The sequence below is a fragment of the Streptomyces sp. CB01201 genome (genome assembly GCF_002803085.1).
Lineage (GTDB): Bacteria > Actinomycetota > Actinomycetes > Streptomycetales > Streptomycetaceae > Streptomyces > Streptomyces hundungensis.
Map to the genome: position 1 here is coordinate 183645 of NZ_NNBJ01000008.1, position 57671 is coordinate 241315.

Below are 57671 nucleotides of genomic sequence, written 5' to 3' on the forward strand. Positions count from 1 at the left end.
CCGATCACCAAGGGCAGCGACTGGGGCTGGGGTTCGACCACCACCCTCGGCCTGCTCGGCGCGGCGGTCCTGGTCCTCGTCCTGTGGGGCGTGATGGAGCTGCGCGTCAAGGCGCCGCTGGTGAACCTGCGCACCACGGCCCGGCGTGAGGTGCTGCTCACCAACCTCGCCTCCACGATGGTCGGCGTCGCCTTCTACGCCATCTCCCTCGTACTCCCCCAGCTGCTCCAGCTGCCCTCCGCCACCGGATACGGCCTCGGTCAGTCGATGGTCGTAGCCGGTCTGTGCGTGGCACCGCTCGGCCTGACGATGATGCTGACGGCCCCGGTCTACGCCCGTCTCTCGGCCAAGTACGGCCCGAAGACCACCCTCATCCTGGGCATGCTGATCATCGCGATCGGCTACGGAGCGGGCCTCGGCCTGATGAGCGCGGCCTGGCAGACCATCATCATCTCGGTGGTCGTCGGCGCGGGCATCGGACTGGCCTACTCCTCGCTTCCGGCGCTGATCATCGGCGCGGTCGACCCGTCCGAGACGGGCGCGGCCAATGGCCTCAACACCCTGATGCGGTCGATCGGTACGTCGGTGTCGAGCGCCGTCATCGGCATGGTGCTCGCCAACACCTCACAGAAGTTCGGCTCGGTCACGCTGCCGACCATGCACGGCTTCCGCGTGTCGTTCCTGATCGCCACGGCCGCGGTGGCGGGCGGCCTCGCGCTCGCCGTCTTCCTGCCCAAGGGCCGCCCCGCCGCCAAGCCGCAGCTGCGCGCCAGCAGCGAGGAGGACGCGGTGCTGGAGCGGGCCACCGAGGCCCTGGCCGCCTTCCACGGCCAGGTCATCGGCGCCTCCGGCTCGCCCGTCGCCCACGCCAAGGTCACGCTGATCGACCACCGCGGCCGCCAGGCCGGCTCCGCGCACACCGACGAGACCGGCCGGTACGCGGTGCCGGTCCCGCGGGGCGGCGCCTATGTGCTGGCCGCTACGGCCGCGGGCCACGCGCCGCTGGCGTCCTCGGCCACCCACCACGGGGGCGAGGGGCCGGTGACGGTGGACCTGGCGCTGCCGGTGCCCGCGCTGTAGCCGTCCGGCCGGATCCGCACGGCGGATCCGGCCGGCGATTCCACTCCTCCGGCGATGCCGGGCGGGGCATGAGGCCCTCGGTCGGGCGGGAGCATCCCGCCTGCCCGAGGGCCTCACGTCTTTCCGTACGGTCCGCCCTCCCCGGGACCGCACACCTTCCGGGAGCGGTGCCCGGGGCTCATTCCTTCTCCGGCACGGGCCGCCGCAGCAGATAGCCGGCCGCGCAGCAGGCCAGCACCGCCATGCAGCCGATGAACACCAGGCCCGCACCCTCCAGCCCGAGCGGGCCCACCAGGACGCCCACGCCGATCACCGGTACCGAGATGCCCGTGTAGGCGACCACGAACAGGGTGGAGATCACCGCCGCGCGGTGATTCTCGGGGGATGCCTGGGCCACCGCGGACAGCGCCGCACGGAAGGTCAGCCCCTGCCCGAAGCCGCCGACCAGCGCGCTCAGCACGATCAGCGGGAGCAGGTCCCAGCGGAGCGCCCCGGCGAGGAGGGCGAGCCCGACCAGGAGGGCGGCACAGCCCGCGGGCAACGACCGCCGCAGTCCCACCCGGCCGACGGCCAACTGGCCGCCGGTCGAGGCGAAGAAGGCGAGCGCGACGACCAGACCGCTCGCGGCGTGGTTCTCGACGTCGAGGGACTGCGCGAGGAAGGCGGGGCTCACCGAGGTGAACACCCCGAACAGCGCGAATCCCACGAACGACGCGATGGCCGCGGGCACGAACACCGGCCGTACCGGCGCCGGCAGCCCCGGCCGCTGCGGGCGCGCGCTGCTGAGGGGCTGCCGCTCCCGTACGGTCTCGGGGAGCCACAGCACGACCGCGGCCGAGGCGGCCACCAGGGCCAGGTGCACGATGAACGGCAGGGACAGCGGGTGGCCCGCGTACTGCGCGAGCAGGCCTGCGAGCAGGGGTCCACAGCCGAGCCCGCCCATGTTGGCGGCCGTCGCCACCAATGTGGCCCGTGCGGCGCCGTCACGCGGCGCCAGGTCCATCACGTAGGCGGTGGCGGCCCCGGTGAACAGTGCCGCCGACAGGCCCGAGAACAGCCGGCCCACGTACAGCCAGCCAAGGGCGTCGGCCCACAGGAAGCACGCCGCGCTCACGGCGGCGAAGCCCAGGCCGCAGAGCAGGACCGGCCGTCGGCCCACGGTGTCCGACACGTTGCCCGCGAGCAGGAGCACGCCGATGACCCCGAAGGCGTACACGGCGTACACGATCGTGACCGTCAGCTCGGAGAAGCCGAACTTGTCCTGGTAGAGGCCGTAGAGGGGGGTCGGGAGCGTGGTGCCCGCCATGCACACGGCGAACACCGCCCCGCCGAGCAGACATTGACGCCATCCTCGAAGATCACCGTCCATGGCACCGAAGGTAACGCCGCAAGCGGTTCCGTTCCGCCCCGCGGTGACGGGCGCGCCGCCGTGCTCCTCGCTCGCCGGCGGCGATGTCAGTGGGGCGTGCGACCATCCACAGCATGATCGTCCCGCCCGATTCCCTGTTGCCCAGCGCCGGTACGCACCTCTCGACCACGTACGCCGACTGGGTCACCGCCCATGACCCGGGTGCCGCCGAGGCCGCGCACGCCCTGGTCGAGGACATGCACGGCGAGCTGGGCCGGTCCTGGACCAAGCCCGGCCGGTTCGTCGAGGCGATGGCGGCCCGGTCGCGGCGGCTGCCGCCGGAGCATCTGCCGTGGTTCTGGGACACGGTGGGGCATCGGCTGCTCGGCTACGGGAGCAGGCCCGGCGGCCGCGCCTATGCGGCGGCGCGGGCGGCCGAGGCCGAGCACGCGCTACCGGTGAATCCGGGCTACCGCAGGGCCAACGCGCTGCTGTTCGCGGCGGGCGGGGCCATGCCGGCCAAGGAGTTCGGGGCGCATCAGCGCTTCCTCGCCGAAACGCTCGACCCGGCGGCGGCCCACACGGCGCTGGTCGAGTTCCTGACCGCGTGGGCGGGTTCGGCCGCGGACCTTCCGGCGGATCTGGTGCGCCGGACTCGGGCCTCCGCGAAGGCGGCCGGCCATGGCGACGAGGAGGTCGCGCGGATACTCGGCGCGATCCTGTCGGTGACCCGGGCGAAGTCGGTGCCGGACGCGCTTCTGGCAGCCGCGGAGCCAGTGCTGACGGTTCATCAGCCGGAGCTTTCGGTCGCGTCCGGGCTCCTGGAGGTCTTCCCCACCGGGCCGGTCGACGGTGGTGCGTGGCTGCGGGTGCTCATCGGCAGCGGCGCCGCGCAGGCCATGACGGACGGCAGGCTGGTCCCGGAGGGCGGCCTGCACCACTGGGTCGGCAACTTCACCCGCATGTACCAGTACGCCGCCCACCGCGGCGGCGGGGTCGGGCAGCAGCAACTGCCGGTGGAATTCCTCGATCTGGTCGGCCGGTTGGGGCCCCGGCTACGGATGGCGGGCGCGCCGGTGACGGTGCACACCACCCGGCACCACTGCACCGCCCTGGACGCGGACGTTCTGGACGCCCTGCTCGCGGCGGAGGTCGCGGTCGTCGACCCGGGCTCCGAGACCCGCCTGCGGTTCTGGGGCGAGTCGTCCCGGCGCGATCTCACCGCGCTGGCCGCCGACCCCGTCTTCGGCCCCCGCCTGGAGGGGACCGTGCACGCGGACCTGCTTCCCAACTGGTCGACGGCACACCGGCGTCCCGGGTCGGCGGTGACGCTGCTCCCGGGCAACGACGGCATCGCCCAGGGGGTCGCGGGGCGCGTGGGCAAGCTCGTCGACACCCTCGCCGGCGGTGGCATGGCCGGGGCCGAAGAGGCGGTGTCCGAGCTGGGGATCCTGCTCGACCGGCCGACGGTGACGGCACTCGGCGGGATCGCCGACGCCCTCGCGGACGCGGCGGTGGGGGGCGCGCTGCGCCGCTCGCTGGCCGCCGGCCTGCCGGAGGAACTGGCTTGGCCCGCGCTGGAGTTGGAGTACGCGCGCTTCGCCGAGGAGGCCGGTCCGGAGGCGGCGGGCAGCCCCGCGCCGGGCGTGGCCGGAGTGACGGCCACCTGGCCGGTGCTCACGCTGTTCGGGCGGGACCGGGCGGTGGCCGTCGGCCCCGACGGGGTGCGCGCCTCCTGCGACTTCACGGTCCCGAAGGGCGCGACGATGTTCGCCGTCCATTACGTGGGCGGCTCGTTCCTGGTGAGCTGGACGCTCAAGCCGAGCCCGTACCACTGCGACACCGCCGTCTGGTCCGACCGCCCCGACGAGCCGTTCACCCCGGAGGAGAACCAGGGTCTGGTCCCCTTCGGCGGCACCCTGGACGGCGCGTACGGCTTCCAGTTCGAGACCGCGGACGGCGAGGGCCGGCACGGCGGTCAGCGGGCACTGCGCCCGGGCGGCACCGAGGGCATCGACGGGGACGAGCTGCAACTTCGGGACGGCTCCCGGATCTGGACCAGGGGGGTGTACGGGACGCGCGACTGGGAGGCGGTCGACCCCGTCACGGGCGAGCCCCACGGACCTGTGCCGCTTCCCGGGTTCCCCGGACGCCCGGCGAGCGCCGACCGCACGGCCCAGCCGTCCGGGCGGTCCGAGTCGCCCGCGTCCCAGTCCCAGTCCGAGTCCGAGTCCGAGTCCGAGGAAGGCATGGCGCTTGCGCCACAGATTCTTCAACTGGCGCCCCTGCCGCCCGAGTTGAGTGATTCACCGCTGGGTTCCCGGGACGGCCTGGTGGGCACCCGGGTGCTGTTCCGCACCCGGCACCGCGACCACGCCCCCGACCACTTCCTGGTGCGGAGCATCGACGGACGCACGGCGCGCTTCGACATCGACCGGCCCGGCCAGGAGCCGTGGGCGCTGTGGGCGGCACCGGAGGGGGCGCTGGAGGACGTGGTGCTGGCCGAGGCGGAGACGCTGACCGGCGTGCGCGCCTACGCCGCCGACGGGTCGCTGCTGTGGGAACTGGACGGCCACGACACCCCTCGCCGCCCACGGACGCAGCCGGCCCGCAGGGTCACCGTGTCGACGGGCGTGGCCCTGCCCCCGGCGTTCTGGTACCTGCTGCGGACCCGGGACCGGGCCGGTTCGCGCGCGCTGCGGACGGTGGAGCAGCGCACGGCGGACGCGCTGCTCAGGGCAGCGCTGGACGGCCCGGAGGCGCTGCGCGCGGCCGTGGCCCGGGAGGTGCCCGGCATCACCGATCCGGTGCTCGCCGAGGCCGTGGCCGCTGTGGCCGTGCGGGCGGCGCGGGTGGAGCGGCGGCGCCGGACCCTGCACCGGCGCGTCACCATCCTTGCCGAGGCCCCGCCCGTCCTGCCGCGCGGCTCGGCGCCGGACACCGAGCTGATGCCGGCCCTGTTCGGCCTCGTCCACGACGGGGAGCGCGATCCCTGGCGCCGGGTGCCCGACGCCGCCACGACCGCGACGCTCGGCGCCCTCGCCGCCGACGGCGCCTGCCTGGCCGGGACGATCTCCGAGGAGGTACGGCGGCTCTCACCGCCCGCACCGCCGTGCGACTGGTCGCAGTTGCTCGGCGCGATAGACGCCGCGGCCTGGCGAGCGGCGGTGGCACCGACGCCGGACACCGAACGCGCCGCGCTGTGCGCGCTCCTGGAGACCTGGGCCGAGCAGCCCTTCGCCCGTGCGGGCAGCCGGTGGTGGGTGGGCCGCACCTCCGATGCGGCCGGCCTGGACGGGTTGCGGGCGGCCGGTATCGCCGTGGCCTGCGCAGCGGTTCGGGCCGGCGGCAGGCAGCGCTGGTTCGTGGCACCGGCGGCGGAGGACCCGGAGGCCGATCCGGTGCCGTCGGCGGTGCCGGCACGGCTCGTCACGGTCGGGCGGGACGACGCGGCACGCCTGAGGGCGCTGCTGGCGGCGGTCGGCACGCACGGCCCGCTCCCCCTGCCCGACTCGGCGGTCGCGCGCTTCGCCGAACTCACCGGCGTACGAAGGCCCGTGGCCCGGCTCGTGGTCGCGGGGCTCGTGGGCCGGCCCGACCGCGAAGCGGACCGGGACCTGGTGCGCAAGGCGCCCTACCGGACGCCCCCGATGGTGGCCGAGTCCTACGACCGGCTCCGCGCGAAGCTCGGCCCGGACGGGCAACGGGCGGTCCTGGCCGCCGCCCTCCCGCAGGACCCTGCGGAGCTGTGGCGGCCGGGCGGGGTGGAAGAAGCCGCGGCACGGATGGCCGGGGTGTGGTGCGAGCGGCTCGGCGCCCTGCCCGCGGTGCACGACGACGCGGCCGACGCCCTGGAATCCGTCCTCGGCCTGCCCGAGGTGTGGGCCCGGCGGCTGGCGGGCGGGTACGAAGCCGCTGCCGACGCCACCGTGGAGGCGGCGGGCTGGGAGCTCGCGGCGAGCGCGTACAGCACGGGCGTCGACGTCCGGGCCGTGCCGCCGGCCGGGCCCCGGCTGCCGTACGGCACGCCGGTGGGCCTGGCGTACCAGGCGATGGCTGCCGCGCTGGCGTGGGCCTGGACGGACCGGCCCGTGGGCGACCCCGCGGTGGCGGGGGCGGTGGCCCTGTACGAGCGGCTGCGGGCCGAACTGGATCGCCCGGAGCTGCTGTTGGTACTGGCGCACGGCCGGGTCAAGGACAGCCCGGAGGGGATCGCGGACCGGTTCGGGCCCGGACGGCTTCCGGTGGCCGGGGACGCCCGCAAGGCGGCGGGCCCCGTGCCGTCGACCGCGTACGACTGGGGCCCGCTGGTGGTGTGCGCACCGGGCGGCGAGAGCTTCCTGCGTCCGGCGGCGGTCGCCGACCCCGAGGCCTGGCGCCGGGTCAGGGAGGTCGCCGACCTGTCGGGAGAGCTCGACCGGGTGGCCCCGCTCCTCGTCGGCGGCGGTCTGGAGCGCATGATGCGCCGGTCCCTGTCGGGAGCGGTGCCTACCGGGGCGTACGAGGCCGATCCTCGCCAGTCCTGTCCCGAGCTCGTCGCCCGGGTGGCTCAGGAGCTGGCGGTCGGCCCGGACGCGGCGGCGCTCCACCTCCAGCTCGCGACCCTGGCGGCGCCCACCGACCGCGACGTACGGCGGTGGAACGGATGGTCGGCCGCACGGCACGCCGAGGTCCGCAGGGAGCTGCTCGGCACGGGTGCGGTGGTGGAGGCGCGGCGGGCGCGAGCGGGCCGGACGCTGTTCCTGCCCGGCGATTGGACCGAACTCAAGGCCCCCCACCTCCCCTTGGAGACCGTGAAGCTGGCGGCCCACGCGGTGCGTCCGCTCCGGGGCAACGGGATCCTCGCCCCGTTCCTCCGGATCCTGCCGACGGCGCCGCTGCACGAGATGTTCGCGCAGGCATGGGCGCGGCAATCCGGGACGAGCCAACCGGCTTGACAGATGGGGGAGTTGAGAGGGCGAGTCAACTCCCCCGGGACCCGTATCAGCCGGACCGGCCCTTCCGGCCGTCCTTCTTGCCCTTTCCCTGCGAGCGGTGCGGCAGATGGGGCAGATGGCCCTGGCGCAGCTGCAACCAGACGTCACGGGCCCGGCGGCCCGCGTGGGTGCGGCTCTGCGCCACCAGTTCGCGGGCCTCCTCCTCCGACTCGACCATGGCAGAGGACCCGCGCAGCGGCTTGCCCGCGGTCTCCCGCAGGAACAGTGCCGAGATCACCCCGATCACGCCGGCCACCATCAGGTAGTAGGCCGGCACGAGCTCATTGCCCGTGGCGTTGACCAGCGCGGAGGCCACCAGCGGAGTCGTACCGCCGAACAGCGACACCGAGAGGTTGAACGCGAGGGACAGGCCGCCGTAGCGCAGATGGGTCGGGAAGAGCGCGGGCAGCGTGGCAGCGCTCGTCCCGGCGAAGCACACCAGGAGCAGCCCGAGCACGACACAGCCGATGGCGGGCAGGACGATGCCGCCCTGTCGGATCAGCTGGAAGACGGGCAGCGCGAGGACGACCATCGCGATACCGCCCCACAGGAACAGCGGCCGCCGTCCGTAGCGGTCCGAGGAACGGCCCACGGCGGTGATGGTGAGGACGACGAGCACCATCGTGCCGAGCACCAGGAGCTGCGCGGTGAGCTCGGACTGGCCGAGGGTGGTGCTCATGTAGGTCGGCAGGTACGACGTCACCATGTAGTTGGTGACGTTGTAGAGCAGGACCAGCCCGATGCACACGAGCATGGCCTGCCAGTGGTGGGTGAAGACCTCCTTGAGACGGCCCCGTCCCGACATGCGCGCCTGCTCAAGACGCTCTTCCTCCTCGGGCGTGGCGCCGCCGCGCGCCGCCGCCTGCCGTCCGCGTTCCTCGGCCTCCTGGAACGCGGGCGTCTCGTCGAGCTTGAGCCGCATGTAGAGGCCGATGAGCCCGAGGGGACCGGCGATGTAGAACGGGATCCGCCAGCCCCAGTCGAGCATCTGGTCCTCCGACAGGACCCCGGTCAGGACGGTGACCAGGCCGGAGCCGAGCGAGTACCCGACGAACGTGCCGAAGTCGAGCCAGCTGCCGAGGAAGCCCCGCATCCGGTCGGGTGAGTACTCGGCGATGTAAGTGGTGGCCCCGGCGTACTCACCGCCGGTGGAGAAGCCCTGCACGAGCCGGCAGACGAGCAGCAGGATCGGGGCGGCGAGCCCGATCGACTTGTAGCCCGGCAGGAAACCCACCGCGAAGGTGCTGATCGCCATCATGATCATGGTGACGGCGAGCACCTTCTGGCGCCCCACACGGTCGCCGAGGGGCCCGAACACGAGCCCCCCGATCGGCCGGACGACAAAGGCCGCGGCGAAGGTGGCGAAGGTCGAGATGACCTGGGCGCCCGGCGAACTCGACGGGAAGAAGACCTTGCCGAGGGTGGCGGCGACATAGGCGTAGACACCGAAGTCGAACCACTCCATCGTGTTGCCGAGCGCGGCCGCCGACACGGCCCGGCGTACTGCGGGCTTGTCGGCCACCTTGACGTCGTCCGCACTCAGGCTCTTCTTGCGACGGCGCAGCAGCGTCCGCACCATGCGCTCGGTCTGCGGGCTCCCCGAGCCGAACCCGCGACCTCGATGACCCGGGGGTGTGGGCCCCGGCCTGCTTGATTTCATGGGCACCTGTGCGTCGTGTCGGTGGTTGTGGCTGTGGGATCTGCGGTCTTGGGGTCGTGGACCGGCTTGGAGCGGGGTGGGCACGCTGCCGAGCACCGGCCAGATGTCCGGTACGCGGCATACGTACCTCAACTCTCCACTGCTGGCGCGCTGCGCGCACCGCAAGCGCGGACGCGGCGTGTCGCCCGGGGCCCTCGGACGCCCCGGGCACCAGCGGGCCCGGTGCCGCCCGGGCCGGGGTGTGCGACCGCTCTACGCTGTGCGCATGACTCTTCGCCGAGCCGTCAGCGGGGTGGGCACCCAGGGCCCTCGGCCCGTCTCCACCGCCCAACGCCCCATGCCCCACGCCCCACGCCCCACGTCCCACGTCCCACGTCCCACGGAAGGTGAACGCGCGGCATGACCGCCCTGACCCCGCGCTTGTTCCGGGCGCTCGACCGGTTCCACGCCGCGCGCCCGTGGGACCACAACGCCCACTACCACCGGTGGATCATGCGGCAGCTCCCCCAACGCCTCGGGAGCACCCTGGACGTCGGTTCGGGCAGCGGCGATCTGGCCCGGCTCCTCGCCACCCGCGCCGACTCCGTACGGGGCCTGGACGCGGATCCCGGGATCGTCGCTCGCGCGAGGGAACTCACCCCGCCCGACACCCCCGTGACCTTCGCCGTCGCTGATGCGCTGACCGAGGCGCGGCCGGACTCGTACGACGCCATCACCTGCGTCGCCGCGATCCACCACCTGCCGTTGCGCGAGGCGCTCGTCCACTTCCGCCGGCAGCTCGCTCCCGGCGGCACGCTGGTGGTGGTCGGGCTCGCCCGCGCGCACTCCCGGGGCGATCACCTCATCGGCGTGGCCGCCCTGGTGGGGAACGTCGTCATGGCCTGGCTCAAGAACCGGGGCCGCAAGGTGGCACGGCCCACCGCCATGACCGCACCCACACGACCGGCGACGCTGACCTTCCACGACATCGTCGACGAGGCTCGTCGCACACTGCCCGGAGCACGGTTGCGCCGACGCCTGTTCTGGCGCTACACACTGGTCTGGCACAACCCGGAGGGCGGGCGGTGACAGCCCCGGCGGCTCTCAACCGGGCGCCACGCACGGCCGGTTGAGAACCTCCTCAAGCCGTGGCGAAGCTCATCACGGCCAGTGGCGCCGAGGTCGGGGCGGGTGAGCCACCGGCGGGTTCCACGGTGATGCCCATGCCCGACGCCTGGCCGACCGGACCGGACAGCAGGACCGCCTCGGTGCTGCGGGCCGGATTCATCAGGCCCGCCGGACGCATGCTGCCCGCGTCGTCGAACCAGAGCTGGTAGACCTTGCCGGTCGGCGGGCGCGGCAGCCCGGCGGCCACGAAGACGGCCTGGTTCTTGCTGTGGGACACCACGAGCGTCCCGGTAGCGCCGCCCTTCAGGCTGCCGGTGGCGGCCTTCGCGTCGGGCGCGGCGAGGACCTCGGCGAGCTGCTGGGACTGCCGCTGCGCCGTGTCCGCCCGCTGCTGCGCGCTGTCGGCCTGCTGATGCTGCCAGACCGCGACGCCGCCGAGCCCGGCAGCGGCCGCGAGGCAGGCGGCCAGCGCGAAGTGCGACCAGCGCGCCCGGCGCAGCCGGCTGCTGGTGGCGCCGGGCGCTGCCGGTGGGTGCGGGGAGTCCTGGCGGACCACGGCGATCCGTCGCAGCACCGCGGCCTTGAGCTCGACGGGCGGAGTGACCGTGACGGCGAGCCCGAGACGGCTCGCGGTGGCGGTGAGCTCACGCACCTCCTGGGCGCAGGACTCGCAGTCGGCGAGGTGCCGTTCGAACTCGGCCCGCTCCTCATCCGACAGTGCGTGCAGCGCGTACGCGCCGGTCAGTGTGTGCAGATCGGCGATGCTCATCCGGCCACCCCCAGGCAGTCGCGCAGCCGGATCAGTCCGTCGCGCAGTCGGGTCTTCACCGTACCCAGCGGGACGGCGAGCAGCTCGGCCACCTCTCGGTAGGTCATGCCGCGGTAGTAGGCGAGCGTCACGGATTGGCGCTGGAGCTCGGTGAGGGTGCGTAGACAGCGGCGCACCTGTTCGCGTTCCAGGCGGCTCTCCACCTGCTCGGTCACGTCGTCGAAGGCCGGCGTCTGTTCCAGGAGCGCGGCCTTGTGCTCACGCTCGGTGGCCGCCTGCGCCGAGCGCACCCGGTCCACCGCCCTGCGGTGGGCGAGCGTCAGCACCCAGTTCATGACGCTGCCCCGGTCCCGCCGGTAGCGCGCGGCCGTGCGCCACACGTCGACAAGCACCTCCTGGGCGACCTCCTCCGACTGGGCGGGGTCGCGCACCACCGTGCGGACGAGGCCGAGGACGGGTCCGCCCACCGCGTCGTACAGCGAACTGAACGCATCCTGGTCACCCCGGGCCACGCGATCGAGCAGCTCGGGCAGGTCGGGCCCGGCGGAGCGGGCTCCGCTGATGTGCACCACTTCTTTCACGCGGTGATCCTCCTGGACATAGGTCGCTACAGGAGTCATTCGGAGCCGGTGCGCCCAAGGTTTGCTCCGCCCGGGAGGGAATTTCCCGTCGGACGCCGTACGTCGCCGACCGGCCCCGCAGGAGACGGCTCAGTCGGACGGGGCGGCCGGATCCACCGGGCCGAGGGCCAGGGCGAGGGTGGTGCGGGTGTCGGACGCACCGCGCTGGCGTGCCACCCGGTAGGCATGGTCACCGATCGCGGTGCGGGCCCGCAGATCGGTGCGCTCGCGCACCGCGGCCAGCTCCGGAGTCCCGCGCTGCGGATGCCCGACGCTGCGCCAGTACGTCTGACCGGTGCCCGAGAGACGGGCGGCCTGCTCGCCCTCGCCCTGCTCGGCGGCGGCCGCCGCGAGCAGATCGACACCCAGGGCGATGCCGAACCGGTCACCGAGCCGGCGCTTTCCCCGCAGCATCGCCCGTGCGTGCTCCGCGGCCTCCGCCGGCCGGTCCTGGAACAGGGCGATCAAGGACAGCTGATACTCCACATAGGAGCGCGTCCAGACCTCGTCGCGCCGCTCGCAGGCCGCGAGCAGCTGCCGGGCGAGCCCCTCCGCCTCGTCGTAGACCCCCAGCGCGGTCCGGGTGAACACCGTGATCAGACGGCACCGCAGGCGGGAGGGGGAGGCGAAGTCGTCCTCGGGGGCCACGGCGAGCGCGCTTTCGGCGAGGCTCTGGGCGACCAGGGGCCTGCCGGTCATCAGATAGGTGAGGCTCAGCAGATAGGCGGCCCCCAGCGTCCCCTCGGGGTCGTCGTCCTCCTCCGCCGCCCTGGCGCAGTGGGCGGCCAGCTGTGCGGCGGGATCCGGTTCCCCCTGGAGCAGCCGTACGACGCCCAGCGCCCACAGGGCCCGGGTCAGCACCGGCCCCGGCTCCCGATTCTCGACGAGGGCGCGCTCCAAGTAGTGGCGGGCCTCGTGCAGATGACCGCAGCAGCTCCAGAAGAAGGCGACGCGTCCGGCCAGGTCGACCGCCGCGCTGTCGGATTCGGTCAGCAGGTGGTCGAGCGCCGCGCACAGATCGGGGTGTGCCTGCGCGATCCGCTGGTATTCACTGGCCTGTTCCGGGCCCAGCCAGCGCTCATCGGCCTGCCGCACGACCTCATGGAAGTACGCGGCGTGCTGGTCCTCCAGCTGTTCCCGCTCGCCGAGCTCTTCCAGCCACATGGCTCCGTACTCCTTGAGGGAGTCGAGCATCCGATGGCGCTCGCCGTCGCGCTGCACGACACACTTGGCGACCAGTCCTGACAGTACGTCAGTTACATCCGTGTGACTCAACGGCCCACCTGAGCACATGAGTTGAGCCGTACGCACATCGAAGGGGCCGCGCAGCACGGAGAGCCGCGCCCACAGCAGCCGTTCGGCCGGGGTGCACAGTTCATGGCTCCAGCCGATGGTGGTGCGCAGGCTCGCGTGCCGGGGCGGCCGAACGCTCGGCTCGCCACTCAGCATCGTGAGCGGAGAGCCGAGCGCGCCGGCCAGATCCGTCAGACGGCGCTGTCGCAGCTGCCCGCTCGCCAGCTCCAGGGCCAGCGGAATGCCTTCGAGGCGGCGGCAGATCGCATCGGCGGCGGCCCGCTCGACCGGGGAGTCCACGTCCACACCGGGTGCGGCTTCGGCGGCCCGGGAGAGCAGCAGCCGTACCGCGTCGCTGGGCGCGTGTGTCCCGCGCGTGCCGTCCACCGGCAGCGGACCGATGGCGAGTACATGTTCCCCGTCGACCTCCAGGGGCTGTCTGCTGGTGGCCAGGACCGTCAAACCCGGTGCGGCGTGCAGGAGTTCACCGAGCAGCTGACGGCAGTCGGCCGCGAGGTGCTCGCACGAGTCGAGGACCAGGAGTGCCTCGCGCTCGGCCAGCCACGAGCACAGCGCGTCGACGGCCAGCCGTGGCGTGTGGTCCGCGAGGCCGGCGGCGTCGGCGACGGTGGCGATCAGCAGGTCGCTCCCCATGAGCGGCCACAGTTCGGCCCACATGACACCGTCGCGCCGGCCGGGCCCCCCGCGGGCTGCGGCCCGTAGCGCGATCCGGGTCTTGCCGACCCCGCCGGTTCCGGTCAACGTCACCAGCCGGTGCACGGAGAGGGCCCGCTCAACGCGCCGCAGTTCCTCCAGCCGTCCCACGAAGCTGCTCGTCTCGTCAGGAATCATGCCCGCCATGGCGCACAGTGTGGCCCACGAGCGCGGCCGGGGTGCGCCGTTCGGCACCGGACCACCCCAGGGGAGTCCCCGGCGCCTGCCGGGAGTCACACCATCGAGCGCACCCGGCGTACGCATGTGTCGCGAGTCGGCCACTGAGCCTGCCGTGGTGCCTGGCGTGGAGCCGTACCCTCGCGGCGGCGCGGGTACGGGCGCCCGCGACCGGGGCACGCGCCCCCGCAGGTGTGCCGCCCCCTGACGGGCCGTGTCCCGCAGGTGTGACGCCGCCCTGACCGGGAGTCACCACGAACAGTCCGCATCGCGGCGGACGCGTGAGCAGCGTCTTCGCGGGGACTCGACAGACATGACAGAGGCTTCGCACACCCCGAGTTCGCACCTGAGCCAGTCCCCCGGCCGGCCGGCCGACCCTTCGGCGCGGCATCCGGCGGGCGCGGCGCCCGAGGAGGAACCGGGTGACCTCGCCGCGCCCCCGGCGCGTCCGGACGCTGCGCCCCGGGCCCGTTCGGACGATGACCGGCCGGACCGCGAGCCCAGTGATCCCACGGACCTCCCGGCCCGCTCCTGGCTCGCCGTCCTTCGCCGTACCGGCCGGGAGTTCCTCGACGACGACCTGCCCGACAAGGCGGCCGCCCTCACCTACTACGGGGTCCTGTCCCTGTTTCCCGCGCTGCTCGTGCTCGTCTCGACGCTCGGCGTGATAGGCGAGAAGGCGACGCGCGGAATTCTGGACAACCTGGGCCATCTCACACCCGGGCCCGTCCACGATCTGCTCGACAGCGCGGTGCGGCAGTTGCAGGACAACGGTGGCACGAGCGGGATCGTCGCGGTGGTCAGCCTGTTCGCGGCCCTCTGGTCGGCGTCCAGCTATGTCGCCGCGTTCATCCGGGCCGCGAACGCCGTCTACGACCTGCCGGAGGGCCGCCCGGTGTGGAAGCTGACGCCGCTGCGGCTCGCCCTGACCGTGACGCTGATGGTGGTGCTCGCGCTCAGCGCGGTGATCGTGGTCTTCACCGGCCCGCTGGCGCAGCGCGCGGGGGACGCGATCGGGGCGGGCCACGCGGCGGTCGCGACCTGGAACATCGCGAAGTGGCCGGTGCTGCTGCTCCTGATGGTCTTCATGGTGGCCCTGCTCTTCTGGCGCGCCCCCAACGTCCGCGGCCCGGGCCTGCGTTGGCTGAGCCCGGGCAGCCTGCTCGCGGTCCTGCTGTGGCTCGCCGCATCCGGCGGCTTCGCGCTGTACGTGGCGAACTTCGGCTCGTACAACAAGACCTACGGCACGCTCGCCGGGCTCGTCATCTTCCTGATCTGGGTGTGGCTCTCGAACCTGGCGATCCTGCTCGGCCTGGAGCTGGACGCCGAGCTGGCCCGCCAGCGCGCGATCAGCGGCGGTCACCCCGAGAGCGAGGAGCCGTACGTGGAGCCCCGCGACACCCGCAAGTGGCCGGCCCGGCTGCGCCGCCGGGTACGGCGGCGCCGGGGCGCCGTCACCAAGTGAAGTGACGTCATCCGCAGGGCAGTTGACACGCCGGGCGATCGGGACGGGCTGCCGCGCCACCCGCGCGGCAGTCCGTCCCCGGCCGGCTCCCGACAACCCGGCCCCGCTCAGATCGCCATGGCCTCCTGGATCCAGCGGTTCACCCGGTACGGCAGCCACCAGGCGAGCTCCCCCACCTCCAGGACCAGGCGCTCGCCGAGGAAGTCGGCCAGCACGGCGCCCGGCACCGATGCCGACGGGGCTCCGTAGGCCAGGGACTCGATGGTCTCCCGGTACTCCGGCTCCTCGGCGGTGAAGCGGCGCAGATCGCCCCAGCGACGGTCGCGGATCTGCACGAAGCCCGGGCCCTGACGCCACAGGCACTTGCAGAGGTAATGGCCGTCGCGCCACCGGCGCAGTTCCCCCGCCGCGTCCGCGGGCCCCTCCAGGAGCTGCGGCGGCTGGAGGTGGCTGAGTGTGCGCCAGGTGTCGTCGGGCGCCGCCGGGTCCAGGCGCAGCTTCCACTCGACGAGGACGGCACGGGCCGTCAGGTCGCGCACCAGGCTCAGGGCGCGTACGGCACGTTCGGCCGCCCCCGGGGCTTCGAGGCCGGCCAGGTCGATGGGCTCGGGCAGCCGTACGCGGCGGGTGCCCAGCTCCCAGAGCCGGTCGCTCTCCTCGGCCAGGGGGCCGGCCAGTTCCAGCTCCCCGAGGTACATCCCGGGCAGGGTGCAGGCCTCGGGGTCGTAGTCGCGCCAGGCGGCGACCGTGAGGGCTTCGATCGCGGTGGTGAGGGCGGTGCTCATCGGGCTGTTCCTCCTGCTCCTGTGTCGGACCCGCGCGGACTCAGACGCTCACGGGCTCGGGCCGGGCGGACTGTGCGCCGGCGTCGGCCTCGGCGTCCAGCGTGGCCTGCGCGTGGCGCATGAAGTCGAGGCGCAGCAGGTCCTCGTTCACGGCCGAGGGCGCTATGTGGACGTACTGGCCGCCGTCGGTGAAGACCAGGCCCAACGCGAGCCAGGAGTCGAGCAGTTCACGCACCTCGGCCTCCGTGCGCGCGGCGCCCTTGGCGCGGGCCGCGGCCTTGCGGGTGAGCGCGGGGATCGCGTGCGGCTGGTCCAGGAGGCGGAAGACGGCCAGCTCGAACGGGTCGGTCAGCTCCATCGCGCGCCAGGAGAAGGTGCGCCGCCTGCTCACCAGGACGATGCGGTCGCCGAGGTCGTTGTGGGTGAGCCGGGCATCGGCATGGTGCTTCTTCCAGGCGTCAAGCGCGTCGTTGAGTGCGGTGACCGTGGGCTTGGTGATGCCCCGCTGGGGGGCTTCGAAGACGTACGCCAGGTCGTACAGCTCGGACTCGGGCAGGTCGTAGGTGAAGCGGTAGTGCTTCTCGGGGCGCAGTCCGTCGAAGCCGAGTTCGGGCCGGTTGAAGTACGGGCTGAAGCGCTCGATGGCGATCCGCGCCGAGCGGTCGACCGGCGGGTTGAGGTGTTCGAGCGCGGGGATCTGGGCGATGACGGGGTCGTAGTCCTCCGCGGTCTCGCCCGGGAAGCCGTGCAGATAGTTCCAGGCGACGGAGAGGCCGGTCTCGGCCCCGTCGCGGAGCATGCGCACGTTCTGGCAGCCGCTGACGCCCTTGTCCATCAGGTCGAGCACCCGGTTGTTGAGGCTCTCGATGCCGGGCTGTACGTAGATGAGCCCGGCCTCGGCGAGCGTGCGCAGTTGGCTGCGCCGCATGTTGGCCTTGATCTCGATGTGCATCCGCAGGTCGTAACCGCTCTCCATGATGCGGGGCAGCACCGTGGTGAGGTAGCCCATGTCGAGGATGTTGTCGACCAGGTACATGTCGAGCACCCGGTGGCGGCGGGCGAGTTCCATGATCTCTTCGAAGAACGTGTCCGGGCTCTTGGAGCGGAACTGCATGAACGATCCGTTGAGGCCGCAGAACGTGCAGTGGTGCTTCTCGCCCCACCAGCAGCCGCGCGCGCCCTCGACAACGAGCTTGGGCTCGACCCAGTTGCGGGCCACGGAGCTGCCGAGACGCTCGAAGTAGCCGCTGTAGTCGGGCGCCAGGATGGTGGCCGGCGGCAGCGGGCTGGTGGCCATGGGGTTGACGACGCTCCTGCCCTCGGGGCCGCGGTAGCACAGGCCCGGCACCTTGGAGAGGGTCTCCTCGCCCGCTCCCTCGGCGATCGCGGTCAGCAGCTGCGGGAAGGCGGCTTCGCCCTCGCCTCGGATCACGTGGTCCACGAACGGGAAGTTGCGGTGCACCGCCTCGCCCTGCTCGCCGTCGCAGTTGGCGCCGCCCATGACGGTGACGATGCCGGGGGCGAGCCGCTTGAGGTGCTTGGCGGCGGCGAGGGCCGCGGTGTTCTGCTGGAAGGTGGAGGTGAAGCCGACGACGTCGGGCGCGTACGCGACGATCCGCCGGACGATCATGTCCACGAACTCCGGTACCAGGCGGTGGAGTTCCTGGGACATGCGCAGTCGCGACTTGCTGAGCTTTCCCTTCATCGCGGCCGCGAACTCCTCGTCCCGCCAGGTGGGATCGTCATAGAGGGCGGAGGAGAACACCCAGTCGCCGCAGCCCATGAAGTAGGAGGAGAGCGCGTAGTACTCGTAGTCTTCCGCGGTGAATTCGGTGTGCTCGGTGATCCAGTCGGTGAATTCGAGGTTGGCGTGCAGGACTTCGGCGCCGGCGCCGGGCACGCGCTCGTCCACGCTGCGCTTGAGGATTCCCAGAGCCAGCGAGGGAAGGTCGATGGGCGACCAGGGCATATTGACCAGCAGAACACGCATGTCGGCTCCTCGGGATGTGCGGAGACGTGGAGTGAACAAGGCCCGGGGGGCCGGAGTGGGGGTGGTGCCCGGTCGGCCCCGCGGCACACGGCCGCGGGACCGACCGGCGAGGATCAGTCCTCTTCGCCGTCTTCGGCGTTACGGAACGGGACCGTGACGGTCACGCCGACGCTCGGCTTGCGGTTTTCCTCGTCACCCGCGAGCGGGTCATTGTGGATGATGTCCTTCTGCATGGCCGGAACTCCTCTCTGTGTGGGTACTGCGTGCTCCGGCGGGCGCTGGGGAGCGCTCCCGTCCGGAATCCCCGCTCCGGTCGGAGCGGGGCGTCTTGGGGGTGGTGGTACGGGGCGGCCTGCGGCGCAGTTCGCGGTCGAGGAAGACCACGGCGCGGCGCAGCACGGCCACGTGGTCGTCGGCCTCGTAGCCGTCGTGGCCGGTGTCCAGCCACATCGACTCGTGCGGCACACCGGCGAGTTGGAGGGCGTGGAGGTAGTCGCGCACCTGGCCGGGCGGGCACTTGGCGTCCCGGGTGGCGGCGGCGACCAGCAGGGGTGCCCGGACGCCGGCGGCGTAGTGGCGGGGCGAGCTGCGCTCGTAGCGCTCGGGCACCTCGTCCGGGGTGCCGCCGAACAGCCGCTCGTCCAGGGCGCGCAGGGCCGGGGTGGTGGTGCGGTGGGCGGCCGCGCAGTCCGCGACGGGTTTGACGGCGACACCCGCCTGCCAGAGCCCGGGGTGCGTGCCGAGGGCGAGCAGCACGAGATAGCCGCCCCAGGAGGTACCCCACAGACCGGTCTCCCGTGCGCGGACGAGGCCGCGGGCGACGAGGTCGGCGCGGACCGCGACGAGGTCGGCGACCTGGGTGAGCCCGACGCCCTCGCCGAACGCGCGCCGCCAGCGGGGACCGTAGCCGGTGGAGCCGCGGTAGTTGACGCGTACGACGGCGAAGCCGGAGGCGACGAGCGAGTGCACCACGCCGTCGTAGGCGTCCCGGTCGTGGTCGGCGGGGCCGCCGTGCACGAGGAACACCGCGGGGACCGCGCCCGTACGCCCCTCGGGCAGGCTGAGCAGCGAGTGCACGGGCCCGTCGGGACCCGGGGTCCACAGGTCCCGGTGTGCGCCGGGCACCCGCTCGGGGATGCCGTGCGTCGGGGGCAACTCGGTGCCCGCGGTGGAGATCATGCGGGGCGGTGTCGCCGTGTCCGTCCAGAGGAGGTGCACATCGGATCCGGCGCGCGGCGCCGCGTCGAGGAGGGTTCCGCGCGGGGTCGGTACCGGCTCGACGGTGCGCTCCGCGAGGTGGACCCGGTGCAGGATGCTGCGGCCGTGCCGGTCCTGACGGACCAGGAGCGAGCGCCCGCCGGGGTGCCAGCGGGCGGTGATCTCGGTGTCGAAGGAGCACCAGGAGTGGGTGACGAGTCCGACGTCGGATCGCCAACTCGCCAGCAGATAGCGGTCGTTGGACTCCCGGACGAGGAGCAGTTCGGCGTGCCGGGCGGCGGGTGCGAAGCCCAGCGACCAGAGCCGCCCCTCGGGTCCGTCCCCGGCGAGCACGGCGTGCGGGGTGCCGTCGTCGGCGAGTACGGTCACCGCCCGTGCCGATCCGGCCGCACCGCTCAGGGCGAGGAGGCGGCCGTCGGGGGTGATCCCGGACAGGGTGGCGTGCCCGTCGACGCGCGTCACTTCGCGGGCGGCGCCGCCGCGCGGGCCGAGGTACACGGCGGTGCCGCGGCCGTCACCGAGCCCGATGGCCACGCGTGCGCCGTCGCTCACCGCGAGGCCGCGCGGCTCGGCCTCGGGCACGCCGAGCAGTCCCGGCAGATCGGGGCCGCCCTCGAACGGCTGGAACCGCCAGCGTCCGACGCCGTGTTCGTCCTCGTCGAACCACCACACCCGGGCGTCTCGGTCGATCGCGCCGTGCAGGGTGCCGTGCGGGCGGTCGGTGACCCGGCGGGCCGTGCGGGTGTCGGCGTCCCAGGTGAACACCTCGCAGCGGCCGTCGGCGTCGGCGGTGAACACCATCCTGGCGGGCTGCGCGGCACACACCTCGGGCAGCGCCGCACGGTAGACCTGGTAGCTCCTGCTCATCCCGTCGCCCCCGTCAGCCGCGACCGTACGACGGTGGTGTGCAGGGCGAGGGCGGCGAGCAGCCCGGCGCAGACCATGGCGGGCGCGGCCGTCCCCAGCCGGCTCACGAACACCCCGGCCACGACCGGCGCGAGCGCGGCGGAACCGCCGACGGCACTGGCCAGGACGGCGCCCGTGCGGGCCTGTAGCGAGGGTGGGGTCTCCTGGAGGGCGCGGGACTGGAGCACGACCGCGACCAGCGGCATCAGCAGGCAGAACACCCCGAACAGCGCCCCGTACGCCCAAGGTCCGTCGGCGGTGGCGAGACCGGCGGCGAGCGGGACGAGCAGCCAGGTCACCGTCACGAGCAGCCGCGCGCCACCGATCCGCCCCACCACGCGCGGTGCGGCCAGCGATCCGATGAGCCCCGCGGCCCCCGACAGCGCGAGGACCAGGCCCATGGGCGCGCCGCCGTGTCCGCCTTTTTGCAGGGTGAAGACCGCTCCGTAATAGAGCGCGACGATCACCCCGTTGACGGTGGCGGTCCAGGTCACCACGAGCCGGAGGAAGGGCGAGGTGCGGACGAGCGCGAGTCCGGCGCCGAGTTCGTCCCGCGTCCGGCGCACAAGTCCCTTTCCAGGGGCGGGTGTTGAGCAAGAGCTCACCGGATCGGCGGTCGCGTCGAGCGCCACAACCGAGCTGTCGGTCGTGGCCCCCGGGTCGGGTCGGCGCTCGGGCCGCAGGTCCGAACGCAGTGCCCGTACGCACGCGGCGGCGACGGCGTACGAGACGGCATCGGCGAGGAAGGGCAGGGCGCGGGCGACCTGGTAGAGCGCGCCACCGAGAGCCGGGCCCAGGATCAGCGCGCCCTGGTCCCCCGCCGACAGCCCGGCCACCACGCGGGGGCAGTCCTCGGGCGGGGCGATCATGGCCACGGTGCCTGCCGCGGCGGCTTCGTACACGGCGGTGGCGAACCGCTCCACGAGGACGGCGCCGAGCACGAGGACGAGCGGAGGCTCCCCCGTCACCACCGCCCCGGTCACCCCGGCCATGGCGAGGGCCGAGACCGTCGCGGACCAGAACATCACGGGCTTGCGCGCCCCCCGGTCGGCCGGGACGGCGGCCAAGGGGGCGAGCAGCAGTCCGGCCGCGGTGGACACGCCGGCGACGAGGCCGACCGTCGTGGCCGAGTGGCCGAGTCCGAGGAGCAGCAGCGGCAGTACGACGCCGGAGGCCTGGGTGCCCAGGGCGTCGGAGGCGCTCGCCCACCAGAACAGCCGGACGTCACGGGACACCGGCCGACGGGCCGCCCGACGGTCGGCGGCCGTGGCGCCGGGGGCCATCAGCGTCCCGCCCCTGGAGAGGTCCCTGGCAGGCCCAGGGACTCCGGTTCGCGCACAGCCACCCCACAGTTGGTCAAGTTGCGAAGAATATGTGCAGGAATCGAAACGAGCGGGAGCCTAACCAGGCGTCCGCTCGGCTCACAAGAGCTGCGCCGCCGAGGCCGGAATCGAACTCTGTAAGGGCCGGGCAAAGTAACCGATTACTTGATCCGCGGTTCGCCCCGCCCCCGGGCCGGCCCCAAAGGGACGAAACGGAAAGAGCGCGTCCGCACGGCCGGCCCCCGAACGCGCTCACCGCTCCCCCGCGCCCCGCTTCGCGGCGGCGAACGTCCAGGCCCTGGTGGCGGGTTCGTGCACTCCGTCCGGCATATGCACCTTCCCGGCGGCGAACCGGTGACCGCCCCCGTGTTCCGGCCGCGCCACGACCGGAACACCGCCGCACCCGTCCGCCCCGAGCGGCGCCACATCCCCGGGCACCCACCGAGGGGACGCGCGCGAAACGGTTCCATCCAGCGGACTCATTGGCCGGAAATGAACACGCCGGGCGATGGACGTCCGGCGTCCACGGAACCCCGGAAGGGGGTCTCGTGATGATCAACTACAGCCACGCAAGCGCCAGTTGGGCCGTCCCGCGGCGGCCACCGCGCCACCAGGTCGCCCCGCGGGGTGTGGTGCGCCGTGCCCGCGTTCGGGCGTCGCCCGACGCGCCGAGGCCTCCTTGGTGCCGGACGCCCTCCGGCCCAACGACCGCTCCCCCGGCGCGGGTTGGCCGCATCAGCCCGGCCCGGCACCGCGGCGCCCCCTCACCCGTGGGGGCGAGGGGGCGCGGGAACAGGCGCCGGCAGCGGCGTCACTGCGGGGACGGGCTGCTGCTCGCCATGGCGTGACACGTGCCGCCCTCCACCATCTTCAGGTGCGCGGCGACGATCGGGCGGGCCTCCTTTGCGGCGGCCTGGATCTGATTGTCGGTGCCGGACTTCAGCTCCTTGTCGATGAGCGCGAGCACCTGCTGGTGGCCGCTGCTCTGGGCCTTGAGCCAGGCGGTGTCGTAGGCAGCGGTGCCGTTCATCGGCTTCAGCGCGGACAGCGACTTCTGCTGAGCCGCGGTGGGCTCCTTCGGCAGCGAGATGTTCTTGGTCTTGGCGAGCGCCGCGGCCTTGGCGTCGAGCTTGGTGTGGTCGCGCACGATGATGGCCGCGACCTGTTTCACACAGCTGTCGCTCGCGTGCGCGGCGGCGTCCTTGCCCGCGGCGATCTCGGCCAGGTTGCCCTGGTGGACGGCCTGGAGGAACACCGCGTCCGCGGTGGCGGAGGGGCTGGCCGCACCGAAGGCGGCCGTGGTTCCGGTGAGGGCCAGCGCCGCGGCGGCGGCCGTCGTGGCGATGTGGGTGATGCGCATGGGTACCTCCACGTGTCCGTGGATCGGGTAGGGGCCGCTTCGGCATCCGGACCGCGCTACACGCCTGTCCGGGCAGGGCCCGACCCTCGTCATCCTAGGTGCGCCCTTCACAGCGCGCCTCTCCAGATCACTGCCTGTGACCACCGGCCCGGAGGTCCGGCGCGACGGTCCGGGCCTCCACCGCGGGACGGCCGCCGCCCGGCGGGTCAGGGCGCCGGGCAGGGAGCCGCCCTGAGGCGCCGGGGGTCTGGGCGGTGGACGTCGGGATGCTGTCCAGATCGAGGTAGTCGGTCCCCTGCATGGCTTCGCCGACCCAGTAGGCGACGGCTCCCGGCGCGAGGGAGAACCCGAGGTCGTTGAGGCCCTGGAAGATGTCGGCGCTCACCTTGTGCGCGCCGTCCTCGTTGCCCACCACGCAGACCGCGGCGACCTTCCCGTACCTCAGGGGGCGCCCCTCCTCGTCGCTTTCGGACAGCTCCGCGTCCAGGCGCTCCATGACCTGCTCGGCGAGGAGCTGCGAACTCGACCGGGGCGGCGACGGCGGGCGGCCGGGCGCGCCGGTTCAGCCCACCCGGGCGATGTGCTGGGTGGGCCGGACCGTGGGGGGCCACCACTCGATGAGCAGCATGGTGGCGTCGTCCCGCAGATCGCTGTCCTCGCTGTCGAGGATCGCGTGGATGAGCCGGCGCAGTGACTCCGCGGGCGGTTCGCCCGAGGCGGTGGCCAGGATGATGGAGTCCGTGAAGCGGTCCATGCCGTACTCACCGCCGCCCGGGGTGCGCGCTTCGGTGACTCCGTCGGTGTACAGCAGTACGCGGTCGCCGGGCTCCAGGGTCGTCTCGTGCAGGTCCCGGGGGCCCTTGCTGAACCGGGCCGGCAGACCCATGGGCGGCTGGGGGGTGCGTTCGAGTGCGCCGTCCACGACCCGGCCGCCCCGGATCAGCACGGGCGGTGGATGACCGCAGTTGGTCCAGCTGAACACCCCTGAGGCCAGGTCGAGTTGGGTCAGGATGCCGGTGCAGTACTTGTCCGGCAGCCACTGGGCGAGCGCCTGGTCGATGGTGTCGACGAGATCGAGCAGCCCGAGCCCGGCCCGCCGGGCGCTGCGGCACCCCGCCAGGGCGACCGAGGTCGTCAGGCCCGAGGCGAGGTCGTGGCCCATGGCGTCCAGGATCGCCGCGTGCAGCGTGGACTGGGTGAGTGAATGGTCGAAGGCGTCGCCGCCGATCTCGTACGCCGGTTCCAGCACGGCGGTGGACACCACGTGGTCGTTGCCGATGGTGCGCGGCGGCAGGAAGGCGCGGAGCATCTCGGCGGGCAGCTGCATGCGCTCGGCGCGGGCCCGGCGGGCGAAGCTGTCGCTGTAGGCGCGCTTCGAGGTGATGGCCATCGCGACGACCCCGGCCAGCATCCGGCAGCGGCGCAGCCGCACCGCGTCCACGGAGCGCGCGCGGACACCGAGCACCCCGAGGCGCTCGGCGCCGTCCACCACGGGCAGCCAGAGGCACAGCAGGCCGCCCTCCACGTCCTCCACCCGCAGCGACACCGTCCGGTAGCACCAGCCGGCGACGGACGCGTCGATGTCCAGCGTGGGGAGTCCCTCGGTCAGGGGGACCAGGCTGCGCTGCTGGATGTCCGTCAGATGGATGGCGACCTCACCCAGGCCGAACGCCTCGGCGCAGCGGTTCACCAGGAGCGGAAGGTCCATCGGGGAAGCGCTGTGCGCCTGCGCGAGCAGCTCTTCGAGCAGCCGCTCCCCGCCACTCGGTTCCTCGGCGTACTGCGTGCTCACGGCCGACCACCTCCTGTATGTGAGGCAGTCTCACACCCCCTCCCGCCTCCCGCCCGCCGAGGCGCTGCCGCTCATCGGAGCCGGTGCCCGGCCCCTGGCCGGATCAGCGCGACGCGTGTGTGACGCCGGCGGCAGCGGGAGCCGTCAGGCCCCCTGGTCGCGAAGGGCACCGCCATCGACGAAGTAGTCAAGGCCCGGCTTGAACTCCAGCCGGGGGACCGCGACCAGCACCTGTGGTTGCAGCTCCTGGGGCACTTCGTAGACCGCGCAGACAAGCCACTCGTCCTCTCCCGCCGGCGGCAGGCGGCGGTCGAAGAGGTCGCGGATACGCAGGATCTCTTCCCGGCTGAGTTCGGTGACGTGAGCCAGGCGTTCGTCGGCGTCCCATCCGGTGAGGTCCCACCTGAATCGAGTGTCGTTCGTGTCGTTCATACCAAAACGATAGACGCACAGCTCACCGGCCTGCCGGCGCCGGCCCTCGATGACCGCCGGCCTCGAAGTGCCCTGCCCCGCACAGGTTTTGGCCCCGGGGTCTCACAGGCCCCCGTGCACGCGGTCGGGGGTGAGCGGGAGTTCGCGGAAGCGGACGCCGGTGGCGTGGTGGACGGCGTTGCCGATGGCGGCGGCGGTGCCGACGATGCCGATCTCGCCGATGCCCTTGCTGCCCATCGGGTTGAGGTGCTCGTCCCGCTCGTCGATCCAGTGCGCCTCGATGGCGGGCACATCGGCGTGCGCGGGTACGTGGTAGCCCGCGAGGTCGCTGCCGATGAAAGCGCCGGACGCGGGGTCCACGGTGCCGCGCTCGGTGAGGGCCATGCCGAGGCCCATCACCATGCCGCCGATGAACTGCGAGGTGGCGGTGCGTGCGTTGAGGACGCGCCCGACCGCGTACACGCCGAGCAGCCGGCGCACCCGTACCTCGCCGGTGTCGGTGTCGACCGCCACCTCGGCGAAGTGGGCGCCGAAGGCGTGCCGCGCGTAAGGGGACTTCTGGTCCGCCGAGCCCTTGGTGTCCGCGGCGGCCGTGAGCCCGTCGGGGGGCAACGGGCCGGTGTGGCGCTGGAGTTGACCGGCCAGGGCGCGGCTTGCGTCATGCACGGCCCAACCCCAGGACGCGGTGCCGGACGAGCCGCCGGCGAGCGGCGCCCGCGGCAGCCCGGTGGAGCCGATCTCGGTACGGACGCTCTCCACGTCCACGCCGAGCGCCTCCGCCGCGACCTGTGCCAGGACGGTTCGGGCCCCGGTGCCGATGTCGGTGGCGTTCACCCGCACCACGTGGAGCCCGTCGGGGTGGGCGGTGACGGTCGCGCGGCTGGGCGAGACGAGGACCGGGTAGGTGGCCGAGGCCACCCCGGTGCCGGTGAGCCACGCTCCCTCGCGCCGGATTCCGGGCCGGGCGTCGCGGTCGGCCCAGCCGAAGCGCCGCGCGCCCTCGCGCAGGCACTCGACGAGGTGGCGGCTGCTGAACGGGAGGCCGCTGTCCGGCTCCTGGCCGGGTTCGTTGCGCGCCCGCAGCTCGATGGGGTCGATGTCGAGCGCGTAGGCGAGTTCGTCGACGGCCGACTCCAGGGCGTACATGCCGGGTGCCTCGCCGGGGGCTCGCATCCAGGACGGGGTGGGCACGTCGAGTGCGGCCACCTTGTGGTCGGTGAGGCTGGTCGCGCTGCCGTACATGACACGGGCGGGGACCGCCGCCTGCTCGACGAACTCCTTGACCCGGGAGGTGTGCGTGGTGACCTCGTGGATCACGGAGGCGAGGGTTCCCTCGTCGTCCGAGCCGAGCCGCAGCCGGTGGTCGGTCGGCGCGCGGTGGCCGACGAGTTCCGTCAACTGCCGCCGGGACAGGGTGAGTTTGACGGGTCGGCCGGTGTGCACGGAGGCCATCGCGGCGAGCACGACATGCGGCCGGGGCGTGCCCTTGGAGCCGAATCCGCCGCCGACGTGTTCGCTGATGACGGTGACCTGCTCCTCGGGGAGCCCGAACAGCTCGGCCAGGACGGACCGTACGGTGTCGGAACCCTGGCTGCTGTCGTACACGGTCAGCCGGCCGTCGTGCCAGTTCGCGGTCGCGCCGTGCGGCTCCATCGGGTGGTTGTGCAGCGGCGGCACCCGGTAGCGCACGTCGACGCGCACCGGAGCGGCGGCGAACGCCGCTTCCGGTTCGCCGCGCCTGCGTTCCGCCGGATGGCCGCCGTTGGCCTCTTCGGGGCGGTACGCGGCGGCGGGGTCGTCGCCCAGGACCGACTCGTGCGGCTCGGTGTCGTAGGTGACGCGCACGGCCTCGGCGGCGGCGCGGGCCGCCTCGATGGTCTCGGCGATCACGACGGCTATCGGCCAGCCGTGGTGCGGAACCTTCGCGTCCTGGAGCACCGCGAGGGTCGCGTCGTCCGACGCGGCGAGGCGGGGCGCCGATTCGGGGGTGAGGACATCGACCACGTCGGGCAGCGCGAGCGCGGCGTCGAGGTCGAGGGAGGCGATCCGGCCCCGCGCGACGGTGGCGGTGACCGGCCAGGCGTACAGGCAGCCGGGCGGCGTGTACTCGGTGGCGTACAGCGCCTCACCGGTGACCTTCGCGCGGCCCTCGCGGCGTTCTGTCGGTGCGCCGAGCGCGTTCGCGTGCGAAGCCATGGCGGTTCTCCTCCCGGGCGGATCAGGGGCGGCGGTCCTCCGAGGAGGCGTCAGGCCGTTGTGGACAGCGAGCCGAGGACCTGCGTGGCGAGGTCCCGGGCGAGCGACACCTTGTAGGCGTTGTCCCGCAGCGGTACGGCCTCGGCGAGCTCGGCCTCCACCGCGCGGGCGACGGATTCCTGGCTCGGCCGGGTGCCGAGCAGGGCGGTCTCGGTCCGGCGGGCGCGCCAGGGCCGGTGGGCGAGCCCGCCGAAGGCGACTGCGGCATGCCGGATCTCGCCGCCCTCCAACTGGAGCACGGCGGCCACGGAGGCGAGCGCGAAGGCGTACGACGCGCGCTCCCGCACCTTGCGGTAATGGGAGACCGCGCCCCGGGGAAGCGGGGGAAGGAGCACACCGGTGATCAGCTCGCCGGGGCGGATCACCGTGTCGAGTTCGGGGTGGTCTCCGGGCAGGCGGTGGAACTCCGTCACCGGAACGGTCCGTCCGCCACCGGGCCCGGCCAGCTCCACGACCGCGTCGACGGCGGCGAGCGCCACACACAGGTCGGACGGGTTCGTCGCGACACAGTGCGGCGAGTGGCCGAGGACGGCGTGGTCGTGGTTGACGCCGACGACGGCCGCGCAACCGCTGCCCGGAACCCGCTTGTTGCAGGCTTTCGCCAGGTCCTGGAAGTAGGCGCAGCGAGTGCGCTGGAGGAGGTTTCCGCCGGTGGTCGCCATGTTGCGCAGCTGGCCCGACGCTCCGCTGAGGACGGCCTGCGAGACGACGGGGTAGCGCTCGCGGACCAGGGGGTGCGCGGCGAGGTCGCTGTTGCGTACGGTCGCGCCCACGCGTACCGAGCCGTCGGGCTGTTCGCGCACGCCGTCGAGCGGGAGGCGGGTGATGTCGACCAGGACCTCGGGGCGTTCCACACCGAGCTTCATCAGGTCGACGAGGTTGGTGCCGCCGCCCAGGTAGCGGGCCTCGGTGCGGCCGCCGTGGGCGGACGCCGCCTCTTCCACGCTGCTCGCGCGCAGATACGACACGGGTTTCACGAGACCACGTCCTGGACCGCCTCAAGGATGTGCGGGTAGGCGCCGCACCGGCACAGGTTGCCGCTCATCCGCTCGCGGATCTCGTCGTCGGTCAGCGGCACCGGCCCGTCCGTCGCCAGGTCCGGGTCGGTGACGACGGAGGGCTGGCCGGACTGGGCCTCGGCGAGCATCCCGACGGCCGAGCAGAGCTGGCCGGGGGTGCAGTAGCCGCACTGGAAGGCATCGCGTTCCAGGAAGGCCCGTTGGAGCGGGTGGAGGTCGCCGTCGGCATCCTCCGTCCTGGCCAGACCCTCCACGGTGACCACGTCGCAGCCGTCGAGCGCGACGGCCAGGACCAGACAGCTGTTGACGCGCCGCCCGTCCACGAGCACCGTGCACGCGCCGCACTGGCCGTGGTCGCAGCCCTTCTTGGAGCCCGTCAGGGCGAGCCGCTCGCGCAGCAGGTCGAGCAGGGTGGTGCGGTGGTCGACCTCGGCCTCCACGGGGGCGTCGTTCACCCGCAGGGTCACCGGTGATCCGGTCGCTCCGGGCGGTGAGTCCGCGGGCCGGGGCCAGGGTGCGTACCGAATCGTCGTACCGGGGCCGCCGTGGGGCCCCTTGTTGCTTTCCATCGTTCCTCTGTCCCTCGATCCGGACGGCCGGCCGCCGCCCGCATCACCAGCGTCGTACAGCTCGTCCGGTCCGGCATCCCGAAGGGCGCCGGCACGACGGAGCGGGGCGGCCCCGGTGGGCCGCCCCGCTCGGTGCGCGGTGGCGTCAGCTGTTCTCGGCCTGGAACATCCAGGCGTGCTTCTCCAGATCGGCGGTCAGCGCGATGAGGAGGTCCTGGCTCACCGGGTCGGGCTCGTCGGTGGCCTTGATGCGCTCGCGCATCCGCTCGGTGATCCGGCCGAGCGCGACGACCAGGACTTCCACGGCCTCGGAGTCCTTGATCCAGCCCTCGGGGATGGTGCCGATGGCGCTGCTTCCGGCGACGGTCGCGGCACGCCCGTCCGGGTTCACGCCGAGCGCCGAGGCACGTTCCGCGACGGTGTCCGAGTGCTGGCGTGCCGTGGTCACGACGTCGTCGAGCTGGAGGTGGACGGAGCGGAAGCGCGGCCCCACCACGTTCCAGTGCACCTGCTTGGCGGCGAGCGACAGGTCGACCAGGTCGACGAGGGCGCCTTGCAGGGCCGAGCCCACGACCTTCAGATCCGCCTCGGACAGCGAACTCTTCACGACAGACACTGCTTCACTCCATTTCGCCTTTGCTGCTATCCGCTGGACCGTTGACCGGTCCGATATGTCGCCTTCCTCGAAATCTCGGCCCCAAACGGGGGCGGTACGAAAAAAGGTGTGGCGCCGGCCGCGGCGCGAAAGCCCGCCACGAAACGAGCGGTGGCCCACCGGATATCCGGTGGGCCACCGCTCAGGCGTTGTCACAAGGGGGGGTTCAGATGAGAGGAGCCCCGTAATAGCGGCCGACGATGTCCCGGTAGGTGGGATCGTCGAGGTGCGTGGCCGGCTCGAACTCCGGAGAGTGCTTGACCTGGTCCCGGGTGAGGGCGACGTGGATCTTCTTGTCGTCCGGGTCGAGCCTGGTGACCGTGCCGGCCGGCAGCAGGACGCGCTTGCCGAAGATCCAGGGCCCGGTGTCCACCACGAGGTGCGCGGAGCCCACCTCGTCGGAGTGGTTGTCGACCTTGCCGATGTCACCGTCCGCCGCCTCCACCTTCCAGCCGCGCAGGTCCGCGCCGGCGAGATGGCCGCTGGTGTCCTTGTAGCCCCACAGGTCCTCGTGCATCGAAGGTGCCCCTTTCCGTGGCGATGCCGTGTCGGCGATTTCGTGTCCGGGCGGCTGGATCAGCGCCGGAAGGCCTCGTTCGCCTTCTGCCTCTCCTCGCGGGTTTCGCCCTTGACCTGGTCGATACGCCCTTCGGCGGTGAGCCGGTCGTTCCCGGTCATGCGGCCGAGCATTTCCTTGACCTTGCCCTTGGCCTGCTCGGCCTTCGCACCGGTCTTCTCGTCGGCAGACATCGTGTCGCCTCCAGAATGAATTCTTTGCAGGTACGAACTACGCCTGGCCGAATCCGCGGACTTCAAACGGGCCGGACTTCCCCGGATGCCAACGGGCCGCACTTCCCCGAATGCCCTTGAACTCGTCGGACTTCTCCGGCGGCAGCGGGCCTCAGCCCATGGCCAGGACCTGAGTGAGGAACGCGTCCACGTCCACCGTTTCCTCGCCCGGCGGGACCAACTCGTACGTCCGGTCCAGGAAGTCGCGCAGCGCGGGCTCCCACGCCGAGAACACCGCGCTGCCCCATTCACCGTCGAGGCCGCAGCCCGCGAGCTCGATGCGCGCCTCGCGCCGGCCGCCGACGGTCCGGGGGGACACGCGTACGTCTCCGTCGCCGGCCTCCCGCGTGAGGCCCTGGCTCAGCAGGTCGCGCGCGATGGCCCAGGTGACGGTCACGTCCTCATGGAGTTCGAAGCGGAGGCGGACCGCGAACGGGTCCTCGGCCTCGTAGACGAGCCGCGTCACCAGGGGGATCCGCTCGGTCGCGTCGATCTCCAGGTTCATGAACACGGTCTCGCACAGGGAACTCACGGATCTCCTCCAGCGTCCAGGCTCGGGCAGCGGGCACCCGCCCGTGGGGAAATCCTTCAGCGGCGGCGGGGCCCGGCCCGTCTCGGGCCCCCGCCGCGGCACCGCCCGGGGTCAGGCGCGTGCGGGCTGATCCTCGGTCATCCCGGCGCGGAGCTTGGTGAGGATCCGCGAGAGCAGGCGCGAGACCTGCATCTGCGAGACGCCGAGCTCGGTACCGATCTCGGCCTGCGTCAGCTCCAGGCCGAACCGCATGCTCACGATGCGGCGTTCACGCTCGGTCAGCTCGCCCATCAGCGGAGCCAGGGACTGGAGGTTCTCGACCTTCTCCATCCCCGGGTCCTCCTCGCCGATGAAGTCGACGAGCGTACGGCTGCGGCCACCGGCCGTGCCGCCCGAATCCTCCGCGTCGGCGGACATGTCCAGGGAGCCGGCCGTGTAGCCATTGGCCGCGACGAGTCCCTCGACGACCTCTTCCTCGTCCCGGTCGAGAAGCAGCGCAAGCTCGCTCACCGTCGGGTCGCGGTCCAGATCGCGGGCGAGGGTCTCCTTGGCCTTCGCGATCTCCACCCGCAGTTCCTGGAGGCGGCGCGGTACGTGCACGGCCCACGTCGTGTCACGGAAGAAGCGCTTGATCTCCCCGACGATGTAGGGCACGGCGAAGGAGGTGAACTCCACTTCGCGCGACAGCTCGAACCGGTCGATCGCCTTTATCAGGCCGATCGTGCCGACCTGGATCACGTCCTCCATCTCGCCACTGCCCCGGTTGCGGAAGCGGCCGGCCGCGAAGCGCACCAACGACAGGTTCATCTCGATCAGTGTGTTGCGCGCGTACTGGTAGTCGGCCGTGCCTTCTTCCAGTACCTGGAGCCGCTCGAAGAAGGCCTTCGAGAGCTCGCGCGCGTCCTTCGGCGCGACCTTCCCCGCATCCTCCACCCAGGGCAACTCCCCCACCCCGGGATCCATGGTCGTGGCTGCCGTCCGGTCCGTCCGCTCCGGCCCCGTCACCTGCGCCGCTGCCATGAGGACAACCTCCCTAGTCACCGTGCTTCATCCGTCGAAGCCCTCGGGTGCCCCTTTCGATACGGATCATGCACAGAGTCCCCCAAGTGGCCGAAGCACCTTGCGGGAGAAGGGTGTTTGCGCTGGTCAACGGGCTGGCGCTGTTCACCGGGTCAACGGGGCAGAGCTACGCAGATGTTCTTACCGCCCTCGACGCACGGGGTGACGGCCACGCTGCGGGCGAGGTTGCGGACCAGGACCCAGCCGAAGCCGCCTTCGTGTCCGCGCAGGTCGGGTGTGCGTTCGCGCGGCGGTTCGGGGCTCGGGTCGCGGACGGTGATGTGCAGCAGGCTGCGGTCGGCGGCGAATCGCAGCGCCGTGGCGCCGCCCGCGTGCCGCAGCGCGTTGGTGACGAGTTCGGAGACGACGAGCAGGACGTTCTCGACGCTTTCCCGGGACGGCCGTGGCACCAGTGCGCGCAGGAAGGCACGGGCCTCGTCACGGGCCTGGGCCGCGGTGGCCGGCCCCGTGCCGACGTGAGCGGCGCTCGGCGAAGCGCCGGTGCTGGCAGACGGGCGCGCCATGGTCGAAACCCCCAGAAAACTTGCCCTGGACTGTGGATGTACTGAGGCTTCTGCCCCGCATCCCCCTGGCCGAACGTGTGCCCACCCCACCATAAATCCCGCTTGGTCCGACCGGACCCCGGCTCCCTCACACCTCCGCGCCCCGCACCTGCGACGACCGGCCGGCCTCGGCCTCGGCGGCCTTCGCCATGTTGCGGGCCATGCCGCCGAACACGATGGCGTGGAAGGGCGAGACGCTCCACCAGTAGGCGTGGCCGAGCAGTCCGCGCGGATGGAAGACGGCTCGCTGGCAGTAGTGACTGCGGCCGGGGCCCTTCTCCTCGACGCTCATCTCCAGCCAGGCCAGACCCGGCAGCCGCATCTCCGCGCGCAGCCGCAGCAGCCTGCCCCGCTCGATCTCCTCGACCCGCCAGAAGTCCAGCGAGTCCCCGACGATCAGCCGGTGGGCGTCCCGGCGGCCGCGCCGCAGGCCGACCCCGCCCACCGCCCGGTCGAACCAGCCGCGCAGGGCCCAGGCCGCCGGGAAGGAGTACCAGCCGTTCTCGCCGCCGATCCCCTCCACCACGCGCCACAGCGCGTCCGCCGACGCCTCGACGTCACGCTCCCGTACGTCGGTGTAGAGGCTGCCGCCCGCCCAGTCGGGGTCGTTGGGCAGCGGGTCGCTGGGGGCTCCGGGCACCGAGGCGTTGGACCAGCGGGTGACGACCTCGGCGTCGCGGATCCTGCGCAGAGCCAGGGCCAGGGCCTCGTCGAAGCCGAGCGGGGTGCCGGGGCCGTCGGGCACGTACCGCGCGATGTCGTGCTCGCCGCAGACCACCTCGTGGCGCAGGGATTCCGCGAGCGGGCGGGCGATGGCGGCCGGCACCGGAGTGATCAGACCGATCCAGTGGCTGGAGAGCCTCGGGCTGAGCATGGGCACCGACAGGATCAGGCGGTGCGGCAGGCCCGCGACCCTCGCGTACCGCTCCATCATGTCGCGGTACGACATGATGTCGGGCCCCGCGATGTCGAAGGTGCGGTTCACCTCCTCGGGCATCCGGGCGCCCCCGACCAGATAGCGCAGCACGTCGCGGATGGCGATGGGCTGGATGCGGGTGCCGACCCAGCTGGGGGTGACCATGACCGGAAGCCGCTCGGTCAGATAGCGCAGCATCTCGAAGGAGGCCGAGCCGGAGCCGATGACGACGGCGGCGCGCAGCACGGTCGCGGGGACCGGGGCGTCCAGGAAGATCTGGCCGACCTCGGCCCGCGAGCGCAGGTGCGGCGACAGTTCGCGCACCGGTACGCCGGTCGGGGTGAGCCCCCCGAGGTAGACGATCCGCCGCACCCCCGCGTCGGCGGCCGCGTCGGCGAAGAGGCGGGCGGCCTTGCGGTCGGTCTCCTCGAAGCCGGCTCCGGTGCCGAGGGCGTGCACCAGGTAGTACGCGACGTCGATGCCGCGCAGCGCCTGCGCCACGGAGGCGGCGTCGGTGACATCGCCGCGCATCACCTCGACCTGCCCCGCCCAGGGCTGATCGCGCAGCTTCTCGGGAGAGCGCGCCAGACAGCGCACCTGGTGGCCGGCTTCGAGCAGCTCGGGCACGAGCCGCCCGCCGATGTATCCGGTCGCCCCGGTCACCAGACAGCGCAGTGGCGCCCGGTCGTGCTGCGTCGCGTCTCCTGGAACCACCGGGCGCTCCCCTTTTCTCGGTACGGGTCTTCTGTACGGCATTTCTCGTACGGGCTCCCCGTTGCCGATGATGCGGGGCCGGGCGCCTCGGCGCACGGCGGCCCGGCCGAGCGGCCACCCGCCGTCCCCAGCGGAACACCGGCCTCCAGATCGGACCAAGCCTGCGCCACGCCCACTCCGAATCACCCACGTGGTGGTCGACGTCCAGGAGGATCGACCCTGCCGGCGCCGGTCCCCGCCGACACCGGCGCCGCCCGCCCCAGCCCGTGACGCATGCCCCGAGGAGTCGCCCCAGTGACGGTGTCCGTGGTCCTGTTCACTTCCGATCTGCGGTTGCACGACAATCCCGTCCTCTCCGCCGCCGTGCGCGGATCCGATCAGGTGGTCCCGCTGTTCGTGGCCGACGAAGGGGTGCGGGCCGCCGGGTTCGACGCCCCCAACCGGCGGGCCTTCCTGGCCGACTGCCTGGCCGACCTGGACGAGGGCCTGCGGTCGCGCGGCGGTCATCTGGTGGTCCGCGGCGGTGATGTCGTGAAAGAGGTCTGTGCCGTCGTGACGGCGGTGGGGGCGGACCACGTCCATGTCGCCAGCGGCGTGAGCGGGTACGCCGCGCGCCGCGAGGAGCGGCTGCGGGAGGCTCTCGAACCCATCGGCTGCGCCCTGTCGGTGCACGACGCGGTCGTGACCGCGCTCACGCCGGGCGATGTGGTTCCGGCGGACCGGGATCACTACACCGTGTTCACGCCGTACTTCCGGCGCTGGTCGCAGGCGGGCCTGCGCGACGTGGCGGCGACCCCGAGGAAGATCTCCGTGCCCAAGGTGGCCGCGGGCTCCCTGCCGCGGCGGGCCGCCGTGCAGGGGGTGTCGCCCGCGCTCGTGGCGGGCGGCGAGACGGCGGGCCGCAAACGGCTGCGGCAGTGGCTCTCGGGTCCGGTCGCCGGCTACGAGGACGGCCACGACGACCTCGCGGGCGACGTCACGTCCCGTCTCTCCCCCTTCATCCACTTCGGCGCGCTCTCCGCCGTCGAACTCGTCCGCCTCGCCCGGCGCGAGGACTCCCCCGGCGCCGATGCCTTCGTGCGGCAGCTGGCCTGGCGGGACTTCCACCACCAGGTGCTCGCGGCCCGTCCCGCCGCCGCGCACCAGGACTACCGGCCGCGCGGCGACCGGTGGCGCGACGACGAGGGGGAGATCGCCGCTTGGCGCGAGGGACGCACCGGATACCCGCTCGTGGACGCCGCGATGCGGCAGCTCGCGCACGAGGGGTGGATGCACAACCGGGGCCGGATGCTGGTGGCGAGCTTCCTCACCAAGACCCTGTACGCCGACTGGCGCACCGGCGCCCGGCACTTCCTGGATCTGCTGGTGGACGGCGATGTCGCCAACAACCAGCTCAACTGGCAGTGGGTGGCCGGGACCGGCACCGACACCCGCCCCAACCGGGTCCTCAACCCGGTGATCCAGGGCAAGCGCTTCGACCCGGAGGGCGCCTACGTCAAGCGCTGGGTGCCCGAACTCGGCGAGCTGGAGCGGAAGTTCGTGCACGAACCCTGGAAGCTCAAGGAGGCGGACCGGGCCGAGCTCGACTACCCGGAGCCCATCGTCGACCTCGCCGAGGGCCGCGCCCGCTTCGAGCGGGCCCGCGGGGCGTAACCCCCGCGACACCACCCACCTCACGAGAGTGACACAGGTCACACGCATGGGCCGGTGGGGCGGGGGCACTCGCTCTTCAAGCCCCCCTCAGGGCCAGGCGTCCCCCCGACCTGGCCCGGGCTTGCGGCCCCGCCATCCACTCCCCCCCCCCGGATGCGCGGGGCCGCACCATACGCGGCGCCGCCCGTGGCCGACCTTGCCGAAGAACGCGGTCGAGGGCGCCCACGGAGACGGCGGACCGCCGTCAGCGCACGGTGACTCCGATCAGACAGGTGTCGTCGTCGGTGTCCGCGTTCGTATAGCGCAGCAGATGGTCGAGCTGGTCCTCCAGGTGGCCCTCGCGCCCCAACTGGCGCGGTGCGCGGGCCACTTGGAGGAGGCTCTCCAGGGAATCCTGCACCGAGCGGTCGCGCCGCTCGATCAGTCCGTCCGTGTACATCAGCAGGGTGTCACCGGTCTCCAGTTGGGTGTCCCCCTCCTCGTACACGGCCTGGCCGACGGCGCCGAGCAGAATGCCGGAGACCTTGGGCAGTGCGGCCGCCTTGCCCCCGCGCAGCAGCACGGGCGGCAGATGGCCGGCCCTGGCCCAGCGCAGCCGGCGGGAAGCGGGGTCGTACAGGCCGCAGACCGCGGTCGCCGTGACGTTGTCGGTCAGGTGGTGGGTGACGGTGTTGAGCCAGGCGAGCAGCTGGGCGGGCCCGGCGCCGGTGGTGGCCAGGCCCCGCAGCGCGTTGCGCAGCGCGACCATGCCGGTGGCCGCCTCGATGCCGTGACCCGCCACATCGCCGACGCACAGCAGTACTTGGCCGGAGGGCAGGGCCACGGCGTCGTACCAGTCGCCCCCGACCAGGTGGTCCTTCTCGGCGGGCCGGTAGCGGACGGCCACGCTCAGGTTGTGCAGGTCCACGGGCCCGTGGCTGGGCGGCATGATGGCGTGCTGCAAGCGGAGGGCGAGCCGGTTGCGTTCGGCCGTCTCCTGCTGGCTCTGGGCGAGTTGGTCCCGGGTGGCCGCGAGCGCGACCTCGGTCCAGTGCTGGGCCGACACGTCCTGGTAGGCGCCGCGCACCGAGGTGACCCGGGCGTTCTCGTCGAGCACGGGCTCGGCGACGACGCGGATGTGCCGGGCCACGCTGTCGGCGCGCTGGAGCCGGAAGGCGGTCGACGCGGGGCGGTGGTGGTGGAGGAGCGAGCGCAGGAACCGGCCGATGGAATGGGCGTCGTCCGGGTGGACATGCGCGGCCAGTTGGTCGAGCGGGACCGGTTCGGCGGTGGGCGGCAGGCCGTGCAGATCGAAGAGGGTGTCGTTCCACACGATGTCGCCGGTGATCAGGTTCTCCTCGAACCCGCCGATCCGGCCGAGGCGTTGGGCATGCTGCAACAGCCTGGCGACCTTCGGCGTCCCGTCCTCCAGGCGCAGCACGACGAGGACGTGCGCGCCCTGGCGGCTGATGCTGACCTGGGCCTGGGTGGTGAGCGGAACGGTGTCGACCACGGCCGCGAGCCGCATGCGCTCGGCGCGGAAGGGCTCACCGGTGGCCAGAACGTGCTCGACCTTGTCGAACAGGCCCCCGGGCTCGGCCACGAGCGGGTAGGCGTCCAGGAGGAGAGCGCCGGCGATCATGTTCCGCGGCCGGCCCGCGAAGTCGACGAAGCTGGTGTTGACGTGCCGGATCACGAAGTCGGCGGGCGTGTCGGCCGTGTCCAGGAGCGGCTGAAGGACCAGACACGGGTCGTTGAGTCCGTCGGTGAGGTCGAGCAGTTCGGTCAGCCGGGGGTCGGCGGGCCGCTTCGACCGGGGATCGTGCTCGCCGAGCGGGTGGCTCTCCAGGGCGATCGCGCACAGTTCGGCGAGGACCTGTACCTGCCGCTCGATGGACTGGGACTGCGCGGGCAGCGCTTCGGCCCAGCAGATTTCGAGCACGCCGACGATGCGGCCACCGGTACCGGCCGGGACCGCGATCCGGCCCCCGCTCAGCTCGCGTAGCCCGATGGACGGCAGCCCCGCCCCGGCGAGCGTGTCGTAACGCGTGGTGGCGCGGTTGTCGAGGGCTTGCCGGGCCGGGGTGGGAACGCCGGGCGGCACATGGCGCCAGCGCGCGGGTTCCTCGTCGCCGAACCCCGCACTGCCGGCCAGGGACAGGGACTGGTCGCCGTGGGCGGCCCAGATGGCGACGGCGACCGCGCCCAGGGGGGCCAGGGCGTGCTGGAGCATCGACTGCGCCACGGCCGGCGCGTCACCGGCGGCGAGCGCGCCCGCCTCGGCGCTGCGCAGCCGCAGGCCGACCGACGCCCTGGCCGGCTGACCGGCTTCGGCCACGAAACCCCGGGCCAGTTCGGCGATGTCGTCCCGGGTCGCCTGGTTGACCAGGTCGGCCGCCAACTCCAGCGTGGACAGGCCGGCTTGGGCGGCGAGACTCTCCAGTTGAGCCGCGGCCTCGACCGGACTGCACCTGAGCCGCTCGACGAGGATGCCGCTGGCCAGGTCGACCAGCGCGCGGCCCTCGGCCTCGGCCTGGGCGCGCTGGAGTTGGTCCCTCAGCCGGTAGACGGTGCCGGCGAGCCGGCCCACGGCGCCCGCGCCTTCGGACGTCGCCGGTCCACTGGTCAACCTCTGCTCCGGCAGCGGGAGTCCGGGATCCGGACGACCGTCGACGCTGTGCTCGTCCCCGGGTGCGTGGGAGGTGGACACGAGCTCGCTCCTTGGGAGTTGGACGGATCGGAAGGTGGTCGGACGGGGTCAGGCGGTCAGTTGCCGCTTGATCCGTGCGACCAGCTCGTGTGCGTCCACGGGCTTGGTGACGTAGTCGCTGGCTCCGGAGGCCAGGCTCTTCTCCCGGTCCCCGACCATCGCCTTGGCGGTCACGGCGATGATCGGCAGATCGGCGTACGCGGGCATGGCACGGATGGCCGAAGTGGCCGAGTAGCCGTCCATCTCCGGCATCATCACGTCCATCAGGATGAGGTCGATTCCGGGGTGCGAGGTCAGGGTGTCGATGGCGACCCTGCCGTTCTCGGCCTGGAGGACGGCCATGCCGTGCAGTTCGAGGATGCCGGTGATGGCGTACAGGTTGCGGTCGTCGTCGTCGACCACGAGGACGGTGCGTCCGGTGAGCGAGCTGTCGACCTGGTGGCTGACGGCGACCGGCTCGTCGGACCGTACCAGCGGCAGGACATCGCCGGGCTGGTCCGCGCTCAGGTGCAGGGCGATGCGCTCGCGCAGTTCGTCGAGGCTGGAGATCAGCTCCAACGGCTGGGAGGCGGCGCGCTTCTGGAGGATCTGCTCCTGTTCCGTGCCGAGCCGGCGGTTGTTGTGGGCCAGGACCGGAACCCCGCGCAGCGCGGCGTCCCGCGCCATGTCCTCCAGGAAGCGCAGCGCCGCGTCGCCCGGCAGGTCCAGTTCGAGTACCACGCAGTGACAGGGTGTCGCGGCGAGCGCGGCCGCGGCCTCGTTGACGCCGACGGCCGCGGTGATCTCCACGGGGCCGCGCGGGTCGCCCAGGTCCGGGTGGGCCGCCAGATCGCCGACGGCGCTCTCCGCGACGAGGGAGAGCAGACCGCGCGAGCGCTCCTCGACGACGAGCAGCCGCTTGGGCTGTACGGGTTCCGGGGCGGGCGCGGCCGGACGGTGCGGCTCGGGCTCGGCGGCGGCCTCCTCCTGCGGCGCGGCGGCCGGCAGGGCGGGACGGCCGGTCCCCGCGTTGAGTTCGGCGTAGTCGGGCCGGGCGACCGGCAGATAGAAGGTGAACGTACTGCCCTGGCCGATCGCGCTCTCCGCGGTGATGGCGCCGCCGAGCAGGAAGGCGATCTCGCGGCTGATCGACAGGCCGAGGCCGGTGCCGCCGTACTTGCGGCTGGTGGTGCCGTCGGCCTGCTGGAAGGCGCCGAAGACGGTTTCCAGGTGCTGCGGCGCGATGCCGATGCCGGTGTCCACGACATGGAAGGCGATCACCGGGCCGCCGCGCCGGGCGGCCTCGGGTGCGAGCTGCTCGGCGAGCAGTTCGATCCGCAGCTCGACGCCGCCCTTCTCGGTGAACTTGACGGCGTTGGAGAGCAGATTGCGCAGCACCTGACGCAGGCGGTAGTCGTCGGTGAGCAGTTCGGCGGGCAGGGTGTCGGCGGTCGACACGGTGAACGTCAGGCTCTTCTGGCTGGTCACCGGACGGAAGGTGGCCTCGATGTAGTCGAGGAGTTTGCGCAGCGAGATCCGCTCGGGGCTGACGTCCATCTTGCCCGCCTCGACCTTGGACAGGTCGAGGATGTCGTTGATGAGCTGGAGCAGATCGGAGCCGGCGGAGTGGATGATGCCGGCGTACTCGACCTGCTTGGGGGTGAGGTTGCGGCTCGGGTTCTGGGCGAGCAACTGGGCAAGAATCAGAAGGCTGTTGAGCGGGGTGCGCAGCTCGTGGCTCATGTTGGCGAGGAACTCGGACTTGTACTTGGAGGCCAGCGAGAGCTGGTGTGCGCGGTCCTCCAGTTCCTGGCGGGCCTGCTCGATCTCCAGGTTCTTCGTCTCGATGTCCCGGTTCTGCGCGACGAGCAGTTCGGCCTTCTCCTCCAACTCGGCGTTGGAGGACTGGAGTTCCTCCTGCCTGGCCTGCAACTCCTGCGAACGGGTCTGGAGTTCGGCGGTGAGCCGCTGCGACTCACCGAGCAGCTCGTCGGTGCGGGCGTTGGCGGTGATGGTGTTGACGTTGACGCCGATCGCTTCCATCAGCTGTTCCAGGAAGTCCCGGTGGACCGGCGTGAACGCGTGCACGGTGGCGAGTTCGATGACGCCGAGCACCTGCTCCTCGACCACGATGGGCAGCACCATCAGGCAGACGGGCTCGGTGCTGCCGAGACCCGAGGAGACGGACACGTAGTCGGCCGGCAGGTCGTCGACGGCGATGATGCGCTTGCTGCGGGCGGCCTGGCCGACGAAGGACTGGCCGAGCTTGAAGCGTGCCCCGAGCGTGGTGTCCGGCCGCGCGTACGAGCCGATCAGGTTGAGGTAGATCCCGCCGTGCGCCTCTTCGGCGAGGTAGAAGGCGCCGTACTGGGCGGAGACGAGGGGGGTGAGCTCGTCCATGATGAGCTCGGCCACCACGGCGAGGTCACGGCGCCCCTGCATCAGGCCGGAGATGCGGGCGAGGTTGGACTTGAGCCAGTCCTGCTGCTCGTTGGCCCGGGTGGTCTCGCGCAGCGACTCCACCATGAAGTTGATGTTGTCCTTGAGGTCGGCGACCTCGCCGGAGGCGTCGACCGTGATGGACCGGGTCAGGTCTCCCTCGGCGACGGCGCCGGTGACCTCGGCGATCGCGCGGACCTGCCGGGTGAGGTTGCCGGCCAGCTCGTTGACGTTCTCGGTGAGCCGCTTCCAGGTGCCGGAGACGCCTTCGACCTCCGCCTGCCCGCCCAGCCTGCCCTCGCTGCCGACCTCGCGGGCGACACGGGTGACTTCGGCGGCGAAGGAGGAGAGCTGGTCGACCATCGTGTTGATCGTCGTCTTGAGTTCCAGGATCTCGCCACGCGCGTCCACGTCGATCTTGCGGGTCAGGTCGCCCTGCGCTACGGCGGTGGTGACCTGCGCGATGTTGCGGACCTGACTGGTCAGGTTGTGCGCCATGAAGTTGACGTTGTCGGTGAGGTCCTTCCAGGTCCCCGCCACGTTCGGGACCCGTGCCTGGCCGCCGAGGGTGCCTTCGGTGCCGACCTCGCGCGCCACCCGGGTCACCTCGTCCGCGAACGCGGAGAGGGTGTCGACCATCGTGTTGATGACTCCGGCGAGGGCGGCGACCTCGCCCTTGGCCTCCACGTTGATCTTCTGCGAGAGGTCGCCCTTGGCGACCGCGGTGGCGACCTGGGCGATCGAGCGGACCTGCCCGGTGAGGTTCGAGGCCATCACGTTGACGTTGTCGGTGAGGTCCTTCCAGGTGCCGGAGACGCCCCGGACGGTGGCCTGGCCGCCCAGGTTGCCCTCGGTGCCCACCTCGCGGGCCACCCGGGTCACCTCGTCCGCGAACGCGCCGAGCTGGTCGACCATCGTGTTGATGGTCTCCTTGAGTTCGAGGATCTCGCCGCGGGCGTCCACCCGGATCTTCTGCGACAGGTCGCCCTTGGCGACCGCCGTCGTCACCTCGGCGATCGAGCGGACCTGCGCGGTGAGGTTGTCCGCCATGACATTGACCGACTCGGTCAGGTCCCGCCACGTACCGGAGACGTCACGGACGTCCGCCTGTCCGCCGAGCCGCCCCTCGGTGCCGACCTCGCGGGCCACCCGGGTCACCTCCCCGGCGAACGACGACAGTTGGTCGACCATCGTGTTGATGGTGTCCTTCAGTTCCAGGACCTCGCCGCGCGCCGTGACGGTGATCTTCTGCGACAGGTCGCCCTTCGCCACCGCGGTGGCGACCTGGGCGATCGAGCGGACCTGCGCGGTGAGGTTGCCGGCCATGCCGTTGACGGAGTCGGTCAGGTCCCGCCAGGTGCCGGAGACGCCCTTGACGTCGGCCTGTCCGCCGAGGATGCCCTCGGTGCCGACCTCGCGCGCCATGCGGGTCACCTCGTCGGCGAACGCGGAGAGCTGGTCGACCATCGTGTTGACCGTGCTCTTCAGCTCCAGGATCTCGCCCCGGGCGTCGACGGTGATCTTCTGCGAGAGGTCGCCACGGGCCACCGCGGTGGTCACCTGGGCGATGTTGCGGACCTGGTCGGTGAGGTTGCCGGCCATGAAGTTGACCGAGTCGGTCAGGTCCCGCCAGGTGCCGCCCACGCCCGGCACTTGCGCCTGGCCGCCGAGCCGTCCTTCGCTGCCCACCTCCCGGGCGACGCGGGTGACTTCGTCGGCGAAGGCGGAGAGCTGGTCCACCATGGTGTTGACGGTGTTCTTGAGCTCCAGGATCTCGCCGCGGGCCGCCACGTCGATCTTCTGCGAGAGGTCGCCCTGGGCCACCGCCGTCGCCACCTGGGCGATGTCGCGGACCTGGCTGGTGAGGTTGCCCGCCATCGCGTTGACGGAGTCGGTGAGGTCCTTCCAGGTGCCGGAGACGCCCGGCACCTCGGCCTGTCCGCCGAGCCGCCCGTCGGTGCCGACCTCGCGGGCCACCCGGGTCACCTCGGAGGTGAAGAGGGAGAGCTGGTCGACCATCCCGTTGAAGACGGTCGCGATCTCTCCGAGCAGGCCGTCGGTCTCGCCGGGCAGCCGGGTGCCGAAGTCCCCGTCGCGTACCGCGGTCAGACCCGCGAGCAGTTGACGCAGCTCCGACTCCCCGACCTGGGCGGGACCGGAGGTTCCCGCGGTGCGCTGCTGAGCAACGCCGGGCTTCGTCGAGCCAGCCATCGAACTTCGCCTCCGTCTTAACGCCAGGCCAACGGCCCGCCATGGTCGCCCTCTTGATACGTGGCTGGCACATGGACCTCACGAGATCCACACCGGGCGCGCACGTACCGCCGAGGAGGTTATCCCACCGCTCGGACCCGCCGGGCCGGGCCGCCGAAACTGTCCTGACCTGGTGGACTCCGGGCACCGGCGGACCGGGGGAGCTAGGCTCAGCACCGTTCCCCTGCCGTGTCGCCGCCGAGAAGGAGGCCATATGTCGACATCCCATGGCCTCGCCGCGACGTCCTCCCGCGGCGGGTGCTCCGTCACCGTCTCCGCCCTGCCCGAGGTGGCGACGACGCGACCCGGCGCGGCGCCGAGCCGGGCAGCCGGCCGGTGTGCCGCGGCGGAGGCACCCGTATGACCGGCACCATGTGTCCGGACGCGGCGGCCTTCGACCACCCCGCGCTCTTCTACCGGAACCTCGACGAGTACGTGCGCGGGACGGGCCGCTTCGTGCGGAGCGCGCTCGCGGCGGACGAGCCGGTGTTCGTCGCCGTCCCGGGGCCGCGTCTCGACGCCCTGCGCGAGGACCTCGGCATGGACGCCGCGGCCGTCGACTTCGCCGACATGACCGAACTGGGCCGCAACCCCGGCCGCATCCTCGCCGCCCTCCAGGGCTTCGCCGACCAGTACCCCGGCCGGGCCGCCCGGATCATAGGGGAGCCGATCTGGGCGGGCCGTTCGCCGGCCGAGATCCTGGAGGCGACCCGCCACGAGGCCCTGATCAACACCGCGTTCACCGACCGCACGGCCACCGTTCTGTGCCTGTACGACACCGCGACGCTGCCCTCGTCGGTGATGGACGACGCGAGACGCACCCATCCGACCCTCATCGAGGGCAGCCACGTCCGCTCCAGCCCCGCCTACGTCCCCGCCGAGGTCGTCTGCGCGGACTGCGACCCTCCGCTGCCCGAACCGGCCGCCGTCGACGTGGAGTTGGCGTATACGGGCGGCCGTCTCGGCGAGGTCCGTGAGCGAATCGACGCCTGGGTGCGGGGGACCGGCCTGTCCCCCCTGCGCCGCGGGGACTTCGTCATCGCCGTCAACGAGGCCGCCGCCAATTCCGTCGCCCACGGCGGCGGAAGCGGCGGCCTGCGACTGTGGACCGCCGGGCAAGGTACCGCGGTGGCGGAGATCCGTGACGGCGGCCGGCTGACCGACCCGCTGGCCGGACGCCGGCGGCCCTCCCCGGCGTCCAGCGACGGCGGGCGCGGCCTGTGGATGATCCACCAGCTGTGCGACCTCGTCGAGGTACGCGCCCACGACACGGGCCTCACCCTGCGGCTGCACATCTCGGCCGCCTGAACCCACTCCCTGAACCCACCCTCTGAACGCATTCCTGAACCCACCCTCTGAACCCACCCCCGACCCCGCCGCCTCCCCCGGCACGTCCGCCCCGTGGGAATCTCCCGCCCGCCCCGCATCAAGGGGGCTTCCGGGGGCACCCTGTCGGCCACGGTGTACGCACTGTGACGACTCGAATGGACGCACCGCGGAAAGTGAGGAAGGTTGGTGGAACACCCCTTCCTCGATTCCTGCGGCAATCGCTTCACCGACCCGCTCAGCGAGGCCCCCATGGCACGTTTGCTCAGCCCTGACGCGCCCCTGGCACGGTTCACCGCGGTGAACCGGCTCTGGCGCCTGCCCGGGGTCTACGCCCCGCAGCACGACACCCGGCTGCTCGCCGCGGCGCTGCGCCACGAGGGCTCGCTGACCGGCCTGGACGTCCTCGACATCGGGACCGGCAGCGGCGCCCTCGCGCTGTACGCGGCGCACCTCGGCGCACACGTCACGGCTCTCGACGTCTCGCGGCGGGCGGTGTGGAGCACCCGGATCAACGCCCGGCGCGCGGGCCTCCCGGTCACCGCCCGCCGGGGCCGTGTCGAGGATCTCGCCGGCCGCCGCTTCGACCTGATCCTCAGCAACCCGCCCTATGTGCCGGCCCCCCGCCGTCGGCCACCCACCGGCGGTGCCGCGCGGGCCTGGGACGCCGGCGTCGACGGCCGTCATGTACTCGACCAGCTCGGCAGGGCCGCGCCCGCCCTCCTCGGACCGCACGGAGTGCTCCTCCTCGTGCACTCCGCCCTGAGCGGCACCGATGCGACGCTGGACATGCTGGAGGCGGCCGGTATGCGGACCAAGGTGGCCGACCGGGAGCTCATTCCCTACGGGCCGGTCCTGCGCTCGCGCCTCGGCTGGTTGCGCGCCCGGGGCCTGGTGGGCCCGGACGAGACGATGGAGGAGCTGGTGGTGATCCGTGCCGAACGCGTCTGAACAGCCCGACACCGCCGTCGCGGCACGGCGAGTCACCGTCGACCCCGAGGGACCCGTCCTGATCGAGGGCCCGGTCGAGGTGACGGCGGCCGACGGCACGGTGGCCCGCTCGGACCGCTTCGTCGTCGCCGTCTGCCTGTGCCGGCGCACCCGCACCCCGCCCTGGTGCGACACCAGCCACCGCCGCCGGGTCCGCCACCCCGGCACCACCGACGCCCGGGAGAGCACCCCGTGACCGCCCTGCCCACTCCACGCGGGCCCTTGTCCCACGCCGCCATCGCCGCGCTGGGCCACGGTCCGGACGCCACGCTGCCCGACAGCGCGGCCGTCGACGCTGCCGACCCGTACGGCGACGATCTCCAACTCGCCCTGTACACGCTGTACGAGCTGCACTACCGCGGTTTCGAGGGTGTGTCCGACGAACTCGAATGGGATCCGCCTCTGCTGACCCTGCGCCGCGCTCTGGAGCGCTCCTTCCTGTCCGCGCTGCGCGCCGACACCCCCCGAGGCCGCACCGCACAGGAAGCGCTCGACGAACTCCTCGTCGAGCCCGTCGAGGCGACCGGAAGCGTCAGCCACCACCTGGCCCACGACGGGGAGTTGTGGCAGATGCGGGAGTACGTGAAGCTCCGCTCGCTCTACCACCTCAAGGAGGCCGACCCCCATCTGTGGGTGGTGCCCCGGCTGCGCGGGCGCGCCAAGGCGGGCATGGTCGCCATCGAGTACGACGAGTTCGGTGCGGGGCACGCCGACCGCATCCACTCCCGGCTCTTCGCGAACCTGATGGACGACCTCGGTCTGGACTCCGGCTACGGCCGCCATGTCGACGAGGCTCCGGCCGAGGCATTGGTGACGGTCAACCTCATGTCGCTCTTCGGTCTGCACCGGGCTCTGCGCGGGGCCCTGGTCGGCCATTTCGCGGCCGTGGAGATCACCTCGTCCCCCGGCTCGCGCCGTCTCGCCGCCGCGATGCGCCGCCTCGACGCGGGCCCGGCCGCCGAACACTTCTACGCGGAGCACGTCGAGGCGGACGCGGTGCACGAACAAGTGGTGCGGCACGAGGTGGTGGCCGGCCTCCTGGCCGACGAGCCCTCCCTCGACGCCGACATCGCGTTCGGCGCCGACGCCACCGTCCTGGTCGAGGACCGTCTGGCCGGGCACCTCCTCACCGTCTGGGGCACGGGGCGCTCGGCCCTGTACGAGGGCCGCACCATCACGGCCTAAAGGATCACAGGGTGCGAACCACCACAGAGCACCGCACAATGGGCGATACCCGACGGCCTGGAGGCTGATCACGATGGTCCCGCTCCTTCTTGTCCTACTCCTGGTACTGATCCTCTTCGGCGCGGGTTTCGCGCTGAAGATCCTGTGGTGGATCGCGATCGTCGTGCTGGTCCTGTGGCTGATCGGCTTCATCGCCCGGCCGAAGAACGGCAGCGGCCGCTGGTATCGCTGGTAACGAACCCATAACGGGACTAGCCCAGTCTTCAAGGCCTGTTTCTGTTCCGGACAGGCAAGCCGCGACCGGCGGCCACCCGGTGGCAGCAGGCTCATGCGCAGACGCGACGGCCGCACGACAGAAACCCTCGTCGTGCGGCCGTTCCGTCAACTCCCCTCCCCCGCAGGTCAGTTCACCGCGTGCGGTCGGCTGCCCTCACCCCAAGGAGTGCCATGGGCCCCGTGTCCCGACGCAGATTCATCAGCATGGCGGCAGGCGCCACCGGCAGCGCGGCGGCGCTGTCCGCGCTGCCGGACTCCCTCCAGCAAGCACTGGCCGCGCCCGCCGTCAGCGGCGGCAGCATCGACGACATCCAGCACGTGGTCGTCTTCATGCAGGAGAACCGGGCGTTCGACCACTACTACGGGTCGATGAAGGGCGTGCGGGGCTTCGCCGACCGCAACGCCATCGGCCTGCCGAGCGGAAAGTCCGTGTTCCACCAGCCGTACTCGAACGCCGACGGACACATTCTCCCCTTCCACATGGACACCGCGACGACCAGCGCCATCTGCGCCGACGCACCCGCCATGAGCTACCCGGTGGACACCGCCATCTGGCACAACGGCAAGTACGACGCCTGGAACACCGCACGCACCCCGGGTCTCGGCATGGGTTACTTCAACCGCGCCGACCTGCCGTTCTACTACGCGCTCGCCGACGCGTTCACCGTCTGCGACCACTATTTCTGCTCGACGCTGACCCAGACCAACCCGAACCGGCTGCATCTGTTCACCGGCTCGAACGGGCTGTCCGTGGGGCAGAGCGCGGTGCTCGACAACACCGAGCCCTCGGCCGGGTTCACCTGGACCACCTACGCGGAACGCCTCGAAGCGGCCGGGATCAGCTGGAAGATCTACCAGCAGAGCGACAACTTCGACGACAACGCACTCGCCTGGTTCGCCAACTTCAAGCAGGCGAAGGCCGGATCGGCCCTGCACGACAAGGGCATGGCGACCGTCCCGGACCTCGTGACCGCCTTCGCGAAGGACATCGCCGCGGGCACCCTGCCCCAGGTGTCGTGGATCATCGCGCCGGCCGCGCAGTCCGAGCACGCGAACTACAAGCCGGCCTGGGGCGAGGACCTCTCGGCCCGCCTGCTCGCGGCCCTGGCCGCGAACCAGGGCACCTGGTCGAAAACCGCCTTCGTCCTCAACTACGACGAGAACGGCGGCTTCTTCGACCACGTGCCGCCGCCCGTCCCGCCCGCCACCTCAAGCCAGGGCATCAGCTCGGTCAGCACGACCGGCGAGATATCCGGCGGCAAGGCGATCGGCATGGGCCCGCGTGTTCCCCTGATCGTCGTCTCACCCTGGACCAGGGGCGGTTACGTCTGCTCCCAGGTCTTCGACCACACCTCGGTGATCCGCTTCCTGGAGCAGCGCTTCGGCGTCCACGAACCCAACATCAGCGCCTGGCGGCGGGCGGTGAGCGGCGACCTGACCTCGGCATTCGGCTTCGGCACGACCGACACGTCCTGGCCGTCGCTGCCCGACACCAGCGGGTACGTATCCGGCGCCAACACCCAGTGCTCCACGCTGCCCGCACCCAAGGTCCCGGCCCAACAGGCCCTGCCCACACAGGAATCGGGTACCAAACCGGCGCGGGCACTGCCGTGGCAGCCGAACGCCAACGGCCGGACGGACTGCGCGGGCGGCAAGTTCTGGATCGACATGAGCAACACCGGCAGCGCGGGCGTGACGTACTCGGTGTACCCCAACGCCTATCGTACGGACGGCCCTTGGCTGTACACGGTCGGCGCCGGCGCCACCGTCTCGGACTACTGGGCGGCCGGCACCGGCGCCTACGACCTGTCCCTGTACGGGCCCAACGGCTTCCACCGCCGCTTCGTCGGGAACCGCGTCACCGCCTGTGCCGGCACCGCCGCATCGGTGGAGGTCGCCGTCGCCTACGACACGACACGCGGTGAGGTGCGCCTCGCCCTCACCAACTCCGGTGGCAGCGCGGCCACGGTGACGGTCACCGACAACGCGTACGCGACCGGCGGCCCCTGGACCTATCAGGTGCCGGCCCACACCACCGCCACCGCCCCGGTCTCCGCCTCGTTCGCGACGGCGAGCGGCTGGTACGACCTGACGGTCACCGCCACCACCTCCGACGGCTTCCTGCGTCGCCTCGCCGGGCACATCGAGACGGGCACGACGAGCGTCACCGACCCGGCGATGGCCCGGGCCGCGGCGCCGCTCCGTCTGCTGCCGGCGGCGGCGCGCACGAGTGCGGCGGCCGGCTAGGAGCGATGGCGATAGGACGCCACGCGGGAGCGGGCCTCCTGTTCGGTCAGGCCCAGCGCCCGGCCCACCGATTCCCAGGGAACCTCGTCGGCCCGGGTGTGGAAGGCGGCGACCATGCCGACCCGGCCGACGAGGCGTTCCAGGACCGCGACGACGCGCAGCGCGGCGAGCGGCGCGTCGTCGGCCAGGGACCGCAGGCGCATGTCCAACTCGGCCACCAGAGCGTCGAGTTCGGCCGGGACCGGTACCGTCCGTGCCTCGACGTGCTCGATGTGGTCCTGCCAGTCGGCGTGCGGGCCGGGGATCTCGGTGTCGTACGGTCGCTCCTCCTCCACCCGGGACCAGTCGATCGGGTGGAGACCGGTGCCGCGCCAGCCGCACGCGCAGACGCCCCGCAGATGGGTGGCGAGCGGCGCGCGCAGGGTGCCGTCGTAGGCCCACCAGTCGCCCGGTACGCAGCCGAGGCGGCCACTGTCGGCGTCGAAGTGCGTCGTCCAGGGCTCACTGCCGTCGGCGAGAGCCGGTGCGGCCCGCCCCGCGTGCGACGCCCCGAACTCGTCGGTCTCCCACTCCATGGCACTCCTCCCCAGGGTGCTCGTGGCCGCCCCGCGGCCCACCCCACCGAGAATGCCCGCACGCCCCGCCCGACAACCGGCGAACGAACGGACCGGACACCCGCGGCCGGACGTACCTTTTCTACTTCCGTGCCCCCAATCCCCTTGCCCGCAGGGCCGGTTCGAGCCGCCCCCGCGCGTAGTGGACCCGACCGTGCGCACCGAGCCCGAGCGGGGACGCTCGGGGAACCGGGATCCTGCGCCGCTCGTCCCAGCGGCATGCATCGAAGAATGCCCCTCGTATCCGCGGCGCTCCTGGCCCTCGCGGCCGGGCCGGCCCTCTCCGGCTGCGGCAGCGCCGCGGCGGAAGCGCCGGTCCCCCTTCAGGGCTTCTCCGTCCAGGGCCGCACGGTCACCACCACCGTGCTGATCGGAGGTTGCGAGGCGGCCCGGCTCACCTCCCGCGAGAGCGAGAGCACCGTCTCGCTCACGCTGCGGGTGCGGTCGACCGGCCATGAGGGCCAACCCTGTCCTGCCTTCATCGCTCGGAAGCACATCGGCACGACCCTGCGGGAGCCCGTCGGGAACCGCTCGGTCGTCGACACGACCAACCGGGCGACGCTGCGTCCGCCGGGCTGAGCCGGGGCAGCACCTCTCGGCCCGCCCCGGTCCTCAGCACCCGCCGGGGCGGGCCCCCTACTCCTCGTCCAGATAGTCGGCGATCAGCTCCGCGAACTCGGCCGGCGTCATGAGGGGAATGCCGAGCTCTTCGGCCTTCGCCCGCTTCGCGCCCGCCTTCTCCCCCGCGACGACGAGTGAGGTGCGCCGGGAGACGCTGGACGAGGACTTGCCGCCGGCGCGTTCGACCAGCTCGTTCATCTGGTTGCGGGACAGCTTCTCCAGGCTGCCGGTCATCGCCCCGGTGACCACCACCGTCTTGTCGGCCAGGGGCCCGGCGGCTTCGGACGGGGCGGCCTCGTCGCCCTCGGCCGGCGGCGGAGTCGCCCCCGGCTCGGTCATGTTGACCCCGGCGGCCGTCAACTTGTCGATCAGGGAACCCAGTTCGGCCAGCTCCGCCACGATCACCGGGGCCTTCCCCGCGCCGATTCCCTCGACCTGCTCGATCGCCGCGGCGTCGGCCGCGCGCAGATGGTCCATCGTGGCGAAGTGCCGGGCGATCCGGCGGGACATGGAGCGGCCCGTCCCCCGTACTCCGAGCGCGGCGAGCACCCGGGCCAGCGGCTGGCGCCTGGCGGCGTCGATCGCGGCGAGCAGGTTGTCGGCGCTGGTCTCTCCCATGCGGTCCAGGCTCAGGAGTTGCTCGCGGGTCAGCGTGAACAGGTCGGCCAGGTCGCCGGCGAGGCCCGCGTCGACGAGCTGGACGACGCGGGTCGTGCCGAGGCCCTCGATGTCCAGCTGGTCGCGGCCGACGGCGTAGGAGATCGAGGCCACCACCCGGCAGTCCCGGCCCCGGACACAGCGCCAGCGCTGCTCACTGGTGTCGATCTCGGAGCCGCACTGCGGACACACCTCGGGAAAGACGATCGGCTGCTCGGCGCCGGTGCGCAGATGGGCGACGGGCGCCTCGATGCGGGGAATGACGTCACCCGCCTTGTAGACCATTACGTGGTCGCCGATGCGCAGGTCGCGGCGGGTGATGTCGGCCGGGTTGTGCAGGGTGGCGTAGGTGACGGTGGAGCCGTCGATCCGGACCGGTTCCAGCACGGCGCGCGGCGCGATGATGCCGGTGCGTCCCACGTTCCACTCCACCGACAGCAGCGTGGTCACCTTCTCCACGGCGGGGAGCTTGAACGCGATGGCCCAGCGCGGGGCTCGGGTGCCGGATCCGGCGTCCCGCTGGTCGGCCGCGCTGTCGGCCTTGATGACGACGCCGTCGATGCCGAACGGCAGCTCGGCCCGCAGGCCGGCGATCTCCGCCACGCGCTCCAGGACCTCGTCCACACCGGACGCCGTGCGCGGCGGGACCGGCGTGTCCGCCGCCGTGTGGACGCCGAGCCCCGCCACTCGGACCAGCACCTCGCCGTGCGTCAACTCGCCCAGGGCGTCGGCCAGTTCGGGATCGGTGGCGGGCAGGGAGAGCGCCCCGTAGCAGAAGAAGGTCATCTCGACGGTGTACGGGCGGTCCTTGGCCCGCAGCGAACCGGCGGCGCCGTTGCGGGGGTTCACGAACGGCGCGCCGCCGTGGGCGGTCCGCACCGTATTGGCCTGCTCGAACTGGTCGGTGGTCATGAGGACTTCACCGCGCACTTCGAGAGTGACCGGTTCGCCGAGCTTCTCGGGCAGGCCGACGATGGTGCCGATGGCATGCGAGACGTCCTCGCCGGCTCTGCCGTCGCCCCGGGTGACCAGCTGGACGAGCCGGCCGTCGGCATAGCGGGCGGCGACGGCCAGGCCGTCGAGCTTCGGCTCCACACTCCAGCCCGCGACCGGCCGCCCGATACGGCGCTCCACCGAGGCGGCCCAGGTCGTGAACTCCTCCGGTGAGAACACGTTGTCCAACGACAGCATCGCCACGGTGTGCGGCACGTCGCCCTGTGCCGCGCCCCCCGCCACCTTCCCGCTCGGCGAGCCCGGCAGCACCCGCTCGGGATGCTCCGACTCATAGGCGGCGATCGCCCGTGCGAGGCGGTCGTACGCCTCGTCGTCCAGCACGCTCTCGCCCGTCGTGTAGTACGCGGCCGCGGCCTTGACCGCGGTCTCCACGGCCTCGGCATAGGCGGTGTCATCAGCAAGAAGTGCAGCGGGTGTCGTCATGTCGAACATCTTGCCGGTCGCCACTGACAATGCTCCGGAAGCCATCCTTCCGCTCTACGCGGGCGACTGCCCCGGTCCGCGACTGCACGTGCGCCGGGTCCCGGTGCCGCGGCTCCGAGCGAGCCGGACCCGGTGCCGTGACCCGGCGCCCGCCGCGCCTCTTCGGCTACGCCTCGCCGTGTGCCATGGCGATCAGCCGGTCCAGGACCTTGCCGCCGCTCACCCGCAGGCCGTCGTGCTCCCACTCGTTGGTCACCCAGGTCCGCAGCCCGCGTACCGCGTCGGCGGTGGCCAGGGAGTCGTCGGTGTCGACGTACATGTCGTCGTGGTAGACGGCGGCGACCACCGGGACCTCGTTGGCCGCCAGGACGTCGGGGGCGTACAGATCAGGCCAGTCCGTGCGCCGGGCCAGCAGCTTCGCCGTCTCCCGCAGCGGGCGCAGCGCCGGATCCGTGTCGAACATCCACGGGTAGATCATCTCGCCGGTGAGCTGCACAGGTTCGCCGTGCGCGAGTGCCTCGGCCGCGTCGAATCCGGGGAACTCCGCACGCACCCGCTGCGCGGCCCAGCCGGTCGGCCCCGGGTCCACCGACCGCTGCCCGTAGACGGACTCGTGCAGGACGGCGTAGAGGGGGCCCTCGGCGAAGGAGAGTTTCGCCCGGACCCCGGCCAGGAACGTGTCGGAGAGCTCGGGCCCGGCACTGCCCCGGACCCAGGCGTCCTCCAGGAGATAGTGCAGCAGGTCGGAGCCGTTGCCGCTGCCCAGCATCAGGCCGAGGGACTGGAAGGCCTCGACGGTGAGCAGGCCGCCGTCGGGCAACTCCGCGGGCGCCGGGAGCAGGTGCTCACAGATCCGCCGTACGGCCTCGACGTCCTGCGGGTAGCGGGCGTAGTGAGCGGCGTTCTTGCGGGCCACCCGCGGATAGGCCGCCCGGTAGACGTCGGCCGCGCTGCTGCGCAGGCCCGCGAGACCGCCGGTGACCATCGCTTCGCGGAGCCCCTCGGGGGCCAGCGACAGATAGGTGAGCGTGCAGAACCCGCCGAAGCTCTGCCCGAGCAGGCTCCATCGGCCCTGCTCGCCGAGCAGTGCGCGCCGGATCAGCTCGGCGTCGCGGACGATCGAGTCGGCACGGAAGTGGGCGAGGTAGTCGGCCTGCGCTGCGGCGTCGCCGCGCACCGGCAGGGTCTGGCGGGTCGCGGGGGTCGACCGGCCGGTGCCGCGCTGGTCGAGGAGGAGCACCCGGTAGTCGTCCAGGGCCCGGTCGAGCCAGGTGTCCCGGCCCACCGGCCGGGCGGCCCGTCCGCCCGGGCCGCCCTGGAGGTAGAGCAGCCAGGGGAGTTCCGCGTGCTCCTTGCCGGCCGCGACCACCTCGCGGGCGTACACCTCGATCCGCTCACCCCCGGGATCGGCGTGATCCAGCGGAACCTGGAAGAGGTGGTCGGTCAGGACGACGCCCGGCTGTCGGATCACGACGGACATGGGACTCCTCGGTCGGTACGGGTGCGATGGGGCGCGCACGGGACGGTGCTCGGTGGAGCGGTGCCGCTCCATGATCTCGCAGTGCGGTCGCGGCCCGGGCCCCGTGGGGCGGGGCACCGTGGCGATCGCCGGTGGTGTACGAAGTCCCACGTGAACGATTTCGACCAGGCCGCCACCGCCCGCGTGTTCATAGCGCTGGCCCCGCCCGACGACGCCAAGGACGAACTGGCGCACGCGCTGCGTCCCGCGTACGCGGCGTACCCGAGGCTGCGCTGGAACCGCATCGAGGACTGGCACATCACCCTGGCCTTCCTGGGCGAGTTGCCGGTCACCGCCATTCCGGCGCTGCGGCGGCCGCTCGGCTCCCTCGCGACGCAGCGGCCGCCGCTGGAGCTCTCCCTGCGCGGAGGCGGGCACTTCGACGAGCGCGTGCTGTGGAGCGGGATCGAAGGGGACCTCGACGGGCTGCACCGGCTCACCGCCGATGTGCGGGGCGTGGTCAGGGAGTGCGGCATCGTCTTCGAGGACCGGCCCCTGCGCCCCCATCTGACCCTGGCCAGGGCCCGCCGCGACGACCCGTCCAGCGTGGTGAAGGTGGCCGCCGGACTCTCCGGATTCCTCGGTCGGCGATGGCCGGCCGAGCGCCTGCACCTGGTCGCCGGCGACATCGGCCGGGGACCGGGGCCGATCCGCTACGGCGACGTCGCGGCATGGCACTTCGGCGGCGAGTCCCCGGCCGCGCCCTGAGCCGGCCGCCTGGGTGCGCCACACCCAGGCGGCCCCGCACCACGTCGCCGTAGCCTGGGGCGCATGAGCGACAACGGCCTGGGAGAGTTCCTGCGCGCACGCCGGGCGGGTGTGCGGCCCGAGGACGTCGGGATGGCGAGTTACGGGCTCCGCAGGGTGAGCGGGCTGCGCCGCGAGGAGGTCGCCGTCCTGGCGGGGGTGAACGCGGACTACTACACCCGGCTGGAACAGGGGCGCGAGCGCAACCCCTCTCCCCAGGTGCTCGACGCGCTGAGCCGTGCCCTGTGCCTCGATCCGGATGCCCGCGCGCACCTGTTCCGGCTGACCGGTACGGCTCCCGGCCGTGAGCTTGTCCGCGCTCCCCGGGCGGTCGGTGCGGCGCTGCGCCGGCTGATCGACGGCTACCCCCACACCCCGGCGTTCGTCATCGACCGGTCCCTCGACCTGCTCGCCACCAACGCGCTGACCGATGCCCTGTACGCGCCCTTCGAGCCCGCCGACAACCTGGCCCGCATGGCCTTCCTGGACCCCGCGGCCCGGCACTTCCACACCCGGTGGGAGTGGACCGCCCAGGCGATCGTGGCCGCCCTGCGCGAGGCGACGGGCTTTGAACCGGACAGCCCCCGGATCCCCGCACTCGTGGCCGAACTCACCGAGGGCAGTGCGGAGTTCGGCCGGCTGTGGAAGGCCCACGCGGTACGCGGCAAGACCCACGACGCCAAGGAGTTCTTCCACCCGGAGGTGGGCGCGCTGAGCCTCACCTACCACGCCTTCGACGTGCGCGAGGCCCCCGGGCAGCAACTGGTCGTCTACCACGCGGAGCCGGGCTCCTCCTCGGCCCATGCCCTGACCCTCCTCGGATCGGTGCACGCCACCCGGCGGCAGCCCGAACCCCGTGCGGGCGGGTAGTGCGCGAGCGCCGCGCCCGGGCGACGGTCAGTCCGCGCGCGGCCTGAGCAGGTCGTCGACGAGGGTGTCCACGAGGCCTCGGGGAATGCTCGAACCCGTCAGGGCGCGGTAGACGATCGCGCCGACGAGCGCGTCCATCGTGGCATCGGCCCCGAGCCGCGGCGCGACCTCGCCCGCCTCGGTCGCCCGCGTGAGCATCTCGCGTTCCCGGGCGCGGCGCGGCCCCAGGTAGCGCTGGTGGAAGCTCTTGGCCGTGCCGGCGTCGTGCTGCGCCTCGGCGATGAGGGCGAGCAGCACCTTCCCCGCGGGGTCGCGGGCGACGAAGCGGGCGAAGCCGCGCAGATAGCGCAGGATGCTCTCCGCCGAGGGCTTCTCGACCGGGACCGGGATGCGTTTGTCGCTGTCCTCGATGAGGGTGTCGAGGAGGATCTCCACCTTCGACGGCCACCAGCGGTAGATCGTCTGCTTGGCGACGCCGGCCCGGCGGGCGATGGCCTCGACGGTGAGCGCGCCGAAGCCGTTCTCGGCGAGCAGATCGTCCGCGGCGTGCAGCACCGCCAGGCGTGCGGCATCGTCGCGCCGATTGCCGGAGTGGGGCCTGCGGGAGGGAGAACTTGCGGCGGGCATACGCGCACGATACCCGCCGACGACGCGGCCGATCGCGGTGCCGAGACGCCGAGTCCACCCACTCCGGCCAGACGCCGTGTCCGGCCGGTCCGCCCCGAGGACCGACGGGAACACCGGACCTCCGTCGGCCTCCTGCCTGGACGCGTTGTCCAGACAGGACGTCTCGTCTACGCTCAGCGGAACCCGTCCACCACGAAGGAGCGCACATGTCCGTCACATCAGAGCGCCAGGCCCTCGTCATCGGCGCATCCCGAGGTCTGGGGCTCGTCCTGGTCGAGGAACTCGCCTTACGGGGCTGGGGCGTTGTGGCCACGACCCGCCAGGAGGGCGGGGCCCTGCGCACGGCCGCCGACGCCTCCGGGGGCCGGCTGCGCGTCGAATCGCTGGAGATGACCAGCACTGCGGAGCTGGCCGCGCTGCGCGCGCGCCTGGACGGCCACCGGCTCGATCTGCTCTTCGTGAACGCCGCGGTCGACCGGGGCGATCTGCCCATCGGGCAGGTCCCGACCGAGATGTTCACCGAGGTGATGATCACCAACGCGCTGAGCCCGCTGCGCGCGCTGGAGGCACTGCGCGATCTGGTGGCCCCCGGCGGGACCGTCGCGGTCATGTCCTCCGAGCAGGGCAGCGTTTCACGGAACACCGAGGGCGGTTACGAGCTGTACAAGGCCAGCAAGGCCGCTCTGAACCAGCTGATGCGGAGCTATGCCACCCGCCACGGCGACGACGGACACACCAAACTCCTCATCGACCCCGGCCACAACCGCACCCGGTTGGGCGGGCCCGACGCGCCCCTCGACCCCCGGGAGAGCGTCCCGGCCGTCGTCGACGTCCTGGAGACCCGGGCGGGCTCCCCCGGCCTCCGGTTCCTTGACCGCCACGGCGACCCTGTGCCCTGGTAGGGCGGCGGGCCGCGCCTGCCAGCTCCGTTACTGTTACCCCTTCACCACCCGGGGGTTTCACATGCGTGCGGCGACGATCGCCATGAGGGCTGTCCTTGTCTGTTCTGTTGCGGCGGCCGTTCTGACCGGCTGCTCGGGCGGCTCCGCCGCCCCCGCGGAACGCTCCGCCCAACAGCTGCTCGACGACGCCAACCACACGATGAGCAGGCTCAGTTGGGTGACCGTCGACAGCACCGGCGTCTCCGCCGGCGGTTCCAACACCTCGCACATGACGACGGACCGCAAGAGCAGGTGCACGAACAGGACGACCTGGGCCGCCGGCGGCAGCCTCGAACAGATCCGCATCGGTGACACGGACTACGTCCGCCCGGACGCGGCCTACCTCAAGAAGGCGGGCCGCGGCGCCGACAAGGCAAAGGGGCGTTGGATCAGGACGCCGGCGAACAGGGCCCAGCCCGGGGACGGACTCGCCTCGTGCCCCTATTCCTTCCCTTCGTTCGGCGAAGCCGCCAAGGGGAACCCGGTCACCGTCGGCGGCCGCAAGGGGGTCGAGGTGG

45 protein-coding genes and 1 pseudogene (1 of these 46 only partly in view) are annotated in these 57671 nt (G+C 72.4%); 17 read left to right on the forward strand and 29 right to left on the reverse strand.

The window, feature by feature from the left end:
* Positions 1-1080: MFS transporter (locus CG740_RS41025; protein WP_234376343.1), on the forward strand; the 1080-nt coding region annotated here is incomplete at its 5' end.
* A 178-nt stretch (positions 1081-1258) separates the two neighbouring features.
* Here CG740_RS41025 and CG740_RS18395 read toward each other — a convergent pair.
* A complete protein-coding gene (locus CG740_RS18395; RefSeq protein ID WP_100576243.1) occupies positions 1259-2449 on the reverse strand; it encodes an MFS transporter in 1191 nt (396 codons plus the stop codon).
* Between the two features lie 113 nt (positions 2450-2562).
* Here CG740_RS18395 and CG740_RS18400 point away from each other — a divergent pair, with 113 nt between their 5' ends.
* A complete protein-coding gene (locus CG740_RS18400; protein ID WP_234376344.1) occupies positions 2563-7365 on the forward strand; it encodes a hypothetical protein in 4803 nt (1600 codons plus the stop codon).
* A gap of 46 nt (positions 7366-7411) precedes the next feature.
* On the opposite strand, the gene proP is transcribed toward CG740_RS18400, so the two are convergent.
* On the reverse strand, positions 7412-8983 hold the full coding sequence (gene proP, locus CG740_RS18405) for a glycine betaine/L-proline transporter ProP (protein ID WP_100576245.1): 1572 nt from the start codon (positions 8981-8983) through the stop codon (positions 7412-7414).
* Positions 8984-9463: 480 nt separating this feature from the next.
* Between proP and CG740_RS18410 the strand changes: the two genes are divergently transcribed.
* Complete coding sequence (locus tag CG740_RS18410) at positions 9464-10132, forward strand: class I SAM-dependent methyltransferase (protein WP_100576246.1); 669 nt, start codon at positions 9464-9466, stop codon at positions 10130-10132.
* Positions 10133-10184: 52 nt separating this feature from the next.
* Here the strand turns inward: CG740_RS18410 and CG740_RS18415 are convergent, their stop codons facing one another.
* The 3 genes from CG740_RS18415 to CG740_RS18425 form a co-directional block, all read right to left on the reverse strand.
* A complete protein-coding gene (locus CG740_RS18415; protein ID WP_100576247.1) occupies positions 10185-10940 on the reverse strand; it encodes an anti-sigma factor in 756 nt (251 codons plus the stop codon).
* Positions 10937-11521 carry a sigma-70 family RNA polymerase sigma factor gene (locus tag CG740_RS18420; protein WP_100576248.1) on the reverse strand — a complete coding sequence of 195 codons (585 nt, stop codon included), beginning with the start codon at positions 11519-11521 and terminating at the stop codon, positions 10937-10939. Before CG740_RS18420 ends, CG740_RS18415 begins: the two co-directional genes overlap by 4 nt.
* Positions 11522-11650: 129 nt before the next feature.
* The gene (locus CG740_RS18425) at positions 11651-13714 is read right to left on the reverse strand and encodes an ATP-binding protein (RefSeq protein WP_100576249.1); all 2064 of its coding nucleotides are present in this window, start codon (positions 13712-13714) and stop codon (positions 11651-11653) included.
* A 343-nt stretch (positions 13715-14057) separates the two neighbouring features.
* On the opposite strand from CG740_RS18425, the gene CG740_RS18430 reads away from it, so the two are divergent.
* Entirely contained in the window at positions 14058-15209 is a 1152-nt protein-coding gene (locus CG740_RS18430) for a YihY/virulence factor BrkB family protein (protein WP_234376345.1), read from the forward strand.
* 107 nt (positions 15210-15316) lie between these two features.
* Here CG740_RS18430 and CG740_RS18435 read toward each other — a convergent pair whose 3' ends face one another.
* The 18 genes and pseudogenes from CG740_RS18435 to CG740_RS18530 form a co-directional block, all read right to left on the reverse strand.
* Entirely contained in the window at positions 15317-15994 is a 678-nt protein-coding gene (locus CG740_RS18435; RefSeq protein WP_100576250.1) for a DUF5825 family protein, read from the reverse strand.
* 40 nt (positions 15995-16034) lie between these two features.
* Entirely contained in the window at positions 16035-17984 is a 1950-nt protein-coding gene (locus CG740_RS18440; protein WP_100576251.1) for a RiPP maturation radical SAM C-methyltransferase, read from the reverse strand.
* A 207-nt stretch (positions 17985-18191) separates the two neighbouring features.
* Positions 18192-20069, reverse strand: coding sequence for a S9 family peptidase (locus tag CG740_RS18445; RefSeq protein ID WP_100576252.1), 1878 nt, complete (start codon positions 20067-20069; stop codon positions 18192-18194).
* The gene (locus tag CG740_RS18450) at positions 20066-21391 is read right to left on the reverse strand and encodes an MFS transporter (RefSeq protein ID WP_100576253.1); all 1326 of its coding nucleotides are present in this window, start codon (positions 21389-21391) and stop codon (positions 20066-20068) included. The genes CG740_RS18445 and CG740_RS18450 overlap by 4 nt, the downstream gene beginning before the upstream one ends.
* 850 nt (positions 21392-22241) lie before the next feature.
* A complete protein-coding gene (locus tag CG740_RS18460) occupies positions 22242-22790 on the reverse strand; it encodes a DUF4142 domain-containing protein (RefSeq protein WP_159030326.1) in 549 nt (182 codons plus the stop codon).
* A gap of 127 nt (positions 22791-22917) precedes the next feature.
* A pseudogene (locus CG740_RS41900) lies at positions 22918-23301 on the reverse strand (hypothetical protein); the annotation flags it as partial.
* A gap of 51 nt (positions 23302-23352) precedes the next feature.
* A complete protein-coding gene (locus CG740_RS18470; protein ID WP_234376346.1) occupies positions 23353-24582 on the reverse strand; it encodes a PP2C family protein-serine/threonine phosphatase in 1230 nt (409 codons plus the stop codon).
* 144 nt (positions 24583-24726) lie between these two features.
* Positions 24727-25014 (reverse strand): hypothetical protein, encoded by a 288-nt coding sequence (locus CG740_RS18475; protein ID WP_100576256.1) that lies wholly within the window; start codon positions 25012-25014, stop codon positions 24727-24729.
* Between the two features lie 102 nt (positions 25015-25116).
* Complete coding sequence (locus tag CG740_RS18480; protein WP_100576257.1) at positions 25117-27210, reverse strand: xanthine dehydrogenase family protein molybdopterin-binding subunit; 2094 nt, start codon at positions 27208-27210, stop codon at positions 25117-25119.
* Between the two features lie 50 nt (positions 27211-27260).
* The gene (locus tag CG740_RS18485) at positions 27261-28247 is read right to left on the reverse strand and encodes an FAD binding domain-containing protein (protein ID WP_100576258.1); all 987 of its coding nucleotides are present in this window, start codon (positions 28245-28247) and stop codon (positions 27261-27263) included.
* A complete protein-coding gene (locus tag CG740_RS18490; RefSeq protein ID WP_100576259.1) occupies positions 28244-28858 on the reverse strand; it encodes a (2Fe-2S)-binding protein in 615 nt (204 codons plus the stop codon). The genes CG740_RS18485 and CG740_RS18490 overlap by 4 nt, the downstream gene beginning before the upstream one ends.
* 145 nt (positions 28859-29003) lie before the next feature.
* On the reverse strand, positions 29004-29474 hold the full coding sequence (locus CG740_RS18500) for a Dps family protein (protein WP_100576261.1): 471 nt from the start codon (positions 29472-29474) through the stop codon (positions 29004-29006).
* A 205-nt stretch (positions 29475-29679) separates the two neighbouring features.
* Positions 29680-30030, reverse strand: coding sequence for a PRC domain containing protein (locus CG740_RS18505; protein ID WP_100576262.1), 351 nt, complete (start codon positions 30028-30030; stop codon positions 29680-29682).
* A 59-nt stretch (positions 30031-30089) separates the two neighbouring features.
* Positions 30090-30263 (reverse strand): CsbD family protein, encoded by a 174-nt coding sequence (locus CG740_RS18510; RefSeq protein WP_100576263.1) that lies wholly within the window; start codon positions 30261-30263, stop codon positions 30090-30092.
* A gap of 151 nt (positions 30264-30414) precedes the next feature.
* Complete coding sequence (locus CG740_RS18515; RefSeq protein WP_100576264.1) at positions 30415-30834, reverse strand: SsgA family sporulation/cell division regulator; 420 nt, start codon at positions 30832-30834, stop codon at positions 30415-30417.
* A 111-nt stretch (positions 30835-30945) separates the two neighbouring features.
* A complete protein-coding gene (locus tag CG740_RS18520) occupies positions 30946-31854 on the reverse strand; it encodes a SigB/SigF/SigG family RNA polymerase sigma factor (protein ID WP_199846499.1) in 909 nt (302 codons plus the stop codon).
* A 152-nt stretch (positions 31855-32006) separates the two neighbouring features.
* Positions 32007-32417 (reverse strand): ATP-binding protein, encoded by a 411-nt coding sequence (locus CG740_RS18525; RefSeq protein ID WP_100576265.1) that lies wholly within the window; start codon positions 32415-32417, stop codon positions 32007-32009.
* 127 nt (positions 32418-32544) lie between these two features.
* Positions 32545-34128, reverse strand: coding sequence for an SDR family oxidoreductase (locus CG740_RS18530; RefSeq protein ID WP_100576266.1), 1584 nt, complete (start codon positions 34126-34128; stop codon positions 32545-32547).
* A gap of 252 nt (positions 34129-34380) precedes the next feature.
* Here CG740_RS18530 and CG740_RS18535 point away from each other — a divergent pair, with 252 nt between their 5' ends.
* Positions 34381-35739 carry a cryptochrome/photolyase family protein gene (locus CG740_RS18535; protein WP_100576267.1) on the forward strand — a complete coding sequence of 453 codons (1359 nt, stop codon included), beginning with the start codon at positions 34381-34383 and terminating at the stop codon, positions 35737-35739.
* A gap of 244 nt (positions 35740-35983) precedes the next feature.
* On the opposite strand, the gene CG740_RS18540 is transcribed toward CG740_RS18535, so the two are convergent.
* On the reverse strand, positions 35984-38428 hold the full coding sequence (locus CG740_RS18540; RefSeq protein WP_100576268.1) for a SpoIIE family protein phosphatase: 2445 nt from the start codon (positions 38426-38428) through the stop codon (positions 35984-35986).
* A gap of 48 nt (positions 38429-38476) precedes the next feature.
* Positions 38477-43057, reverse strand: coding sequence for a HAMP domain-containing protein (locus tag CG740_RS18545; RefSeq protein WP_100576269.1), 4581 nt, complete (start codon positions 43055-43057; stop codon positions 38477-38479).
* Between the two features lie 253 nt (positions 43058-43310).
* Here CG740_RS18545 and CG740_RS39690 point away from each other — a divergent pair, with 253 nt between their 5' ends.
* The 7 genes from CG740_RS39690 to CG740_RS18575 all read left to right on the forward strand — a co-directional run bounded on the left by CG740_RS39690 (position 43311) and on the right by CG740_RS18575 (position 49120).
* The gene (locus CG740_RS39690) at positions 43311-43460 is read left to right on the forward strand and encodes a hypothetical protein (protein WP_159030327.1); all 150 of its coding nucleotides are present in this window, start codon (positions 43311-43313) and stop codon (positions 43458-43460) included.
* Complete coding sequence (locus tag CG740_RS18550) at positions 43457-44404, forward strand: sensor histidine kinase (RefSeq protein ID WP_100576270.1); 948 nt, start codon at positions 43457-43459, stop codon at positions 44402-44404. The genes CG740_RS39690 and CG740_RS18550 overlap by 4 nt, the downstream gene beginning before the upstream one ends.
* Positions 44405-44674: 270 nt before the next feature.
* Complete coding sequence (locus CG740_RS18555; protein ID WP_100576412.1) at positions 44675-45373, forward strand: HemK2/MTQ2 family protein methyltransferase; 699 nt, start codon at positions 44675-44677, stop codon at positions 45371-45373.
* On the forward strand, positions 45357-45608 hold the full coding sequence (locus tag CG740_RS18560; protein WP_100576271.1) for a CDGSH iron-sulfur domain-containing protein: 252 nt from the start codon (positions 45357-45359) through the stop codon (positions 45606-45608). Before CG740_RS18555 ends, CG740_RS18560 begins: the two co-directional genes overlap by 17 nt.
* The gene (locus CG740_RS18565; protein WP_100576272.1) at positions 45605-46597 is read left to right on the forward strand and encodes an iron-containing redox enzyme family protein; all 993 of its coding nucleotides are present in this window, start codon (positions 45605-45607) and stop codon (positions 46595-46597) included. Before CG740_RS18560 ends, CG740_RS18565 begins: the two co-directional genes overlap by 4 nt.
* 73 nt (positions 46598-46670) lie before the next feature.
* Entirely contained in the window at positions 46671-46832 is a 162-nt protein-coding gene (locus tag CG740_RS18570) for a hydrophobic protein (protein WP_100576273.1), read from the forward strand.
* A 212-nt stretch (positions 46833-47044) separates the two neighbouring features.
* Positions 47045-49120, forward strand: a complete 2076-nt coding sequence (locus tag CG740_RS18575) for a phosphocholine-specific phospholipase C (RefSeq protein ID WP_100576274.1) — start codon at positions 47045-47047, stop codon at positions 49118-49120.
* Here the strand turns inward: CG740_RS18575 and CG740_RS18580 are convergent.
* The gene (locus CG740_RS18580) at positions 49117-49695 is read right to left on the reverse strand and encodes a hypothetical protein (protein WP_100576275.1); all 579 of its coding nucleotides are present in this window, start codon (positions 49693-49695) and stop codon (positions 49117-49119) included. The two genes, CG740_RS18575 and CG740_RS18580, sit on opposite strands and share 4 nt — an antisense overlap.
* Positions 49696-49965: 270 nt before the next feature.
* On the opposite strand from CG740_RS18580, the gene CG740_RS18585 reads away from it, so the two are divergent.
* Entirely contained in the window at positions 49966-50313 is a 348-nt protein-coding gene (locus CG740_RS18585) for a hypothetical protein (protein WP_100576276.1), read from the forward strand.
* A gap of 57 nt (positions 50314-50370) precedes the next feature.
* Here the strand turns inward: CG740_RS18585 and ligA are convergent, their stop codons facing one another.
* Positions 50371-52458: an NAD-dependent DNA ligase LigA gene (ligA, locus tag CG740_RS18590; protein ID WP_100576413.1), complete on the reverse strand. Its 2088-nt coding sequence runs from the start codon at positions 52456-52458 to the stop codon at positions 50371-50373.
* A 157-nt stretch (positions 52459-52615) separates the two neighbouring features.
* Positions 52616-53929, reverse strand: a complete 1314-nt coding sequence (locus CG740_RS18595) for an alpha/beta fold hydrolase (RefSeq protein ID WP_100576277.1) — start codon at positions 53927-53929, stop codon at positions 52616-52618.
* A 150-nt stretch (positions 53930-54079) separates the two neighbouring features.
* On the opposite strand from CG740_RS18595, the gene thpR reads away from it, so the two are divergent.
* Both thpR and CG740_RS18605 read left to right on the forward strand, forming a co-directional pair.
* Positions 54080-54676 (forward strand): RNA 2',3'-cyclic phosphodiesterase, encoded by a 597-nt coding sequence (thpR, locus tag CG740_RS18600; RefSeq protein ID WP_100576278.1) that lies wholly within the window; start codon positions 54080-54082, stop codon positions 54674-54676.
* 63 nt (positions 54677-54739) lie between these two features.
* The gene (locus CG740_RS18605; protein WP_100576279.1) at positions 54740-55585 is read left to right on the forward strand and encodes a helix-turn-helix transcriptional regulator; all 846 of its coding nucleotides are present in this window, start codon (positions 54740-54742) and stop codon (positions 55583-55585) included.
* A gap of 27 nt (positions 55586-55612) precedes the next feature.
* Here the strand turns inward: CG740_RS18605 and CG740_RS18610 are convergent, their stop codons facing one another.
* Positions 55613-56212: a TetR/AcrR family transcriptional regulator gene (locus CG740_RS18610; RefSeq protein ID WP_100576280.1), complete on the reverse strand. Its 600-nt coding sequence runs from the start codon at positions 56210-56212 to the stop codon at positions 55613-55615.
* A gap of 206 nt (positions 56213-56418) precedes the next feature.
* Between CG740_RS18610 and CG740_RS18615 the strand changes: the two genes are divergently transcribed.
* Together CG740_RS18615 and CG740_RS18620 are read left to right on the forward strand one after the other, a co-directional pair.
* Positions 56419-57114 carry an SDR family NAD(P)-dependent oxidoreductase gene (locus tag CG740_RS18615; protein ID WP_100576281.1) on the forward strand — a complete coding sequence of 232 codons (696 nt, stop codon included), beginning with the start codon at positions 56419-56421 and terminating at the stop codon, positions 57112-57114.
* Between the two features lie 82 nt (positions 57115-57196).
* Positions 57197-57671, forward strand: the 5' portion of a protein-coding gene (locus CG740_RS18620) for a hypothetical protein (RefSeq protein ID WP_234376348.1). It continues 194 nt past the right edge of the window; 475 of the gene's 669 nt are visible here — the first part of the coding sequence; it begins with the start codon at positions 57197-57199; its stop codon lies beyond the right edge, outside the window.

Excerpts from the sequence above, each read along its gene's own strand:
- CG740_RS18395 (WP_100576243.1), bottom strand. The coding sequence starts at position 2,449 with ATGGACGGTGATCTTCGAGGATGGCGTCAATGTCTGCTCGGCGGGGCG.
- CG740_RS18400 (WP_234376344.1), top strand. The coding sequence starts at position 2,563 with ATGATCGTCCCGCCCGATTCCCTGTTGCCCAGCGCCGGTACGCACCTC.
- proP (WP_100576245.1), bottom strand. The coding sequence starts at position 8,983 with ATGGTGCGGACGCTGCTGCGCCGTCGCAAGAAGAGCCTGAGTGCGGAC.
- CG740_RS18410 (WP_100576246.1), top strand. The coding sequence starts at position 9,464 with ATGACCGCCCTGACCCCGCGCTTGTTCCGGGCGCTCGACCGGTTCCAC.
- CG740_RS18415 (WP_100576247.1), bottom strand. The coding sequence starts at position 10,940 with ATGAGCATCGCCGATCTGCACACACTGACCGGCGCGTACGCGCTGCAC.
- CG740_RS18425 (WP_100576249.1), bottom strand. The coding sequence starts at position 13,714 with ATGGCGGGCATGATTCCTGACGAGACGAGCAGCTTCGTGGGACGGCTG.
- CG740_RS18430 (WP_234376345.1), top strand. The coding sequence starts at position 14,058 with ATGACAGAGGCTTCGCACACCCCGAGTTCGCACCTGAGCCAGTCCCCC.
- CG740_RS18435 (WP_100576250.1), bottom strand. The coding sequence starts at position 15,994 with ATGAGCACCGCCCTCACCACCGCGATCGAAGCCCTCACGGTCGCCGCC.
- CG740_RS18440 (WP_100576251.1), bottom strand. The coding sequence starts at position 17,984 with ATGCGTGTTCTGCTGGTCAATATGCCCTGGTCGCCCATCGACCTTCCC.
- CG740_RS18445 (WP_100576252.1), bottom strand. The coding sequence starts at position 20,069 with ATGAGCAGGAGCTACCAGGTCTACCGTGCGGCGCTGCCCGAGGTGTGT.
- CG740_RS18450 (WP_100576253.1), bottom strand. The coding sequence starts at position 21,391 with ATGGCCCCCGGCGCCACGGCCGCCGACCGTCGGGCGGCCCGTCGGCCG.
- CG740_RS18460 (WP_159030326.1), bottom strand. The coding sequence starts at position 22,790 with ATGCGCATCACCCACATCGCCACGACGGCCGCCGCCGCGGCGCTGGCC.
- CG740_RS18475 (WP_100576256.1), bottom strand. The coding sequence starts at position 25,014 with ATGAACGACACGAACGACACTCGATTCAGGTGGGACCTCACCGGATGG.
- CG740_RS18480 (WP_100576257.1), bottom strand. The coding sequence starts at position 27,210 with ATGGCTTCGCACGCGAACGCGCTCGGCGCACCGACAGAACGCCGCGAG.
- CG740_RS18490 (WP_100576259.1), bottom strand. The coding sequence starts at position 28,858 with ATGGAAAGCAACAAGGGGCCCCACGGCGGCCCCGGTACGACGATTCGG.
- CG740_RS18505 (WP_100576262.1), bottom strand. The coding sequence starts at position 30,030 with ATGCACGAGGACCTGTGGGGCTACAAGGACACCAGCGGCCATCTCGCC.
- CG740_RS18510 (WP_100576263.1), bottom strand. The coding sequence starts at position 30,263 with ATGTCTGCCGACGAGAAGACCGGTGCGAAGGCCGAGCAGGCCAAGGGC.
- CG740_RS18520 (WP_199846499.1), bottom strand. The coding sequence starts at position 31,854 with ATGGCAGCGGCGCAGGTGACGGGGCCGGAGCGGACGGACCGGACGGCA.
- CG740_RS18525 (WP_100576265.1), bottom strand. The coding sequence starts at position 32,417 with ATGGCGCGCCCGTCTGCCAGCACCGGCGCTTCGCCGAGCGCCGCTCAC.
- CG740_RS18530 (WP_100576266.1), bottom strand. The coding sequence starts at position 34,128 with ATGCCGTACAGAAGACCCGTACCGAGAAAAGGGGAGCGCCCGGTGGTT.
- CG740_RS18545 (WP_100576269.1), bottom strand. The coding sequence starts at position 43,057 with ATGGCTGGCTCGACGAAGCCCGGCGTTGCTCAGCAGCGCACCGCGGGA.
- CG740_RS39690 (WP_159030327.1), top strand. The coding sequence starts at position 43,311 with ATGTCGACATCCCATGGCCTCGCCGCGACGTCCTCCCGCGGCGGGTGC.
- CG740_RS18550 (WP_100576270.1), top strand. The coding sequence starts at position 43,457 with ATGACCGGCACCATGTGTCCGGACGCGGCGGCCTTCGACCACCCCGCG.
- CG740_RS18555 (WP_100576412.1), top strand. The coding sequence starts at position 44,675 with ATGGCACGTTTGCTCAGCCCTGACGCGCCCCTGGCACGGTTCACCGCG.
- CG740_RS18570 (WP_100576273.1), top strand. The coding sequence starts at position 46,671 with ATGGTCCCGCTCCTTCTTGTCCTACTCCTGGTACTGATCCTCTTCGGC.
- CG740_RS18575 (WP_100576274.1), top strand. The coding sequence starts at position 47,045 with ATGGGCCCCGTGTCCCGACGCAGATTCATCAGCATGGCGGCAGGCGCC.
- CG740_RS18580 (WP_100576275.1), bottom strand. The coding sequence starts at position 49,695 with ATGGAGTGGGAGACCGACGAGTTCGGGGCGTCGCACGCGGGGCGGGCC.
- CG740_RS18585 (WP_100576276.1), top strand. The coding sequence starts at position 49,966 with ATGCCCCTCGTATCCGCGGCGCTCCTGGCCCTCGCGGCCGGGCCGGCC.
- ligA (WP_100576413.1), bottom strand. The coding sequence starts at position 52,458 with ATGTTCGACATGACGACACCCGCTGCACTTCTTGCTGATGACACCGCC.
- CG740_RS18595 (WP_100576277.1), bottom strand. The coding sequence starts at position 53,929 with ATGTCCGTCGTGATCCGACAGCCGGGCGTCGTCCTGACCGACCACCTC.
- CG740_RS18605 (WP_100576279.1), top strand. The coding sequence starts at position 54,740 with ATGAGCGACAACGGCCTGGGAGAGTTCCTGCGCGCACGCCGGGCGGGT.
- CG740_RS18610 (WP_100576280.1), bottom strand. The coding sequence starts at position 56,212 with ATGCCCGCCGCAAGTTCTCCCTCCCGCAGGCCCCACTCCGGCAATCGG.
- CG740_RS18615 (WP_100576281.1), top strand. The coding sequence starts at position 56,419 with ATGTCCGTCACATCAGAGCGCCAGGCCCTCGTCATCGGCGCATCCCGA.